Annotated in this window: 49 protein-coding genes and 1 riboswitch (2 of these 50 cut by a window edge); of the genes, 19 read left to right on the top strand and 30 right to left on the bottom strand. The window is 73.0% G+C overall.

All coding sequences use genetic code 11. The features are described 5' to 3' along the window. Positions 1-188 carry the 5' portion of a hypothetical protein gene (locus MLV88_RS02705; RefSeq protein WP_242332900.1) on the bottom strand. The gene continues 40 nt to the left of window position 1, outside the view, so 188 of the gene's 228 nt are visible here — the first part of the coding sequence; it begins with the start codon at positions 186-188; its stop codon lies beyond the left edge, outside the window. Between the two features lie 218 nt (positions 189-406). After that, positions 407-787: a thioredoxin family protein gene (locus MLV88_RS02710; protein WP_242332902.1), complete on the bottom strand. Its 381-nt coding sequence runs from the start codon at positions 785-787 to the stop codon at positions 407-409. A gap of 529 nt (positions 788-1,316) precedes the next feature. Here MLV88_RS02710 and MLV88_RS02715 point away from each other — a divergent pair. From MLV88_RS02715 to MLV88_RS02730, 4 genes are all read left to right on the top strand, one after another. Further along, the gene (locus MLV88_RS02715) at positions 1,317-2,267 is read left to right on the top strand and encodes a PAS domain-containing protein (RefSeq protein ID WP_242352229.1); all 951 of its coding nucleotides are present in this window, start codon (positions 1,317-1,319) and stop codon (positions 2,265-2,267) included. A gap of 85 nt (positions 2,268-2,352) precedes the next feature. After that, positions 2,353-2,814: an SRPBCC family protein gene (locus MLV88_RS02720; protein ID WP_242352231.1), complete on the top strand. Its 462-nt coding sequence runs from the start codon at positions 2,353-2,355 to the stop codon at positions 2,812-2,814. Then, the gene (locus tag MLV88_RS02725) at positions 2,798-3,169 is read left to right on the top strand and encodes an ArsR/SmtB family transcription factor (RefSeq protein ID WP_242352233.1); all 372 of its coding nucleotides are present in this window, start codon (positions 2,798-2,800) and stop codon (positions 3,167-3,169) included. Before MLV88_RS02720 ends, MLV88_RS02725 begins: the two co-directional genes overlap by 17 nt. Positions 3,170-3,256: 87 nt before the next feature. Then, positions 3,257-4,624, top strand: a complete 1,368-nt coding sequence (locus tag MLV88_RS02730) for a glycosyltransferase family 39 protein (protein ID WP_242352235.1) — start codon at positions 3,257-3,259, stop codon at positions 4,622-4,624. Between the two features lie 50 nt (positions 4,625-4,674). On the opposite strand, the gene MLV88_RS02735 is transcribed toward MLV88_RS02730, so the two are convergent. From MLV88_RS02735 to MLV88_RS23875, 3 genes are all read right to left on the bottom strand, one after another. Beyond that, positions 4,675-5,586 carry a M48 family metalloprotease gene (locus tag MLV88_RS02735; RefSeq protein ID WP_242352237.1) on the bottom strand — a complete coding sequence of 304 codons (912 nt, stop codon included), beginning with the start codon at positions 5,584-5,586 and terminating at the stop codon, positions 4,675-4,677. A gap of 156 nt (positions 5,587-5,742) precedes the next feature. Next, complete coding sequence (locus MLV88_RS02740; protein ID WP_242352239.1) at positions 5,743-7,827, bottom strand: M13 family metallopeptidase; 2,085 nt, start codon at positions 7,825-7,827, stop codon at positions 5,743-5,745. Positions 7,828-7,995: 168 nt separating this feature from the next. Continuing rightward, entirely contained in the window at positions 7,996-8,130 is a 135-nt protein-coding gene (locus tag MLV88_RS23875; protein ID WP_255821288.1) for a hypothetical protein, read from the bottom strand. Between the two features lie 412 nt (positions 8,131-8,542). Between MLV88_RS23875 and MLV88_RS02745 the strand changes: the two genes are divergently transcribed. Continuing rightward, on the top strand, positions 8,543-9,067 hold the full coding sequence (locus MLV88_RS02745) for an OsmC family protein (protein ID WP_242332916.1): 525 nt from the start codon (positions 8,543-8,545) through the stop codon (positions 9,065-9,067). Positions 9,068-9,099: 32 nt separating this feature from the next. Continuing rightward, a complete protein-coding gene (locus MLV88_RS02750; protein WP_242332918.1) occupies positions 9,100-9,450 on the top strand; it encodes a DsrE/DsrF/TusD sulfur relay family protein in 351 nt (116 codons plus the stop codon). A 94-nt stretch (positions 9,451-9,544) separates the two neighbouring features. Here the strand turns inward: MLV88_RS02750 and MLV88_RS02755 are convergent, their stop codons facing one another. Further along, positions 9,545-11,950, bottom strand: a complete 2,406-nt coding sequence (locus MLV88_RS02755) for a catalase (protein ID WP_242332919.1) — start codon at positions 11,948-11,950, stop codon at positions 9,545-9,547. Between the two features lie 326 nt (positions 11,951-12,276). On the opposite strand from MLV88_RS02755, the gene MLV88_RS02760 reads away from it, so the two are divergent. Next, entirely contained in the window at positions 12,277-14,712 is a 2,436-nt protein-coding gene (locus MLV88_RS02760) for a bifunctional acetate--CoA ligase family protein/GNAT family N-acetyltransferase (protein WP_242332920.1), read from the top strand. A gap of 3 nt (positions 14,713-14,715) precedes the next feature. Here the strand turns inward: MLV88_RS02760 and MLV88_RS02765 are convergent, their stop codons facing one another. Together MLV88_RS02765 and MLV88_RS02770 are read right to left on the bottom strand one after the other, a co-directional pair. After that, a complete protein-coding gene (locus MLV88_RS02765) occupies positions 14,716-15,669 on the bottom strand; it encodes an electron transfer flavoprotein subunit alpha/FixB family protein (protein WP_242332921.1) in 954 nt (317 codons plus the stop codon). Positions 15,670-15,678: 9 nt separating this feature from the next. Beyond that, positions 15,679-16,482 (bottom strand): electron transfer flavoprotein subunit beta/FixA family protein, encoded by an 804-nt coding sequence (locus MLV88_RS02770; RefSeq protein WP_277956809.1) that lies wholly within the window; start codon positions 16,480-16,482, stop codon positions 15,679-15,681. 141 nt (positions 16,483-16,623) lie between these two features. Between MLV88_RS02770 and MLV88_RS02775 the strand changes: the two genes are divergently transcribed. Next, positions 16,624-17,679, top strand: coding sequence for an AraC family transcriptional regulator (locus tag MLV88_RS02775; protein ID WP_242332922.1), 1,056 nt, complete (start codon positions 16,624-16,626; stop codon positions 17,677-17,679). Between the two features lie 120 nt (positions 17,680-17,799). On the opposite strand, the gene MLV88_RS02780 is transcribed toward MLV88_RS02775, so the two are convergent. From MLV88_RS02780 to MLV88_RS02845, 14 genes are all read right to left on the bottom strand, one after another. Next, positions 17,800-19,599: an acyl-CoA dehydrogenase gene (locus MLV88_RS02780; RefSeq protein ID WP_242332923.1), complete on the bottom strand. Its 1,800-nt coding sequence runs from the start codon at positions 19,597-19,599 to the stop codon at positions 17,800-17,802. A 13-nt stretch (positions 19,600-19,612) separates the two neighbouring features. Then, positions 19,613-22,900, bottom strand: coding sequence for a fused isobutyryl-CoA mutase/GTPase IcmF (gene icmF, locus MLV88_RS02785; RefSeq protein ID WP_242333168.1), 3,288 nt, complete (start codon positions 22,898-22,900; stop codon positions 19,613-19,615). Positions 22,901-22,902: 2 nt separating this feature from the next. Further along, a complete protein-coding gene (locus tag MLV88_RS02790) occupies positions 22,903-24,603 on the bottom strand; it encodes an AMP-binding protein (RefSeq protein WP_277957193.1) in 1,701 nt (566 codons plus the stop codon). Between the two features lie 246 nt (positions 24,604-24,849). Further along, entirely contained in the window at positions 24,850-25,185 is a 336-nt protein-coding gene (locus MLV88_RS02795; protein ID WP_242332925.1) for a hypothetical protein, read from the bottom strand. A 150-nt stretch (positions 25,186-25,335) separates the two neighbouring features. Next, a complete protein-coding gene (locus MLV88_RS02800) occupies positions 25,336-26,667 on the bottom strand; it encodes a hypothetical protein (RefSeq protein WP_242332926.1) in 1,332 nt (443 codons plus the stop codon). 112 nt (positions 26,668-26,779) lie between these two features. Further along, on the bottom strand, positions 26,780-27,379 hold the full coding sequence (locus tag MLV88_RS02805) for a PqiC family protein (protein WP_242332928.1): 600 nt from the start codon (positions 27,377-27,379) through the stop codon (positions 26,780-26,782). Next, positions 27,376-28,332, bottom strand: coding sequence for an MlaD family protein (locus MLV88_RS02810; RefSeq protein WP_242332930.1), 957 nt, complete (start codon positions 28,330-28,332; stop codon positions 27,376-27,378). The genes MLV88_RS02805 and MLV88_RS02810 overlap by 4 nt, the downstream gene beginning before the upstream one ends. Positions 28,333-28,342: 10 nt before the next feature. Continuing rightward, on the bottom strand, positions 28,343-29,095 hold the full coding sequence (locus tag MLV88_RS02815) for an ABC transporter ATP-binding protein (protein WP_242332932.1): 753 nt from the start codon (positions 29,093-29,095) through the stop codon (positions 28,343-28,345). 2 nt (positions 29,096-29,097) lie between these two features. Further along, positions 29,098-30,114, bottom strand: a complete 1,017-nt coding sequence (locus tag MLV88_RS24435) for an MlaE family ABC transporter permease (RefSeq protein WP_242332934.1) — start codon at positions 30,112-30,114, stop codon at positions 29,098-29,100. A 367-nt stretch (positions 30,115-30,481) separates the two neighbouring features. Continuing rightward, complete coding sequence (locus MLV88_RS24440) at positions 30,482-31,804, bottom strand: ABC transporter permease (protein ID WP_242371230.1); 1,323 nt, start codon at positions 31,802-31,804, stop codon at positions 30,482-30,484. 2 nt (positions 31,805-31,806) lie between these two features. Continuing rightward, positions 31,807-32,538: an outer membrane lipoprotein-sorting protein gene (locus tag MLV88_RS02830; RefSeq protein ID WP_242332937.1), complete on the bottom strand. Its 732-nt coding sequence runs from the start codon at positions 32,536-32,538 to the stop codon at positions 31,807-31,809. Next, on the bottom strand, positions 32,535-33,890 hold the full coding sequence (locus tag MLV88_RS24445) for an ABC transporter permease (RefSeq protein ID WP_242332938.1): 1,356 nt from the start codon (positions 33,888-33,890) through the stop codon (positions 32,535-32,537). The genes MLV88_RS02830 and MLV88_RS24445 overlap by 4 nt, the downstream gene beginning before the upstream one ends. Continuing rightward, a complete protein-coding gene (locus MLV88_RS02840) occupies positions 33,887-34,588 on the bottom strand; it encodes an ABC transporter ATP-binding protein (protein ID WP_242332939.1) in 702 nt (233 codons plus the stop codon). The genes MLV88_RS24445 and MLV88_RS02840 overlap by 4 nt, the downstream gene beginning before the upstream one ends. A 17-nt stretch (positions 34,589-34,605) precedes the next feature. Next, on the bottom strand, positions 34,606-35,868 hold the full coding sequence (locus MLV88_RS02845) for a hypothetical protein (RefSeq protein ID WP_242332940.1): 1,263 nt from the start codon (positions 35,866-35,868) through the stop codon (positions 34,606-34,608). Positions 35,869-36,132: 264 nt separating this feature from the next. Between MLV88_RS02845 and MLV88_RS02850 the strand changes: the two genes are divergently transcribed. Next, a complete protein-coding gene (locus MLV88_RS02850) occupies positions 36,133-36,333 on the top strand; it encodes a hypothetical protein (RefSeq protein ID WP_242332941.1) in 201 nt (66 codons plus the stop codon). Positions 36,334-36,411: 78 nt separating this feature from the next. Further along, positions 36,412-37,056 (top strand): dihydrofolate reductase family protein, encoded by a 645-nt coding sequence (locus MLV88_RS02855; protein ID WP_242332942.1) that lies wholly within the window; start codon positions 36,412-36,414, stop codon positions 37,054-37,056. Between the two features lie 46 nt (positions 37,057-37,102). Here the strand turns inward: MLV88_RS02855 and MLV88_RS02860 are convergent, their stop codons facing one another. Both MLV88_RS02860 and MLV88_RS02865 read right to left on the bottom strand, forming a co-directional pair. Beyond that, positions 37,103-37,522 (bottom strand): hypothetical protein, encoded by a 420-nt coding sequence (locus MLV88_RS02860; RefSeq protein ID WP_242332943.1) that lies wholly within the window; start codon positions 37,520-37,522, stop codon positions 37,103-37,105. 18 nt (positions 37,523-37,540) lie between these two features. Then, positions 37,541-40,252, bottom strand: coding sequence for a serine/threonine-protein kinase (locus MLV88_RS02865; RefSeq protein ID WP_243336748.1), 2,712 nt, complete (start codon positions 40,250-40,252; stop codon positions 37,541-37,543). Positions 40,253-40,453: 201 nt separating this feature from the next. Here MLV88_RS02865 and MLV88_RS02870 point away from each other — a divergent pair, with 201 nt between their 5' ends. Then, positions 40,454-41,260 (top strand): hypothetical protein, encoded by an 807-nt coding sequence (locus MLV88_RS02870; RefSeq protein WP_242332946.1) that lies wholly within the window; start codon positions 40,454-40,456, stop codon positions 41,258-41,260. Positions 41,261-41,305: 45 nt separating this feature from the next. Here MLV88_RS02870 and MLV88_RS02875 read toward each other — a convergent pair whose 3' ends face one another. The 5 genes from MLV88_RS02875 to MLV88_RS02895 form a co-directional block, all read right to left on the bottom strand. Next, entirely contained in the window at positions 41,306-42,157 is an 852-nt protein-coding gene (locus MLV88_RS02875; RefSeq protein ID WP_242332947.1) for an SDR family oxidoreductase, read from the bottom strand. A gap of 75 nt (positions 42,158-42,232) precedes the next feature. Further along, positions 42,233-42,661 (bottom strand): Rrf2 family transcriptional regulator, encoded by a 429-nt coding sequence (locus MLV88_RS02880; RefSeq protein ID WP_242332949.1) that lies wholly within the window; start codon positions 42,659-42,661, stop codon positions 42,233-42,235. 64 nt (positions 42,662-42,725) lie between these two features. Beyond that, positions 42,726-42,869, bottom strand: coding sequence for a hypothetical protein (locus tag MLV88_RS02885; protein ID WP_242332950.1), 144 nt, complete (start codon positions 42,867-42,869; stop codon positions 42,726-42,728). An 8-nt stretch (positions 42,870-42,877) separates the two neighbouring features. Further along, positions 42,878-43,561: an anaerobic ribonucleoside-triphosphate reductase activating protein gene (locus MLV88_RS02890; RefSeq protein WP_242332951.1), complete on the bottom strand. Its 684-nt coding sequence runs from the start codon at positions 43,559-43,561 to the stop codon at positions 42,878-42,880. Then, positions 43,558-45,666 (bottom strand): ribonucleoside triphosphate reductase, encoded by a 2,109-nt coding sequence (locus MLV88_RS02895; protein ID WP_242332952.1) that lies wholly within the window; start codon positions 45,664-45,666, stop codon positions 43,558-43,560. Before MLV88_RS02895 ends, MLV88_RS02890 begins: the two co-directional genes overlap by 4 nt. 127 nt (positions 45,667-45,793) lie before the next feature. Further along, positions 45,794-45,998: riboswitch (cobalamin riboswitch) on the bottom strand. A 182-nt stretch (positions 45,999-46,180) separates the two neighbouring features. Between MLV88_RS02895 and MLV88_RS02900 the strand changes: the two genes are divergently transcribed. From MLV88_RS02900 to MLV88_RS02935, 8 genes are all read left to right on the top strand, one after another. Continuing rightward, on the top strand, positions 46,181-46,969 hold the full coding sequence (locus MLV88_RS02900) for an amino acid ABC transporter substrate-binding protein (RefSeq protein WP_242332953.1): 789 nt from the start codon (positions 46,181-46,183) through the stop codon (positions 46,967-46,969). A gap of 10 nt (positions 46,970-46,979) precedes the next feature. Beyond that, a complete protein-coding gene (locus MLV88_RS02905; RefSeq protein WP_242332954.1) occupies positions 46,980-47,615 on the top strand; it encodes an amino acid ABC transporter permease in 636 nt (211 codons plus the stop codon). Between the two features lie 8 nt (positions 47,616-47,623). Continuing rightward, positions 47,624-48,382, top strand: coding sequence for an amino acid ABC transporter ATP-binding protein (locus MLV88_RS02910; RefSeq protein WP_242332955.1), 759 nt, complete (start codon positions 47,624-47,626; stop codon positions 48,380-48,382). Positions 48,383-48,646: 264 nt separating this feature from the next. After that, on the top strand, positions 48,647-49,336 hold the full coding sequence (locus MLV88_RS02915) for an NAD(P)-dependent oxidoreductase (protein ID WP_243336750.1): 690 nt from the start codon (positions 48,647-48,649) through the stop codon (positions 49,334-49,336). Between the two features lie 158 nt (positions 49,337-49,494). Next, positions 49,495-51,180: a sensor histidine kinase gene (locus MLV88_RS02920; protein WP_242332957.1), complete on the top strand. Its 1,686-nt coding sequence runs from the start codon at positions 49,495-49,497 to the stop codon at positions 51,178-51,180. Further along, on the top strand, positions 51,180-51,884 hold the full coding sequence (gene btsR, locus MLV88_RS02925; protein ID WP_242333170.1) for a two-component system response regulator BtsR: 705 nt from the start codon (positions 51,180-51,182) through the stop codon (positions 51,882-51,884). Before MLV88_RS02920 ends, btsR begins: the two co-directional genes overlap by 1 nt. Before the next feature lie 147 nt (positions 51,885-52,031). Then, on the top strand, positions 52,032-53,699 hold the full coding sequence (locus MLV88_RS02930) for an L-lactate permease (RefSeq protein WP_243336753.1): 1,668 nt from the start codon (positions 52,032-52,034) through the stop codon (positions 53,697-53,699). 186 nt (positions 53,700-53,885) lie between these two features. Beyond that, a complete protein-coding gene (locus tag MLV88_RS02935) occupies positions 53,886-55,703 on the top strand; it encodes an Ig-like domain-containing protein (protein ID WP_243336754.1) in 1,818 nt (605 codons plus the stop codon). Positions 55,704-55,935: 232 nt separating this feature from the next. Here MLV88_RS02935 and MLV88_RS02940 read toward each other — a convergent pair whose 3' ends face one another. Beyond that, positions 55,936-56,920, bottom strand: partial view of a CARDB domain-containing protein gene (locus MLV88_RS02940; protein WP_242359956.1) — the 3' portion only. It continues 626 nt past the right edge of the window; 985 of the gene's 1,611 nt are visible here — the last part of the coding sequence; the start codon falls outside the window, past its right edge; it ends in the stop codon at positions 55,936-55,938.

Here is a 56,920-nt window from a genome sequence, read left to right on the forward strand (position 1 = left end):
TCCGCCGCCTCGTCGTGGCGCAGGAGGTAGACCGCTCCGTCGTCGCCCCGGAGCTTGAAGTAGCGGTGGTCGGGGCCGAGCCAGCGGTCGATGATCTCGACCACCTCGACATGCCGACCGCCGAGGTCGAGCCTTCGCGGCGCCTCCTCGCCGCGATACCCCGCATGGCTGTCCACCTTCACGTCCATGTCGCGTCCGCGCTCGCGCAGCGGTCGAGCCCCGCGGCGTGCAGCTCCTTCGCCTTTCCGAGGGGGTGATAGAGGAGCACCGTCCCGCGCCGCCGCCTCTTAGCGGGGCCCCGTCTCCGCGCGGCGGTCGGGCCGCTGGAAAAGATCGGAGGACCCCCGCGTCTCCACTTCCGCGGTTGCACGGCTGGAGAGACCCCGGCCTGGCGCCCGGCCGCGCCTCACGGCGCGGGAAGGGCGAGCAGCTCGTGGTCGACGACCTCGCGAAGGTACCGGCTGCCGACGAACCCGACGACGCGGTCCACCTCGCGACCTCGCTTGAAGAAGATCACGGTGGGCGTGCCCATCACACCGTGACGCGCGGTCGTCCGGCCCGCCTCCGCGGCGTTCAGCTCGGCGACCTTCACGCGCCCCTCGTATGCGCTCGCCAGCTCCATGATGACGGGCTCGAGCCGCTGGCAAGGGCCGCAGCCGGGCGACCAGAAGTCGACCACCACGGGCACGTCGGACCGGAGGACCTCCGCGGCGAAGTTTCCGTCCGTGAGGTGGACCGGCTGCACCTTCGACGCGCTCGGTCCGAAGATCCGCGAGAGCAGTCCCATTCGGTCTCCCTGCCTGTGAAAGCCGCCGGCCCCGTCCCCCGCGCTCGGGCCTACCTCCCCGCTGCGGTGGGACACGACGACGTCGTCGCTTGGGTTCGAGCCCCACGGCGCACCGGCGGTTCGGCCGTCCGAACGGGCGCACGCGAGGTCCGCCGTGTCCTCGAGGGAGACGCGGGCGTCACCGCGTCGATCCGGCCCCCGTCGTTCGACATGGGAGCCGGGGAGGAACGCGCATGTTCAGGAGCACGAAGGCATTCTCGGGGTTCTCGGTGGACGACCTTCAGAAGGCCAGGGAGTTCTACGGGCGGACCCTCGGCCTGGAGGTTCCGCGCCGCAACCCTGGCGCCGCGCACCGAGATGGCGTTGCGCGCTCAACGGCTGCTGGGTGTCGCGGCGGCTGCCGAGGGGAAAATGCGGAGGAGGTCCGCGGCGCTCGACGCTGGCCGGGTCCTTGCTCTCGTACGGCGCCACGAGGGCACGCCGGCCGGCGCCGGCGACTCGCCCACCCCACCCTCTCACCGGAGCCCCCATGAGCCAGACCTGGCGCGAGCTGCTGATGACCGACCACGAGACCACCGAGCGCGTCTTCTCGGCGGCCGAGAAGGCCCTCGCGGCGCCGGAGGGCCCGACGCCGGGGCTCGTCGCCAACCTGCGCGAGTACCTCGTCGGCTACGTCGATCGCTGCCACAACCAGAAGGAGGAGCGGACCGTGTTCCCGCTCCTCGAGCGGGCCGGCATGCCGGTCGAGGGAGGCCCGCTCGCCGTGATGCTGGCCGAGCACCGGCAGGCGAAGTCGCTGGTGGAGCGGCTCGACGCCGCCGCCGCCGCGTTCGTGGCGGGCGACCGGGCGCGGCTGGGCGAGCTGCGGGAGGTCTTCGGAGCCTACGCCGCGCTGTGCAAGGACCACTTCTGGAAGGAGAACGACATCCTCTACCCGCTCGCGGCGCGCATGCTGGACGGGGAGACGCAGGCCGGCATCGTCGCGGCCATCGAGGCGGTGGAGGCCGGGCTCGGCCCCGACACGCGCCGGCGCTATCACCGCATGGCCGACGAGATCGTGCGCGCCGTCGAGCTCGAGGACCTCTCGTACGGCCTCGACCGCGACGTCCTCGCCGCGATCCTCAACACGCTGCCGGTCGAGCTGTCGTTCATCGACGAGGAGGACCGGGTCCGCTACTTCAGCCACGAGCGGGGCGAGAAGATCTTCCCGCGCAGCCGCGGCGCCATCGGGACGAACGTCCGCAACTGCCATCCGCAGAAGAGCGTGCACCTCGTGGAGAAGATCCTGGCCGACTTCAAGGCCGGCCGGCGCGAGGTGGCCGAGTTCTGGATCGACATGGGCCCGCGCAAGGTCCACATCCGCTACTGGCCGGTGCGCGACGAGGCGGGCCGCTACCTCGGCTGCCTCGAGACGGTCCAGGACGTGGCCCCGATCCAGCGGCTCACCGGGCAGCGCCGCCTGCTCGAGGAGGCGGCCTGACGCGCGCGGTCCCCGTCGGCCGGGCGCAACCGAGAGGTTGCATCCCGCGGCGCGCGTGGCTACACCTGCAACCTGGAGGTTGCACATGGCCACGACGAGCACGGATCGCATCGAGAAGCAGGTCCTCCTGCGGGCACCCCGCGCGCGGGTCTGGCGAGCGCTCGTCGACCCGCGGGAGTTCGGCAGCTGGTTCGGGGTGAAGCTGGAGACCGGCTTCGCGCCGGGGTCGGTGACGCGCGGGCGGATCACGTACCCCGGCTACGAGCACCTCGTCTTCGAGGCGACCGTGGAGCGGATGGAGCCGGAGCGGCTCCTGTCCTGGCGCTGGCACCCGGCGCCCGTCGACGCGGGGGCGGACTACTCGAAGGAGCCCTCCACGCTCGTGACCTTCACGCTGGAGGAGGCGCCCGAGGGGACCCGGCTCACCGTGGTCGAGTCGGGGTTCGACGAGCTCCCGCTCGCGCGCCGCGCCGAGGCGTTCCGGATGAACGAGGGCGGCTGGGCCGAGCAGATGAAGAACATCGCGCGCCATGTCTCCGGGGCCTAGCGGCGCGGGGCGAGGCGCCGTCCGCGCTGCCGCCGCCCACGCCGCGCCGATGTTCGCGGCGCTCGGCGACGAGACCCGCCTCGCCCTGGTGGCGCGGCTCTGCGCCGCCGGACCGCTCTCCACCGCGCGCCTCGCCGAGGGCGCCGCCATCTCGCGCCAGGCCATCGCGAAGCACCTCGAGGTCCTCGCCGGCGCGGGCCTCGTGCGGCGCGGTGAGGGGGGCCCGGGCCGCGAGCGGCGCTGGGAGATCGAGCCCCGCCGCCTCGACGAGGCGCGCCGCGCGCTCGAGCAGATCTCGCGCCGCTGGGACGAGGCGCTCGAGCGGCTGCGGGCGGCGGTGGAGGAGGAGCCCTGAGACCCTGCGGCCCCTAGCGGGCACCCTCCTTCGAACGCGAGCGGGGCCCGACTGGCTTTCGTGGACACCCGGCGAAAGCCGTGCGACATGGCGGACGTGAGAGATCGGCGCAGCGTGCTGGGCGAGGCCCCGTCGGACGTCGTCCACGTGCCGTCGCGCGGCGCGGAGGCGCGCGCCCGCTCGCGGTCCGCGGCGGCACCTGCCTCGATGCTCCGCGTCGCGGAGGACGCGTCCGACGCTCCCGCAGGCGCCCCTTCGACACGGCGGCGCGCGCATCGCTTCGCCCTGCTCGCCGTCGTCGTGGTGGCGGCGGCGCTGCGGGTGGCGTGGAACGACGTCACGACGTTCTCGCCCGCCGACGAGACGCACTACCTCGAGACCGCGAGGGCGCTCGCCCCGTCCTTGCTCGAGCGGTACCCCGTGCTCGCGTCGGAGTACCTCTCCCAGCCCGGGGCGTGGAAGTTCCCGAGCTTCCTCCGCTGGGGCTGGTACGGGATCGGGGCGACGATCTGCAAGGCCCAGCCTGACTGCTCCCACCGCAGCCTGGCCTGGCTCTCCACGCTGTCGGGGGTGCTCGTCGTCCTGCTCGCCTACGCGGTCGGTCGGGCTCGCCTCGGCGAGCGCGCGGCCCTGCTCGGCGGCGCGTTCGTCGCCGTGTCGCCGCTGCAGCTCGGGCTCGGGCGTCGCGCCCTGCAGGACGAGCTCGTGTGCGCGACGGTCCTTTTGTCCCTCTGGACCGCCCTGCGCGTGCTCGACGTTCCGCGCGAGGCGCGGGCGTGGGGGCGCTACGCGGCGGCCATCGCGGCCGCCTCCCTCGCCTTCGCCGTGAAGGAGACCTTCGTCCTCTACGCCCCCGCGTTCGTCGCGCTGTGGCTGTTCGCGCGCGAGCGGCGCGGCGGGGGCCGCCCGCTCGACGCCGCGCTCCTGCTCGTCCCACCGCTCGTCTACTACGCGGGCTACTGCCTGCTCACGCACTCCGCGACCCAGTTCTTCGAGATGGCGCGCGTCGCCGTCGCGTCGCTCGGCTCCGAGTACGCGCGGCAGTACCAGTCCGGGCCGCCCCACCGGTACCTCCTCGACCTCCTCGTGCTCTCGCCGGTGCCCGTGCTGCTCGCCGTCGGCGCCTGCGCGGTGATCGTGTCGTCGCGCGGCCCCGCGGAGCGCGACGCTCGCCACCTCGCGGCGTTCGCCGCCCTGGCGCTCGCGGCGTTCGCGCTCGTGTCGAAGAGCGTTCGCTTCGTCGCGGCCACGGACGTGCTCGCCTCGCTCCTGGCCGCGTGGTTCGTCGTCTCGCTGGCGGAGCGCACGCGGGCGCCGCTCCGGCGGGTCGCCGCGGTCGTCGCGATCGTCGCCGCCTCGAACCTGTGGATCTTCGACCGGGTCTTCGTGCAGGGGCAGGTCGGCGACCCGACGACCTACGAGATCCTCCGCGCGCTCGACGCGATCCCGCGCTGACGGGCGCGGCGAGCGCGAGGGCGCCTCGCCGGCCGCCGCGTCTCCCGGGCTCAGGCGCGGGGGTCGGGAACGGCGCCGACGAGCTCCGCGTCCGGCCGGAAGAAGCCGTACCGGTGGAGCTCGTGCACCCGGTCCGCGAGGTGCGGCTCCTTCCTCAGGATCGCCCCGAGGCGAGCGGGCGCGGGCCGCGGGGTCGGTGTGAGCGCGTCGCGGACGTAGGCGCGGACGTTCACGAGCCCGAAGATCTCACCCCCCGACGCGGACAGCGCGAGCGCGTCGAGCGAACCCGGCGCGAGGAGCGCGGCCACGCGATCGCGCGAGTAGGTCTGGACCGTGACGAGCGGCAGGCGCAGCACGGGGATGCGCTTCAGGTATCCGAGGAGGAGCTCGGCCCACCAGCTCGCGTGCCCGAGCGTGATCCGCCCCAGCTCGTGGCCGATCATGAACGCGAAGACCTCCCGGCGCGTCGCGAGGTCCTGGACCCCGTCGAAGAGCTTCTCCCCGAGGACGATGGCCCGGGTCCCGCGCCGCAGCGCGAGCGCGTCGGAGAGCCCCACGCTCGGCAGCGCCGAGACGTAGAGCGCCGGCGCGGAGATGCCCAGCATCCGGCACTGCCGCTCCAGGATCGCGTGGAGCTCGGGGAGCTGATCGCTCCCGAGCCTGACCGAGTTCAGGTGGATCATCATCCACCGCCCGAGCCGCAGGAAGCCCAGCGCCGGCACGAGCAGCAGCGCCAGGACGGCGGCCGCTTGCACCCGCCGGACGAGCCGGGCGGCCTGCGGGTGCGCGGAGAGCCACTCCGGCGCGAGGAGGATGGCGGCTACCGCGCCGGCGACGAGGGCGAGGTTCGCGGCCGCGGAGAGGAGGAGGATGCGGCGCTCATGCGGGTGGCGCACCTGCGACAGGTCGATGACCCGGCCCGGCAGGGCGTCCGCACCCACGGCATCGGCTTCGAGCGTCAAGCCACGGCCATCCTCGCCGTCGATCGTCCCGGAACCTCGCGGCCGCGGCAACGCCACTTCGCGTCACCCCCTCGCGGCGGACCCCGAGCAACCGATCTCCTCGCAGGGAGCGGAGGGTGTCCGCCGCCGTCCAGGCGCTCGGGCGAGGGGCGGCCCCTACCACACCTGCACGCGCGCCGCGCGGTCGAGGTAGAGCGCCTGCCCGGGCTCCACGTCGAACGCGGCGTACCACGGGTCGAGGTTGCGCACGGTGAGGGAGCGGTAGCGGCCGGGCGCGTGACCGTCGGTGAGGAGCTGCCGGCGCACCGCCGGCTCGCGCGCCTTCGTCTGCCAGGTCTGCGCGTAACCGACGAAGAACTGCTGCTCGCCGTCGAGCCCACCCACCCGCGGCGTCGCCACGCCGCCGAGGGAGGCGCGCCAGGCGTCGTACGCGGCGGCGAGGCCGGCCAGGTCGGCGATGTTCTCGCTGAGCGTGAGCTTCCCGTTGACGGCGGCGTCGGGGAACGGCCGGTAGGCGTCGTACTGGGTGACGAGCTTCTGCGCCGCCGCCTGGAAGCGGGCGAGGTCGGCCTGGGTCCACCAGTTCTCGAGCTTGCCGCGCGCGTCGAAGAGCGCGCCCTGGTCGTCGAAGCTGTGGCTGATCTCGTGGCCGATGGTCGCGCCGATGGAGGCGTACTTCACGGCGGCCGTCGCGCCGCGGTCGTAGAAGGGCGGCTCCATGAAGCCCGCCGGGAAGTTCAGCGCGTTCCGCACCGGGAGGTTCACCGCGTTGACGGTGTGCGGGAGCATGCACCACTCGCCGCGGTCGGGCGCCTTGCCGAGCTTCGCGAGCTGGCGGCGGTACTCGAACAGCTCCGCGCGCTCCACGTCGCCGAGGAGGTCGCCCTTCACGATCTCCAGGCCGCCGTAGTCGATCCAGCGGTCCGGGTACCCCACCCCGACCTCGAGCACCGCCAGCTTCTCCTTCGCGCGCGCCTTCGTGGCGGGCGCCATCCAGTCGAGCGCGTCGATCCGGCGGGCGAACGCCTCGCGGAGGTTCCGCACCATCCCCTGGATCTCCGCCTTCGCCTCGGGGGGGAAGTAGCGCTGCACGTAGATGCGCCCGACCGCCTCGCCGAGGGCTGCGTCCACGACCCCGAGCCCGCGCTTCCAGCGCGCGCGTTGCTGCGGCGTCCCGTTGAGCGCCGTGCCGTAGAACGCGAACGCCTCGTCCGACAGGGCCCTGGAGAGGAGCGGCGCGGCGCGATCGAGGGCGCGGACGGTGAGGTAGTCCTTCCAGGTCGAGAGCGGCTCGCTCTTCACGAGCGCGGCGAGCCCGGTGAGCGCGGTGGGCTGCCAGGCGATGAACCGCTGCTGCCCGTCGAGCGCGGCCGCGCGGAGGAACGCGCCCCAGTCCATCCCGGGGGCCCGCTGCTCGAGGTCGGCCCGCGTCCACGGGTGGTTGCCCTTCTGCACGTCGCCCGCCTCCTCGCGCGAGCCGTGCGTCTTCGCGAGCCGGGTCTCGAAGGCCAGCACGCGCTCCGCGCGGTTCCCCGGCTCGGACAGGCCGGCGAGCGCGAAGGTCTTCTCGAGGTGCGCGCGGTACTGGGCCCGGAGCGCCGCGAACCGCGGGGACGCGTCGAGGTAGTAGTCGCGGTCCGGGAGCCCCAGGCCCCCCTGTACCAGGTAGACGGCGTTCCGCGCCGGCTCGTCGAGGTCCTGCTCGACGAAGACGCCCAGCGGGCGCGAGGTCGTGAGGTTCGTGCAGTTGAAGATGTCGACGTCGGCGCGCACGGTCGCGCCGAGCTCGGCGGCGAGCGCGCGCGCGTCGGAGAGCGCCGCGATGCGGGCGAGCGTGGGGCGGAGCGGCTCGAGGCCCTTCGCCTCGAGGCCGGCCTCGTCCATGAAGCTCGCGTAGAGATCACCGATCTTGCGCGCGTCCGTGCCGGCGGGCGCGTCGCCGCGCGCCGCCTCCTCGACGATCCCGCGGTTGCGCGCCTCGACCGTCTCGAAGACGCGCAGGAACGCGCCGGTGCTCGCGCGATCGGGAGGGATCTCGGCGGTGCGCATGAACCCACCGTTCGCGTACTCGTAGAAGTCGTCGCCTGGCTTCACCGAAGGGTTCATCGCGGCCAGCTCGACGCCGTGCGGCCCCGCGGCCGGCGTCTGCGCTTGCGGCGGGGAGCCTGAGGCGGAGGGCTTCTTGCCCGCGCAGGCGGCGAGCGCGGCGACGGAAAGGACCAGGGCAGTGCGCAGGATCACGGGCGGCCTCGGGGTTGGCAGGACCGATCCGGCGAGGTTTTCAGCCGGATCGGGGGCGCATTCTGTCACCGACGGGGCGGCCGCGCGAAGGAGCGACCTCGGCGGTCCCTTCCGTGACGACGGAAGACCGGGTCGAGCTCCCGAGCGGACGCGAACGGCGGTCGCCGCTCACCCCTCTTGCTCGAGTCGGTCCCGCCGCAGCGCCTCGCGGACCGCCCTCACCGACTCGTGGGTCGCGTCGTTGCACGTCTGGCACTTGCAGAGCGGGCAACCGTCCACGTGGACCAGCAGGGCGGCGAACATCCATTCGGCCGCGCCGGCGAGCGTCGCGCGGCGAAACTGCAGATGCGCCGAGAGACCAGCTTTCGTTCGCGCCACCATGTGGAGACGATGGCGCTGCGCCGGCCCGAACTGCGAGGAGGCATCGCGCCGCACCGCATTTCGGGGAGCGAACGCTCGACGGACGGCTCGGCGGCTGCATGCGAGCGCGCATCCCCGGCGCGTCGAGGAGCGTGATCGGCTCGCCGCGGGGGTCCCCATGGCCGTTCGGGCGCGCAGCCCCCGCCTCGGGCGAGCCCGGGTCGCCGGCGATCGCGGAGGCGCCCGTTGACAGCGGAGAGCGGGTTTGCTTCATTATTCAAGTTAGTTCTTGAATAGACGCCCGGAAGCGTCGCACCGCGCCCTCCCTGCGGCGCGGCGTCATCGAGGAGAATGCATGAAGCGGAACAACGTGAACCTCGCCGCCGTGGGCGCGCTCGCGGAGCGCGCGAAGGTCGATCGGGGCGCGGCGAAGCTGACGAAGCGGGTCGAGGGGACGTGGAGCTCCCGCGACGGCTCCCCCCAGTTCTCCGCGACCGTCGCGCACGGTGATCGCGCCTCGTTCCTCCAGGCGGACATGGCGGTACCGTTCGGCGGCGCCGGCCTCGCCCCGGATCCCCTGCAGTACATGCTCTTCGGGCTCGCCGCCTGCTACACGGCCACGCTCGTGATGATCGCCTCCCTGGAGGGCGTGGAGCTCCGGGACGTCAAGACGGTCGCGGAGAACGCCGTGGACACGTCCCGGGTCCTGGGCCTCGGCGAGGCTCCGCTGGTCGAGCGCGTGTCCGTGCGCGTCTCGGTGGCCGCCGACGTCGACGACGCGCGGCTCGCCCGCTGGGCGCAGGCCGCGCGTGAGGGCTGCCCGTTCGCCTTCACCGTCGCGCACGCGGTCCCGCTGGAGACCCGCGTCGAGCGCGCGTGACCGTCGCCTCCACCCTCCCGGATCGAAGAGCCATGAGATTCCTGATCATCCTGAACGACCCGCCCTACGGCACCGAGCGCAGCTACAACGGCTTGCGGCTCGCCGGAAACCTCCTGACGAAGCATGAAGACGTCGAGGTGGACGTCTTCCTCATGGGCGACGCGGTCGCCTGCGCCAAGGCCGGGCAGACGACGCCGAACGGCTACTACAACCTGGAGCGGATGCTGAAGCCGGTGCTGCGGCGCGGACGCGTGCTGCTGTGCGGGAGCTGCATGGACGCCCGCGGCTTGAAGGAGCCCGAGGTGGTCGAGGGGGCGAAGCGCAGCTCCCTCGACGAGCTGACCCAGCTCACCGTGGCGGCGGGCAAGGTCCTCGTGTTCTGAGCGTCCCGCGCCGTCGCGCCACGCCACCGCGACCTTGCGGAGCGGCCCCCGCCTCGCGGGGCCGCTCGCCGCTCACCCGGGCGCTCGAGCGCGGCTACACGGGAGGCGGGTCCTGGGCACGATCCCAGTTGCGGTGCCTCGCGACCGCCTGCAGGAAGGCCTTCGTCCCCGCCTCGACCTTGCCGGCCGGCACGACGATCAGCGCCGGATCGCCCGCGTCGAGCGGCAGGCCCGCCTTCTCGAGGAGCTTCTGACCGGCGCCGAGCACGAGGAGGGTCTTGCAGTGGCGGTACTGATCCTTCACGAACTCGACCGCCTGCCCCAGCGCCGCCAGCGCGGCCGCGGAGGCCTCGCCGTCCGGCACCACCACCGCGTCGAACAGGCAGGAGGGCATGGTCTCGAGCGTCGCGTCGGGATCGAGCGCGTCGCCCGTGGCGCTCTCCACCGGCCCGAGCCGGGCCGCCACCACCCGCGGCACCGCGCCCGCCCGCGTGAGCGCGCGGTGCACGGAGAGCGCGCCCTCGCCGTCTACCCCGGGCGCGACCAGGATGGCGACCTTCCGGCCTGCGACGTCGCCACGGCCGGGGCGCGCGAGGAGGGAGAGCGCCGGCGACCTCGTCACCTCGGGCTTGGCGGCCCTCCCCGACGGCGGCAGCGGGTCCGGCACCTCGATCCCGAGGCCGTCCGCCACCGCCCGGGCGAGCGCGTCGCTCACGTTCGCGAGCTGCGCGACCACGCGCTCCCGCACCGCCGGCGTCTGCACCTTCGTGAGCTCGAACCGGAAGGCCCGCACGATGTGCGCCTGCTCCATCTCGGACTGGCTCTCCCAGAACAGCGTGGCCTGCGTGTAGTGGTCGGCGAACTTCTCGGGCTTGCCGCGCACCTTGTCCTCCGGGGTCGGATCGGGGAACGAGGTGAAGCCCGCCGCGGCGCCGACCTGGAACGGGCAGCCGCCGGCGAGCGAGTTGGGCTCGTACGCCACGCGCCCCCGGTGGATCGCCTGCCGGTGCATCCCATCGCGCTGACCGTTGTGCACCTGCGCCACCGGGGCGTTGATGGGGATCTCGTGGAAGTTCGGCCCGCCCAGGCGCGAGATCTGCGTGTCGACGTACGAGTGGATGCGGCCGGCGAGGAGGGGATCGTTCGAGAAGTCGATCCCGGGCACGACGTGCGCCGCGCAGAAGGCGACCTGCTCCGTCTCGGCGAAGAAGTTGTCCGGGTTCCGGTTCAGCACGAGCCGCCCCACCGGGCGCACGGGCACGAGCTCCTCCGGGACGATCTTGGTCGGGTCGAGGACGTCGAACGAGAACCGGGCGGCCTCCTCCTCTGTGAAGAGCTGGACGCCCAGCTGCCACTCGGGGAACTGCCCCGCCTCGATGGACTCCCACAGGTCCCGGCGGTGGTAGTCGGGATCGGCCCCGTTGATCTTCACGCACTCGTCCCAGTCGAGGGAGTGGGTCCCGCGCACCGGGCTCCAGTGGAACTTCACGAACCGTGACTCGCCCGCGGCGTTGACGAACCGGAACGTGTGCACGCCGAAGCCCTGCATCATGGAGTAGCTCCGCGGCAGCGCGCGGTCGCTCATGACCCAGAGGAGCATGTGCGTCGACTCGGGCATGAGCGACACGAAGTCCCAGAACGTGTCGTGCGCGCTCGCCGCCTGCGGCATGCCGTGGTGAGGCTCGGGCTTCACCGCGTGGACGAAGTCCGGGAACTTGATCGCGTCCTGGATGAAGAACACCGGCATGTTGTTGCCGACCAGATCGAAGTTCCCCTCGTCCGTGTAGAACTTCACGGCGAACCCGCGCACGTCGCGGGCGAGGTCCGCCGAGCCGCGCTCCCCCGCGACCGTCGAGAAGCGCACGAAGACCGGGGTGCGCTTGCCCTCCTCCGCCAGGAACGACGCCCGGGTGACCTCGGTGAGGGCCTCGGTGCACTCGAAGAACCCGTGCGCGGCCGAGCCTCGCGCGTGCACGATGCGCTCGGGGATCCGCTCGTGGTCGAAGTGCGTGATCTTCTCGCGGAGGATGAAGTCCTCCATGAGCGTGGGGCCGCGCAGCCCCGCCTTGAGCGAGCTCTGGTCGTCGGCGATCGGAACGCCCTGGTTGGTGGTGAGTCCCCGGTCGGTGGAGTCCACCCGGACGCGGTCGAGCGGCAGGTTGCCTGGATTGACGCCGAGTCTCTCCTGCGGCTTGCCCCGCCCCACCTTGGCGGACGAGACCGCCTCGCTGAGCGTGCTGCCGGTCGCGGCCACGTCCCCCGGCGGCACGTGCGCGCCCTCCGGCGGATTGCGCGCGAGGGCGCCGTGCTCGGCCTTCTTGTTGGCGTTGAACGGCATGGCGGCGGCGAGCGCGTCGGTCGCGGCCAGCTTCGCGGCGAGCGCGTCGTCCGCTCTGGCAGCGGAGGTTCCTCGCCGTGACCCGCTCACCGTGGAGCGGGCGGACGCCTTGGCGGTGGACTTCTTCGGCGGCGGGGACGGCTTCCTCGGCTTGGCGGCCATGCGCGGTACTCCCGGGTGCGGGTCCCGCTCGGCAGCTGGCGCCCGGGGCCGGGGCGGCGACTGCGCGTGCGGTGTCCTCAACTTCGGTCCGCCACCCCCGCGGCGGTAGCGCCGACGCCACCACGGGCGCGCAGTCGCCGCGGCGGTGTGCCGCGGAGCGGCCCCCGCCGCCACCTCGCCCGGCGAGGCACGGAGCGCAGCTTCGCTTTGCACCTCGGGGAGACAGGCTGCGTCGAGGGCGCGAGCCCGCCTTCGAAGGGGTGTTGGCCACGCCCCCGAGATCTGGCCCGCCGCGGCGGCGCCGTCGGAGGTAGCATCGCGGGAGCGTGCGCCCCCACCCGTTCGAACGTGTCTTCGCTCCCCGCGCCATCGCGGTGTTCGGGGCCGACGGCCAGGAGTCGGCCGGCCATCGCATCCTCCGGAACGTGGTCGCGGGCGGGTTCGCGGGGCCGGTCCACGTCATCGGCGAGCCGGCGGAGTGCCCGGCCGGCGTGCGGCGCTGCGCCTCGCTCGCCGAGGTGGAGGGCGAGATCGACCTCGCCATCGTGGCCTCGCCCGCCGCATCGCTTCCCGAGGTGGTGCGCGCGTGCGCGGCGCGCCGCGTCGGCGGGGCCGTGATCGCTCCCCCGGCGTCGGGCGCGACCGGCCGCGCGGCGCTCGACGCGGGCGCGGTCCGCGCGCTCCTCGCGGAGGCCGCGCGAGGCGGTCTGCGGCTCCTCGGGCCGAACAGCGTCGGCCTCATCCGGCCGGCCGCGCGGCTCAACGCGACCCTCACGAACGGGGGCGCGTCTCCCGGGTCCATCGGGCTCGTCTCGCAGTCCGGCGCGATCTGCGCCACCGCGCTCGACTGGGCGGCGGCGCACCGGGTCGGGTTCTCGGCGGTGGTGTCGCTCGGGGACGCGCTCGACGTCGACTTCGGCGAGGTGCTCGAGTACCTCGCGCTCGACCGCGCCACGAAGAGCATCCTCCTCTACCTCGAGACGATCCGCTCCGCGCGCGCGTTCCTGAGCGGCCTGCGCCTCGCCGCGCGCCTCAAGCCCGTCGTGGTGGTGAAGGCGGGTCGCCACGGCGCGGGGGCGGGCAGCGCGTCGTCGGACGACGCCTTCGACGCCGCGCTCGCGCGCGCCGGCGCCGTGCGGGTCGGCTCGATGGACCAGATGTTCGCCGCCGCGCGGCTCCTCGGGACCCCGCGCCCCGTGAGCGGCAACCGGCTCGCCGTCGTCACGAACGCCCGCGGGCCCGGCCTGCTCGCCGCCGATCGCGCCGCCGAGCTCGGCGTGGTCGTCCCGCCGCTCGCCGACGCGACCTGGCGGGAGCTCGACGCGCTCCTGCCGGCGGCGTGCTCCCGCTCGAACCCGCTCGACCTCCTCGACGACGCCGATCCCGCGCGCTACCGGATCGCGGTGGAGCGCTGCCTCGCCGATCCCGACGTCGACGCGGTGCTCGCCATGCTCGCCCCGCTCGCGCGCGCGCAGCCGGCGGGCGCGGCCGACGCGGTCGTCGCGGCGAGCCAGGGCCGCTCGAAGCCGATCGTGGCCTGCTGGATGGGCGAGGAGCTCGTGCGGAGCGCCCACGCGCGCTTCCTCGAGGCGGGCGTCCCGGACTTCTCCTCGCCGGAGGCGGCGGTGGACGGGTTCGCGCTCCTCGCGAGCCACGCGCGCAACCAGCGCCTGCTCCGGCAGGTGCCCGGCCCGCTCGCCCCCGACGCGATCCCGCACCTCGACCGCGCCCGGGAGATCGTGCAGGCGGCGCTCGCGCGCGGGCGCGACCGGCTCACCGGCGCGGAGCTGCGCCGGCTCCTCGCGGCCATCGGCATCCGCGATCGCGACTCCGCCGGGCAGCGGGTGAGCGGGACCGAGCTGTACGTCGGCGTCGCCCGCGACGCGGTCTTCGGGCCGGTGATCCGCTTCGGCCGGGGGGGACCCTCCGGGCTCGCCGGCGAGGCGGTCGTCGCGCTCCCGCCCCTCGACACGGCCATCATCCAGACCCTCGTGCGGACGAGCCGCATCGCCTCCGTGTTCACCGCCGCCGGCGGGATGACCGCGCGGGAGGTCGCCGCGTTCGAGCGCACGCTCTGGGCGGTGTCCGCGATCGTGAGCGAGCTGCCCGAGCTGCGTGAGCTCGAGATCTCGCCCCTCGTCGTGGCGGACGACGACGTCTACGCGTCCGGCGCGCGGACCTCCATCGCGCCCGCCCTCCCGGAGGCGGGGCGGTACGGGCACATGGCGATCCACCCGTACCCGACGGACGTCGGCGCGCGCTGGCAGCTCCCCGGAGGCGTCACGGTCTCGGTGCGGCCCATCCGGCCGGAGGACGCGGAGATGGAGGCGAGCTTCGTGCGCAACCTCTCCGACAACGCGCGCCACTTCCGCTTCATGATCGCGCTGAAGGAGCTCACCCGGGAGATGCTCATCCGGTTCACGCAGATCGACTACGACCGCGAGCTCGCGCTCGTCGCCCTGGTCGAGCGCGAGGGGAAGGAGACGCAGATCGCGGTGGCGCGCTTCATCAAGGCGGACCCCGAGACCGCCCACGTCGCGATCGTGGTCGCCGACGCGTGGCAGGGGAAGGGGATCGGCGCGCGGCTGCTCCGGATGCTCATCGCGGCGGCGCGCGCGCGGGGGATCCTCCGCCTCGAGGGCGAGGTGCTGCACGAGAACACCACCGCGCTCGAGCTGATGGCGCGGGTGGGGTTCTCGATCCGCCGGGACCCCGAGAGCCCCGACCTCTGCCTCATCGAGATGAGCCTGACGGGCGCGTAGCGATCACCTCAGCTTCGCCTGCAGCTCCGGCAGCGCGGGGAAGAGGTCGGCGACGAGGCCGTAGTCCGCGATCTGGAAGATGGGCGCGTCGGGGTCCTTGTTCACCGCCACGATCACCCGCGACCCCTTCATGCCCGCGAGGTGCTGGATCGCGCCGGAGATGCCGGCCGCCACGTAGAGCTCCGGCGCGACCACCTTCCCGGTCTGCCCGACCTGCCAGTCGTTGGGCACCCACCCGGCGTCGACCGCGGCGCGGGTCGCGCCGACCGCGGCGCCGAGCGCGTCCGCGAGCGCCTCGACCGGCCTGAAGTCGCCCTTCGTGCCGCGGCCGCCCGCGACGATCGTGCGCGCCTCCGTCAGCTCGGGCCGCGCGCTCTTCACCTCCACGAAGCCGAGGTGCCGGGTCCGGAGGCTCGCGGCGTCGACCGCGACCGGCGCCCGCCGGAGCTCGCCCTGCCCTTCCCTCGGCGCCGCCGCGAACTCCGTGGGGCGCACCGTGAACACCTTCACGGGCGTCGTGATCTCCACCTCGGCGAGCACGTTCCCCGCCCACATCGGCCGCCGGAACGTGAGGTCGCTCCCCTCTCCGCCGAACCCGACGACCTCCGTCGCCATGCCGGCCTCGAGCCTCGCCGCGACGCGCGGCAGCACGTCCTTCGCGACGGCGGTGGCGGCGGCGCCGACGAGGGTCGACCCGGTCGCCCGCGCGAGGTCGGCCACGACCGGCGCCCACGCCTCCGCGAGGGGGTGCTCGAGCACGGCCGCGTCCGCGACGTGCACCTCGACGCCGTGCGCGGCGAGCTCCGCCGCGGCCGCGTCGATGCCGCTCCCGAGGAGCGCGGCGGCGAGCCTGCCCCCGGTCCGCCTCGCCAGCTCGCGCCCGGCCGAGAGCGCGTGGAGGGACGCCTTCCGGAGGTGTCCCGCGTGCTGCTCCGCCACGATGAGCACGTTCGCCATGTGGTCCCCCTAGACCGCCTTCGCCTCGTCGCGGAGCTTCCGGACGAGCTCGTCCACGTCCGCGACCTTCACGCCGCCCTTGCGGGCGGGCGGCGCCGCGAGCTTCCTCACGGCCACCTTCGGCGTGAGGTCCACGCCGAGCGAGGCGGCCGGGATCTCGCGGATCTCCTTCTTCTTCGCCTTCATGATCCCCGGGAGCGACGCGAACCGCGGCTTGTTGAGCCTGAGGTCCGTCGTGACGACCGCCGGGAGCCGGACCTCCAGCGTCTCGACGCCCCCGTCGACCTCGCGCACGACGGTCACGCGCGTCCCGTCGGCGGACACGGCGAGGCCGGGCAGCCGCTTCTGCTCCGCCTCGCTCTCCAGGCTGTCGTGCTTGGAGGCGAAGGTCGCCTGCCCCAGCCCGAGCCGCTCCGCGAGGTACTGGCCGGCCTGGTTCTGGTCGTCGTCGATGGACTGCTTCCCCAGGATGGCGAGGTCGGGCTTCTCCTGCTCGAACACCTTCGCGAGGAGGGCGGACACGACGACCGGGTCGAGGGGGCCGTCGTGCCGGACGTGGATCCCGCGGTCCGCCCCCATCGCGAGCGCGGCGCGGAGCTCGGTCACCGCCCGCGCCCCGCCGATGGAGACGACGACGACCTCGCCCCCGTGCTGCTCCTCGAGCCGCAGCGCCTCCTCGACGGCGATCTCGTCGAAGGGGTTCAGCTTGTAGTTCACGCCCTCGGTCACGATCCCCGTGCCGTCCGGCTTGACCTGGATCCGTGACTCCGGATCCTCGACGCGCTTCGCGGTGACCAGCAGCTTCAGCGGCATGCCGTCCCTCCCTCGCTCCTTTCGACTCTACGCAGCCGCGGACGGCGGGCGCGATGCCCGGCGCGCCGCGCCGGCTGGCGGTTTTTGCCAGTCGGCGCAGGGGCGCTGTACCATCGGGGCCCCCGAACCGGCCCGAGAGCGATGCAAAAGCACACCGTCTCGATGCACTTCGTCGGCGCCGCCGTCGCCGGGCTCTCCGGCGACGCGCGCGCGCGGGTCCTCGCGTCCGCCGGCATCCCCGCCGACCTCCTCGCGACGCCCCATGCGCGGGTGCCGGCCGAGTCCTTCTCCGCCCTCTGGCTCGCCGTGAACCGCGAGCTCGACGACGAGTTCTTCGGCCTCGATCGCCGGCGGATGAAGTGCGGCAGCTTCGCCCTGCTGTGCCACGCGGTCCTGCACGCCGGGACGCTCGAGCGGGCGCTGCGGCGGATGCTGAGAGGGTTCGCGGTGTTCCTGGACGACGTCCGCGCCGAGCTGCGCGTCGAGGGGCGGGACGCGGTCGTCGTCGTGACGAACGGCATCGCGGACGCCTCCGCCCGCCGCTTCGCGGACGAGACGTTCCTCATCATGGTCCACGGGCTGATGTGCTGGCTCGCGGGACGGCGCATCCCGCTCACGACGGCGGAGTTCGCGCACCCGCGTCCCCCCTACGCCCAGGAGTACACGGTCATGTACTCGCAGCGGCTGCGGTTCGACGCGGAGCGCACGGCCATCCGGTTCGATGCGCAGCTCCTCGCGCTGCCGATCCGTCAGACCGCGAGCAGCCTGAAGACCTTCCTGCGCACGGCGCCGCAGTCGGTGTTCCTCAAGTACACGAACGAGGAGAGCTGGACGGCGCGCCTGCGCCGCCGGCTCCGCCGGAGCATCGGCCAGCTGGAGTGGCCCCGGCTCGAGGACGTCGCGCGCGAGTTCCACGTCGCGCCGACGACCCTCCGCCGCCGGCTCGACGCGGAGGGGACGAGCTACCAGGGCATCAAGGACGAGCTGCGGCGGGACGCGGCCGTCCATCACCTGTGCGGCACCCGCCTGAGCGTCGCCGAGATCGCCGCCACGCTCGGCTTCCAGGAGACGAGCGCGTTCCACCGCGCGTTCAAGCGCTGGAGCGGGGTGCAGCCGGGCGAGTACCGCCGGCGCCAGGCCGAGCTCGCGCCGCGCTCCGACGACGCGCCGTCCGCGCCCGCCTCTGCCCGCGGCTGAGTCCGGGCCCGCCCGCGCTCAGGCGCGCCGCCGCCCCCCCCGGTGCAACATCCGCTCGGGCCGAGCCCTGCCGCGGCGCACGCTGCCTGCGGCGGGCTCGGCCCGAGCGAGCGACGGCCGTCAGAACTGGTCGTCCGGGAGGGCGAGCACCGCGTCGGCGTCGGCGACGACGGTCCGCGCGAGCCCACCGCCGCGCACGAGCACGTGGTCGGCGTAGAAGCGGGCCGTCGAGATCTTGGCACGGAGGAAGCCGGCCTCGCCGGTGCCCGCCTCGAGGTGCCGGTGCGCCGCGAGGGCGGCGCGGGCCATCTGCCAGCCGCCCGCGACGGTGCCGAAGAGCTCGAGGAACGGCACGGCGCCGGCGGCGGCGCGGCGCACGTCGGGTCCGAACGTGGCGACCACGAACTGCACCGCCTGCTCCAGGGCGGTGACGCCGTCGCGCAGCCGCGCCGCGATCGCGGAGAGCGTCTCGCTCTTCTCCTGCTCGAGCCGCGTCACGACCTCGCGCATCTCGGCCATCACCCGGCGGATCGTCTCTCCGCCGTCGCGCGCGACCTTCCGGCCGACGAGGTCGATGGCCTGGATGCCGTTCGTGCCCTCGTAGATCGAGGTGATCCGGGAGTCGCGGAAGAGCTGCGCCGCCCCGGTCTCCTCGATGAAGCCCATGCCGCCGTGGACCTGGATCCCGAGCGACGCGATGTCGATCGCGTTGTCGGTGCTCCAGGCCTTCACGATCGGGATCATGAGCTCGACGAACGCCTGGCTGCGCGCGCGCTGCTCCGCCTCGGGGTGGCAGCGCGCCGTGTCCATCGCCGCCGCCGTGACGCAAGCGACGGCGCGCATGGCCTCGGTCCGCGACTTCATGAGCAGGAGCATCCGGCGGACGTCCGGGTGGCGGAGGATCGCCACCTTCTCCTTGCTCCGCGTGCCGAGCTCCGTCCCCTGGAGGCGCTCCCGCGCGCAGGCGAGCGCGAGCTGGTAGGCGCGCTCCGCGATGCCGACGCCCTCCAGGCCCACCGAGAACCGGGCCGCGTTCATGGTGATGAACATGTACTCGAGGCCGCGGTTCTCCTCGCCGACGAGCCACCCGACCGCGCCGTCCTTGTCGCCGAAGGCGAGGACGGCGGTGGGGCTCGCGTGGATGCCGAGCTTGTGCTCGAGCGACACGCAGCGGACGTCGTTCCTCGCGCCGAGGCTGCCGTCGGCGTTCACGAGGAACTTCGGCACCACGAACAGCGAGATGCCCTTGACGCCCTCGGGGGCGTCGGGCGTCCGGGCGAGGACCAGGTGGACGATGTTCTCGGCGAGATCGTGCTCGCCGTAGGTGATGAAGATCTTCTGCCCCTCGAGGCGGTAGCTGCCGTCCGGCTGCCGCACGGCGCGGGTGCGCACCGCCGAGAGATCGGAGCCCGCCTGCGGCTCGGTGAGCACCATCGTGCCGGCCCACTCGCCCGAGGTGAGCTTCGGCAGGTACCGACCCTTCAGCTCCTCGGAGCCCTTCAGCTCGAGCGCCTCGATCGCGCCGCGCGTGAGCATCGGGCAGAGCGCGAACGAGAGGTTCGCCGCGTTCCACATCTCCTCGACGAGCGCGGAGACGAGGCGCGGGACCCCCTGGCCTCCGTACTCGGGGCTGCAGGAGAGGGCGTTCCAGCCCCCCTCCACGAAGCTGCGGTACGCGCCTCGCCAGCCGGTGGCCGTGACGACCTCGCCGTCGGCGACGACCCGCGCCCCCTCGCGGTCGCCCACGACGTTGAGGGGCGAGAGGACCCCGGCGGCGAACTTCCCGGCCTCGGCGAGGATCGCCTCCGCGAGCTCGAGGTTCACCTCGCCGCAGCCCGGCAGGCGGGCGACCTCGTCGATCGGGGCGAGCTCACGCAGGACGAACTGCATGTCGCGGAGGGGTGCGGTGTATTCCTTCATGGCTGACCTCCAATCACATGTTGCGCCGGTACTGCCCGCCGACCTCGAAGAGCGCGGCCGTGATCTGACCGAGCGAGCACACGCGGACCGCGTCCATCAGGACCTCGAAGACGTTGCGGCCCTCGAGGACCGCCTGCCTGAGGCGGCGCAGCGCGAGCGGCGCCTCGTCCGCGTGGCGCGCGTGGAAGTCCCGGAGCCGGTCGAGCTGGGAGCGCTTCTCCTCCTCCGTCGAGCGCGCCAGCTCGATGTGGTCGGAGACCGGGTCGCCGTGCGGGTTGCGGAAGGTGTTCACGCCGACGATGGGGTACTCGCCGGTGTGCTTGAGCATCTCGTAGTGCATGCTCTCCTCCTGGATCCGGCTGCGCTGGTAGCCGGTCTCCATCGCGCCGAGCACGCCCCCGCGGTCCGCGAGGCGCTCGAACTCGGCGAGCACGGCCTCCTCCACGAGCTCCGTCAGCTCGTCGATCACGAACGCACCCTGGTTCGGGTTCTCGTTCTTCGCGAGCCCCCACTCCCGGTTGATGATGAGCTGGATCGCCATCGCCCGGCGGACGCTCTCCTCCGTCGGCGTGGTGATCGCCTCGTCGTAGGCGTTCGTGTGGAGCGAGTTGCAGTTGTCGTAGATCGCCACGAGCGCCTGGAGCGTCGTGCGGATGTCGTTGAAGGCGATCTCCTGCGCGTGCAACGACCGGCCCGAGGTCTGGATGTGGTACTTCAGCTTCTGGCTGCGCTCGTTCGCGCCGTACCGGTCGCGCATCGCCACCGCCCAGATGCGGCGCGCCACGCGGCCGAGCACCGTGTACTCCGGGTCCATGCCGTTGCTGAAGAAGAAGCTCAGGTTCGGCGCGAACTCGTCGATGTGCATGCCGCGCGCGAGGTAGGCCTCGACGAACGTGAAGCCGTTCGCGAGCGTGAACGCGAGCTGGCTTATCGGGTTCGCCCCCGCCTCCGCGATGTGGTAGCCGCTGATGCTCACCGAGTAGAAGTTGCGCACCTTGTGGCGCACGAAGTACTCGGCGATGTCGCCCATCACCTTCAGGCTGAACTCGGTGGAGAAGATGCAGGTGTTCTGGCCCTGATCCTCCTTGAGGATGTCGGCCTGGACCGTGCCGCGCACGCTCGAGAGCGCGCGGGCGCGGAGCGCCGCCGCCTCGGCCACCGTCGGCTCCCGCCCGTGCTCGGCGGCGAACCGCTCGACCTGCTGGTCGATGGCGGCGTTCATGAACATCGCCAGGATCGCCGGCGCCGGGCCGTTGATCGTCATGCTGACGGACGTCGCGGGGTCGCAGAGGTCGAACCCGGAGTACAGCACCTTCAGGTCGTCGAGCGTCGCGATCGAGACGCCGGAGTTCCCGATCTTCCCGTAGATGTCGGGGCGCGGGTCCGGGTCGCAGCCGTACAGCGTCACCGAGTCGAAGGCGGTGGACAGCCGCTTCGCGGGCATGTCCTGGGAGACGAGCTTGAAGCGCCGGTTGGTCCGGAACGCGTCCCCCTCCCCCGCGAACATGCGGGTCGGATCCTCGTTCTCGCGCTTGAACGGGAACGTGCCCGCCGTGTAGGGGAAGGCGCCCGGCACGTTCTCCAGCATCAGCCAGGCGAGCCGGTCGCCGTCGTCCTCGAACCGGGGCAGGACGACCTTGCGGATCTTCGTCCCGGACAGGGAGGTGTGGACGATCCGGGTCCGCACCTCGCGGTCGCGGACCTTCACGACGTACTCGTCGCCCGCGTACGCCTTCACGAGCTCGGGCCAGCACGCGAGCAGCTTCTTCGCCCCGGGATCGAGGCGGGCCTCGCGCGCCTGCGCGAGCGGCTCGAGCGCCTCGGCGGGCGCCGGGTGGTCCGGATCGGCCGCGCGCACCATGCGCTGCGCCGCGCGGAGTTGCTGCGCCTCCCGCGCGAGCGCCGCCTGCTCGCGCGCGCGGCGCTTGTAGCCGCGGACGCCGTCCGCGATCTCGGCGAGGTAGCGCACCCGCCCGCTGGGCACGAGCGGGATCTGGTGCGTGCTGTGGCGCGTCTGGACCTCGGGCAGCCGGCCCTCGCGGAGCGGAAGGCCCAGCTCGCGCAGGCGCGGGCGGAGCGCCTGGTACAGCGCCGTGACGCCGTCGTCGTTGAAGCGGCTCGCGATGGTGCCGAAGACCGGCATCTCGTCGAGCGGGCGATCGAACGCGCCGCGGTTCCGCTGCACCTGCTTCGAGACGTCGCGCAGGGCGTCCGCCGCGCCCCGGCGGTCGAACTTGTTGATGGCGACGAGCTCGGCGAAGTCGAGCATGTCGATCTTCTCGAGCTGGCTCGCCGCGCCGAACTCCGGGGTCATGACGTAGAGCGGCACGTCGACGAGCGGCGCGATCGCGGCGTCGCCCTGGCCGATGCCGGGGGTCTCGACGATCACGAGGTCGAACCCGGCGACCTTCGCGGCGGCGACCACGTCCGGCAGCCCCCGGCTCACCTCGCTGCCCGTGTCCCGGGTGGCGAGGCTCCGGAAGTAGACGCGCGGGCCGTGCGTCCACGGGCCGATGGCGTTCATGCGGATGCGGTCGCCGAGCAGCGCGCCGCCGCTCTTCCGCCGCGACGGGTCGATGCTGACGACGGCGATGCGCAGCGCGTCGTCCTGGTCGAGGCGCAGCCGCCGGATGAGCTCGTCCGTGAGGCTCGACTTCCCCGCGCCGCCCGTCCCGGTGACACCGACCACCGGCACGCGGCGGGTGCGCGACTGGGCGTGGAGCGCCATGACGAGCTTCGGGTCCGCGTCGCCGTTCTCGAGGGCGGTGACGAGCCGCGCGAGGGCCCGCCAGGCGGCGTCGGAGTGGCCGGTGACGGCGTCGAGCGTCCTCGGGGCGAGCGGCGACGGGCCCGTGTCGCAGCGCTTCACGATCTCGCCGATCATCCCGGGCAGCCCCATGCGCTGGCCGTCCTCGGGGCTGTAGATGCGCCCGACGCCGTACGCGTGCAGCTCCCGGATCTCGGCGGGCACGATGACGCCGCCGCCGCCGCCGAACACCTGGATGTCCTCCCCGCCGCGCTGCCGCAGCGAGTCCACCACGTACTTGAAGAACTCGAGGTGGCCGCCCTGGTACGAGCTGATGGCGATCCCCTGGGCGTCCTCCTGCAGCGCCGCCGTGACGATCTCGTCGACCGAGCGGTTGTGGCCGAGGTGGATGACCTCGGCCCCCCGGTCCATGAGGATCCGCCGCACGATGTTGATGGCGGCGTCGTGGCCGTCGAACAGCGCCGCGGCGGTGACGATGCGGACCTTGTGCTTCGGCCGATCCTCGGTGACGGGCGTGAGCTCGCCGGTCGCGATGGTCACGGGTTCGCCTTCAGCTCGGGGAAGTCTTCCTCGAAGAACTCGCGCTCGCCGCGAGCGTCGGGCGACTCGTGCCGCTGCTTCTCGAGGCGGGAGAGCTCGGTGCGGCGGATCTTGCCGGAGATGGTCTTCGGGAGGTCCGCGATCTCGAGCCGGCGGACGCGCTTGTAGGGGGCGAGCACCTTGCGGATGTGCTGGAAGATCGAGAGCGCCAGCTCCCGGCTCGGCTCGTAGCCGTCCCTCAGCACGACGAACGCCTTCGGGACGGAGAGGCGGCGCGGGTCGGGGCTCGGCACGACCGCCGCCTCGGCCACGGCCTCGTGCTCGATGAGCGCGCTCTCGAGCTCGAAGGGGCTGATGCGGTAGTCGGACGACTTGAACACGTCGTCCATCCGGCCGACGTAGGTGTAGTAGCCCTCGTCGTCCACCGAGGCGACGTCGCCGCAGTGGTAGTGGCCGTTGCGCAGCAGGTGCGCGGTCTTCGCGGGGTCGTCCTTGTAGCCCGTCATGAGCCCGACCGGGCGCTCCTCCAGCGAGAGGCAGATCTCGCCCTCGCGCGCGGGCTGCTCCCCGTCGCCGAGCAGCGCGACCCGGTAGCCCGGCAGCGGCCGGCCCATCGACCCGGGCTTCACCTTCTGTCCGGGTGAGTTGCCGATCTGGCAGGTGGTCTCGGTCTGGCCGTAGCCGTCGCGGATGACGATCCCCCAGGCCTTCTTGACCTGCTCGATCACCTCGGGGTTGAGCGGCTCGCCCGCGCCGACGAGCTCGCGGAGCTTCACCGGGTGGCTCGCGAGGTCCTCCTGGATCAGCATCCGCCACACGGTCGGCGGGGCGCACAGGGAGGTGACCCCGCAGCGCGTGACGACGTCGAGCATCGCCTTCGCGTTGAACCGCGCGTAGTTGTAGATGAACACCGTGGCGCCCGCGTTCCACGGCGCGAAGAGGTTGCTCCAGGCGTGCTTCGCCCAGCCCGGCGAGCTGACGTTGTAGTGCACGTCGCCCGGCATCAGGCCGATCCAGTACATGGTCGAGAGGTGACCGACCGGATAGCTCGTGTGCGTGTGGAGCACGAGCTTCGGCTTCGCGGTCGTGCCGGAGGTGAAGTAGAGGAGCAGCGGCTCGTCCGCCGCCGTGGGGCCGTCCGGCGTGAACTGCGCCAGGGCGCCGCCCGCCCTCTCGTAGCTCGTCCAGCCGGAGCGCTCGCGCCCCACGACGATGCGCGAGTAGTCGCCGGGCAGCGCGTCGAACTTCGACGTGTCCGCCTCGCCGACGATCACGTGGCGCACCTTGCCGCGCTCGAAGCGGTCCTTCAGGTCGTCGGTGGTGAGGAGCGTCGTGGCGGGGATGATCACCGCGCCGAGCTTCATGCAGGCGAGCATGACCTCCCAGAGCGGCACGACGTTCCCGAGCATCATGAGGACCGCGTCGCCCCGGCGGACGCCCATCGCGCGGAGGAAGTTCGCGACCTGACCCGAGCGCCGGGAGAGCTCGGCGAAGGAGAGCTTCACCTCCTTGCCGCCCTCGTCGACGATCCACAGCGCCGGGCGGTCGTTCCCCTTCGCCAGCTCGTCGAAATAGTCGAGCGCCCAGTTGAACTGAACGAGCTTCGGCCACCGGAACTCCCGGTAGGCCTGCTCGTAGTCGGTCCGGTGGGCGAGGAGGAAGTCTCGCGCTTCGAGGAAGGGCCGTGACGGGCTCATCATGGACGCACCTCGGTAGATCGGGTGTGGACGCGCCCGTGACTGTACGCGCGGGCCACGCCGGGCGACGATGCCCGAGCCGGCCGTGTCACCTGGCAGTTTTTGCCACACCCCGCCTGCGGCGCCGGTCCATCGCGGGGCGGAGCCGCCGCCCCCCCAGGCCCGACCGAGAGCGAGCGAGCGCGTCAGGGGGACGGCCCCGTCCGCCCGAGCGCTCAGGCGGCTCGGGCCGGGAACGTCCGGGGTTCAGCGTCGCGCGAACGCGCGCGCGGCGTGCGGGTCGCGCCACTTGCGAAACCCGCAATGGAGGCACGCGTCCGAGAACGGGTTCGCCACCCAGATCGTCCAGTGGAAGTGGCATCCGCAGAAAGGGCAGCGGAACGAGGCGAACCTTATCGCCGCGCCGGCGGAGGCCGTGATCCAGGCGGCGAGGAGGACGTGCCCCGGCGTGGCGCTGCCGGAGAGCTCCGGCAACAGCCTCGTCGCCCATCCCAGCACCGGCGCGAAACCCACGATCGCGGCGGCGAGCACCCGGCGGCGCGCCCGGTAGTCCCGCCACACGGGCGACAAGCTCGAGCTCATTCGCCGGCGAGGATACCCCAGGACCCTCCGGGCCCCGAAAGGGACCGGTCGGCGCCTCGCTTGCGCGTGCCGGGCCGCGCGGCCTGGAGGACAGGGCGCCTCGCCGGCGCGGGGCGCCCTTTGCCCGAGCTCACCCCGCCGGCGACGGCCTCACAGCACGCGATCGATCGTGACGACGTCCACGAGGCCGAGCACCTGGTAGAGCGCGGGGATGATCCGCTCCGGAGGGTGGCGGCGCCGGAGCTCGGCCACCTTCTCCGTGCCGGCCCGGTACGCCGGCAGGTACATGCGCCCGTTGAGCGGGTGGCGACCCCAGGCGCCGGAGAGCTTTCCGGCGCGCTCCTCGGAGCACAGGTACTCGCCCCGGAGCACCCGGGCGACCTCGTCCTGCGGACGGCCCTCCTCCCAGGTGAGCCAGGACGACTGGTTCTTGGCGTCGTCCTGGAGGAGCGCGAGGAGCGTGCCGATCCGCAGATCGCGGTCGGGCAGCTCCGCGACCTCCTTGACGCCGAACGCCATCAGGACGGCGTTGTTGGCGAGCCCCTCGGACAGCGCGGCGCCCCGCGTGTTCATCGTCAGCACGGTGCCCTCGAAGCCGAGCTTCCCCTGGACGTAGAGGGCCTGGGCGAGCGCGAAGTTCGTCACGTGGCCGGGGACCACCTCGTGCGAGACGAGGTCCAGGAACTCCGGGACCGAGATCTCGAGCGCGGCGTTGATCTCGTAGGTCGCCTCGTAGAGCGGCGCGCCTCGCGCGTCGCGCGCCCTTCCGACGTAGTTCATCGAGCCCGAGAACCAGGCGTTCTCGATGGGCAGGAACTCGATGTTCGCGCGCGGCACGGCGTGGAGCGAGGGCGGGAGGTACGGCACCACGTGCCGGCGGGTGCCCTCCTCGAGCTCTGCGATGAAGCCGTCGGCGAGGAGCTTGATTGCCTTGCGGGGGACGAGCCGCTCGGCACGCCAGGCGTCGACGGCCGCGAGGAGCGGCTCCGGCCGGCCGTCCACGCCGAGCAGCTCCGCGAGGAGCTGCCGCTTCGTCTCCGGCCGAGACGGCTCGGGAGGCTTCCCGGTGGAGGCGACCACGCACCGCTCGTAGGGCACCTTCGGCCCGCGCCCGCGCAGCTCCTCCACGAGCTCCCACATCACGCGGAGCGACTCGGCCTGCCCCGCGAGGAAGGCGCCGCGCAGGCCGCCCAGGGCGCGGGCGTCGGCGGCCAGCGCGTCGATCGCGCCCGGCACGTCCACCGCCGCGAGGTAGGCGTCGAGGGCGGCCGCGTCCGGCGCCGGCGCGGCGACGCCACCCGTCTCCCGCAGCCGCGCCGCGGCCGCGTGCGTGTACGCCTGCGGGAGCGGCTCGTCGGAGAACCAGGAGTCCGCGATGTAGCGGCCAGTGCCGGAGGGGCTCATCACGTCGCCTCCCCACAGCGTGTCGATCCCCAGGATGGCGGTGGCGACGGTCCTCGCCAGCGTGGCCTCGTCCGGCATGAGCGGTCTCCTCGTGAGCGGCGGACCATAGCACCGGCGCTCGCCGGGGAGACGTCCCTCGAGGAGGACCTCGTCGCCGCCATGGAGGCCGCACGAGCGCCTCCCGTTGGGATCACCTCGACGTCGTCCCCGACCTCGCCTCGAGCGCCGCGGCGACGTCCCGGGAGAGCGTTCCGATCGTCCGGCTCAGCGCCGCGACCGTCGCCGCGACCTCCGCTCCGGCGCCGCGCTCGCGCGCGGTCGTCACCCCTTGGCTCGCGACCGCGCCACCCCGGCGCACGACCCACCGCGCCTCGAGGACGGCGGTGCCGTCAGGCTCGCCGTCGAACCGCAGCACGTCCACGGAGACCGACCACTCCGGCGCGGCGCTCACGGCCCACGGCCACCCGAGCACCTCGCTGGCCGGGACGGCCACCCGCAGGTCCTCGGCGAGCACGCGCGTGAAGAGGACGTCGAGCGGCGCGGCCCAGCGATCGACGCTCGCCACCTCCACGCGCGCGGGACCGGCGCGCGTCACGAGCTCCGGCCGGTCGAGGTAGGCGGGGAGGCGCACCGGCCCGACGCCGAGCACGGGCAGCGCGGGGCGGGTCGCGGAAGGTGAGGTCGCCTCGGCCTCGAGGAGGTAGTAGCGGGTCCGCTCGGGTCGCGGGCCGAGCGAGAGGCACGCCGCGAGCAGCGCGAGCGGCGCCACGAGCGCGTTCGCGCGGCTCATCGCCCGTCCTCCGCCCTGCCGCGGAGGAGCGCGCTCGGATCGCGATCGAGCCGCTCCGCGAGGTTGCGCAGCGACCGGCTCGTGCTCTGGAGCTCGGCGAGCGTGCGCGTGAGCTGCCACGCGAGCGGCGAGGCGGGGTCGAGGAGCTCGTCCACGTGCCGGACCGCGGACTCCGCGTGCTCGAGCGTCGCGCGGAGCTGGACGACCGCGGCGCGCGTGTCCGCGGCGAGCGGCGTCACGGACGCGTCGACGGCGCGGGCCGCGCTCCCCACCGAGGCGATCGCGGCGTCCGCCGCACGCAGCGTGCCCGGCAGCCGCGCGACGGCGGCGTCCACGCCGCCGGCGGTCCGCTCGAACGAGCGCGCGGCGGCGCGAAGATCGGCCACGAGGCCGTCGAGATCGAGGGACTGGAGCTTGGTGAGGAGCTTCGAGGCGTCCGCCTGGAGCGCGGCCAGGCCAGGCTCCGAGTAGACCGGGATCTCCGGGTACGGGAGCCGGAGCGGTGACGGCTTCGCGGGCGGCGCGTCGGGCAGGATGTCGAGGGTGACGTAGCGACGGTTCGAGAGGTAGCTCTCGAGCGCGAGCCGCGCGCGGAGGCCGTGGTCGACGAGGGTGCGCACCGCCCGCGGGTCCGAGAGGTCGATCTCCCCGCCCATCTCGCGGATCCGCGTCTGGTTGAGCTCGATCACGACCGGCATGCGCAGCTCCCGCAGCGGCTCGGTGGCGGAGCCCATCGAGAGGTGGATGCTCGTGACGCGCCCCACCGGGACGCCCCGGAACTTCACCGGCGCGTCCACCTCCAGCCCGGCGAGGTCCTCGGAGAAGACCACCACGAACCGGACCCGGGCCTGCAGGATGCGGCCGGCGCCGAGGTAGACCGCGGCGACGACCCCGAGCGCGACGGCGGCGATGACGAACGCGCCGACCAACTTCGGATCCAACCTCCGCGGCATGAGACCTCCTTCACGGACTGGCCACGCTCCCGGCGAAGAACGCGCGAACCGGCGCCGGCCCCTGCGCGCGCAGCTCGGACGGAGGTCCTTCCGCGATCGCGCGCCGGGCCTCGCCGTCGAGGAACAGCGCCCGCGTCCCGACCCCCAGGATCGTCGCGACGTCATGGGTGACGATGACCGCGGTCGTGCCGAGCGCGTCGCGAAGCTGCAGGATGAGCGCGTCGAGCCGGCGCGCGGTGGGCGGGTCGAGGCTCGCCGAGGGCTCGTCGATGAGCAGGATCTCGGGGTCGAGCGAGATGGCGCGGGCCAGCCCGGCGCGCTTCTGCATCCCTCCCGACAGCTCCCACGGGTAGTAGTCCTCGAAGCCGCGCAGGCCGACGAGCGAGAGCTTGAGCCGCACGACGGCGCGGATGGCCGCGGCGCGGAGCGAGGTGAACTGCTCGAGCGGCAGCGCGACGTTCTCGGCGAGCGTCATGGACGTCCAGAGCGCGCTCCCCTGGAACAGGACGCCGACGCGCCGGAGCATGCGCTCCCGCACCTCCGGGGGCGCGCTCGTGAAGCTCTCGCCGCCGTAGCGGACCTCACCGCCGGTGGGCTCCTGGAGGCCGAGGAGGTGGCGGAGCAGCGTGGTCTTCCCGCAGCCGCTCGCGCCCATCACCACGAAGATCTCGCCGCGCCGCACCGTGAAGCCGAGATCGCGGATGACCACGCGGTCCCCGAACCTCATCGTGAGCTCGCGTACGCTGATGACCTCGTCGCCCACGGTCACCACCCGAGCAGGAAGAACACGTACTGGTAGACGCCGCAGGCGGCGATGATCGAGACGATGCCCGTCACGACCGCCTCCGTCGCCGCGTCGCCGACGCGGGCCGCGCTGCGCTCCGCTTGCATGCCCCGCAGCGTGGCCGTGAGCGCGATGAGGAGCCCGTACGTCGCGCCCTTCACGAGCCCGCCCAGGAGATCCCCCGCCGTGACGGCGAGCGCCGTCTGCCGCACGTAGCCGGCGAAGGGCTGGTGCAGCATCGTCGTGGCCACCACGGCGCCTCCGAGGATGCCGGTCGCGTCCGCGAAGAGCGTCAGGAGCGGCGTCATCGCCGTGAGGGCGAGGACGCGGGGGACGACCAGGAACTCGGTCGGCGAGATGCCGAACGTCCGCAGCGCGTCCACCTCCTGCGTCACCTTCATCGTGGCGATCTGCGCGGCGAACGCGCCGCCGCTCCGCCCCGACAGCGTCACGCCGGTGATGAGGGCGGCCATGTCGCGGACGACGGCGATCCCGACGATGTCGGCGACGTAGGTCTCCGCGCCGAAGAACCGGAGCTGCGTGATCCCGACGAAGGCGAGGATGATCCCCACGAGGAAGTTCACGAGCGCGACGATGGGGAGCGCCTCGGCGCCGGATTGCTGGACGACGAGCCACAGGTCCTGGGAGCGGTAGCGGGCGCGCCCGCCCGCGAACCTCCCGAGCGCGAGCGCGGTGTCGCCGACGAAGGCGACCGCGTCGAGCAGCTTCACGTGCCGCTTCAGGGCCCGCACCCCCACGCCCTCGATCCCGCCGGGCCTCGGCGCCGCCCGCTCGGCGGGGGCGGCGGACTCCTGCGCGATCCCGAGGAGCCGGCCGACCTCGGGCGGGAGCCCGCTGGTGTCCACCGGCGTGCCGCGGGCGCGGCAGCCCTCGAGCACGGCGCCGACGAACACCACGAGGGCGCTGTCCCACGCGGCGAGCCCCTGCCCGTCGATCGTGACGCTCGGTGCGGGCGCGCGGTCCAGCTCGCGCCCCACCTCCTCCGCGCGCGGCAGGCCCTCCGCGATATGCCAGGGCCCGGCGAGGCGAACGCGCAGCGATCCGTCGACGGCCCGGCGCAGCTCGACCGTCGCACGCGCCTTCGCCGCCGGGCCGCGCCCCGCGATCCGGCGGAGGAGCGCAAGGCCGGCTGGCCGGGCTGGGTCGTGTTCGCGAATCGCGAACCTCCGCCCGCATCGTAGCGCCGCTCCTCACGCACCGTCCGGACCCGGGCGGGCGGCTCCGAACGGCCGCGACCGCGTGACGCCCCGAGCATCGATGCGCGACGGCGCGCACCGTGCGGCGACGTGCCGGGGCCACGAGCGCGCCGGTTCTCGGTCGACGCCCCCGAGCGAGCGCCGCTCCTCACGTGTGCGAGAGCACGTCCGGGATCCGGGCCCGCGCGGCCCGGCGCGCGGGCAGGACCGCGGCGGCAGCGGCCACGGTCGAGAGGAAGACGGCCGCGGCGGACCAGGTGCGCGGGAGGTACCGGACCCCCAGCGCGATGGGCTGGGCGAGCAGGCCAGCGTCGTAGGTGATCCCCGCGGCGTTCGTCGCGGCGGCGAGCGCCAGCGTCGCGACGAGCCCGATGGCCGAGGCCACGACGGCGAGGAGGGCCGCCTCCAGGGCGAAGAGGGCCACGATCTGCCGCCGCAGGAACCCGAGGCTGCGGAGCGTCCCGATCTCGCGCGTCCGCTCGCTCACCGCCTTCGCCATCGTGGTGAGGACCGTCATGCCCGCGATGAGCACGACGACGAACGCCATCAGGGAGCGGAAGACGCCGAGCACCTTCATCCCGCGCATGTGCTCCACGCCCGCCGTGTGCTCGCGCCAGGGCACCGCGTGGAGCGCCAGCCCCTTCGCCGCCGCCGCCCGCTCGAGCTCGCGCCCGAACGCGGAGGCGCGGCTCGGATCGCGCAGGAGGAGCAGGTACATCGAGAGGCCCTTCGTATCGAGGAGCCTCTGCGCGAGCGAGAGCGGCATGTTCGCGAGCTTCGCGTCGAGGTCCGTGGTGCCGCCGTCGATGAGGCCGACGACCTCCGGCTCGACGACGTTGAGCTGACCCGACGCGGTGCTCGCGACGAGCTGGACGCGCGGCCGCCGGCAGGCGAGGGGGCGCTCCTCGGGGATGAGCGTGCCGTCGCGCCGCCGCGCCGGCGCGTGGCCCGCCGGCTCGCAGTCGAGGAGGCTCCCGAGCCCCATCCCCAGGTGGACGGAGCTCTCGGGCGCGAGCTGGAGAGGCCTCCCGGCGACGGCGTTCCAGGCGAAGCGCCGCCGGAGCCTCGCGCCTTCCACGGGATCGAAGGCGAAGGCGACGAACGGCGCGCTCGCCTTCCCGGCGCTCGCGACCCCCCAGGCATAGAGCAAGCGCATCCGCGCCTCGACCTCGCCCGACCGGTCCGCGAGGAACCCGTCGAGGAACGCCCGCTCGCGCTCGCCGAGCAGGACCATCCCCGCCGTGCCCTGGTCGACGTCGCTCGCGCCGGCGGGCTCGATCATGAGGTCGCCCAGCATGAACATCTCGGCGAACATGTTCGCGCTGTTCTCGCCGAGGAAGGTCATGTACCCGTCGAACAGCGAGATCGCGACGAACCCCACCGCGATGGCGAGCATCGAGCCGAGGCTGTGCCGCGCGTTGCGCCGGACGTTGCGCCAGGCGATCCGGAGGAGCGGGGGCGAGGAGCGCACGATCACCTCACGACGTTGTTCACGTTGAACACGCTCGCGGCGTGCGTCTCGGCGCGCGGCGCCTGGAACTCGAGCACCGTCACGTTCCCCGCGCCCATGGCGTCGCGGATGATCATGCGCGAGACGAAGTCGATCTCCTCGCCGCCGGCGAGCCGCACCCGGTTCCCGTACTCGAACGTCGCCGCCTTGAACACGTCGCCCCCCACCGTGAGGAACTCCGCCTTCACCCCGAGGCGGCGCTTCTTCGAGATCCAGTAGCGGATCCGGTCGTAGGTGACGTCCTTGGAGCGGGCCTTCAGGTCGAGCCGCCAGGAGGGCTCGCCGTTCACGTCCTCCTCGCCGGCGATCGTCCCCTCGTAGTCGCGCGCGTAGTTCGTGCTCGAGATGTCGCCGTTCGCGGCCTCGCCCTGGAGCCGCTGCCGGGCGGAGATCGAGATGGGGCGGCGGAGCCCCGGCTTCACCCACCAGATCGACCGGTTGTTGAAGAGGATCACCTCGCCCTTGCGGCGGGGGGGCCCGAGCGCCTCGGCGAGGCCGTCGTTCCCTCGCGCGCGGATGAGCCAGCTGCTCTTCGAGACCGAGCCCTCGTCGGTGGCCACCACCGCGACCGTCCACGTGACGCCGCGCTCGAGGCCCCCGCGGGCGCGGTCGGAGTCCCTGAGCAGCGTCCCGGCGTCCGGCGCCGCCGCGGCGCCCGCGAGGAGGAGCGAACCGACGAGGAGCACCGCGTTCATGCCGCCACCTCCACGATGAGCTTCGCCACCCGCTCGCGGACGCGACGACGCACCGCGACCCACGTCGCCCCGAGCGCGAGGACGAGGAGGAGCGCCGCCGCCCCCACCCACATGCCGGCGCTCGGCGCGATCACGAGCGGGATCGTTCCGCCCACTCCGGGCGGCTGGAACCGCACCTTCGCGGCGCGCACCCCCGCGGAGACCGCGAGCGCGAGCACGAGCCCGGCGGCGATGGACAGCCCCGCGAGCGTCGCCGCCTCGCGGAGGAACACGCCCAGGAGCTGACGCCGCGTGAACCCGAGCGAGCGGAGCGTCCCGATCTCGCGCGTCCGCTCGAGCACGGCGAGCGTCATCGCATTGAGGACGGAGAGCGCCACGACGTTCGCGAGGAGGAGCCCGATGAAGGTGACGACGGCGCCGATCGTCTCCATCGTGCCCACGTAGTACGGGTTCGCCTTCGGGTCGTCGTACGGGTAGATGGAGACCTCGAGCCCCGCGGCCGCGAGCTTCTGCGACAGGTCCCTCGCCACCGCAGCCGTGTCCCGGTGATCATGGAGATAGGCGGCCACGTAGGTCACGCGGTCGGTGTCGTACAGGCGCTGGAAGAGATCGAGCCCGGCGACGAGCCCTGCCTGGTCGCCGTCCACCGTCCCCGCCTGGAAGAGGGACACGAGCCGCGCGTCCATCGCCCCGAAGCTCCCCTCGTGCGTCTGGACCGCGAGCTGGACCCACGGATCCGCCGCGATCCTCGCCTTCACGTCGGGCGCCTCGCACTCCAGGGCGCCAGGCGCGACCGCCGCCTCCCTTCCGGTCACGGCCGCTTTCCCGAGTCGCGCGCCCCCGAGGCCGACCGAGAGCGCGACGGGGCTCTCCTCGCCGGCGGCGTCGGGCAGCGGGCGGCCGGCGCGCGGGCGCGCGACGTCCCGGAGCGGCTCGAGCTGCGGGTGCGAGAGGATCCGGCGCTCCACGTCGAGCTCGATCCCGAGGCCGCGAAACGGGAACGTCTTGCACCCGTTGCCGGCGATGCCGGTGCCCAGGAGGTAGCGCCCACAGAACTCGACGCGCGGATCGGCGCGCAGCGCCGCGAGGATCTCCTCCTGCGCCGCGGCGTCGAGGGTGTAGGCCGCCGGCTTCGTCTGCGCCTTGCCGAGCCCGCCGCGCGCATAGACGGCCAGGTGGCCGGAGTGCTGGAGGTACACGGAGGAGAGGCGGATGAGCCCCTCGTTCCCGTTCGCGTACCCGCCGAGGAGGACGAGGCCCGCGTACCCGAGGGCGATGGCCGCGCCGGTGACGAGGTTCCGCCGGCGGTTCCGGGAGAGGTTCCGGAGCGCCAGCTTCCACCCGCCGGTCACGCCGCCGCTCCCGAGGCGGCGCCGTCGAGGCGCCCGTCGCGGATGCGCACGTGCCGGCCGACGCGTGCCATGAGCTTCTCGTCGTGCGTGGAGAAGAGAAACGTGACGTTCCGCTTCTGGTTCAGCTCCACCATGAGGTCCACGATTCGCCGGGCGGTCTCCGAGTCCAGGTTCGCGGTGGGCTCGTCCGCGAGGACGAGGATCGGCTGCGTCACGAGCGCGCGCGCGATGGCGACGCGCTGGCGCTGCCCGCCGGAGAGCTTGTCGGGCGGATGCCGCGCGTAGTCGTGGAGCCCGACGTCGTCGATGGCGCGGTGGACGCGCTCGCGTCGCTCGACCTTCGAGAGGTGCGAGTGGACGAGGAGCGGCAGCTCCACGTTCTCGTACACGTCGAGCACCGGGACGAGGTTGAACGACTGGAAGATGAACCCGATCTTCCGGTTGCGGAGCCTGCTCCGCGCGTCGTCGGCGAGCGTCGCGGCGTCCACGCCCTCGACGAGCACGCGGCCCCTGTCCGGCTCGTCGATGCAGCCGGCGAGGTTCAGCAGCGTGGACTTGCCGGAGCCGGACGGCCCCACGAGCGCGGTGAACTCGCCCGCGTGCAGCTCGAGCGTGATGCCGCGCAGCGCGGGCACCTCCGTCTCGCCGAGGCGGTAGATGCGATGCACGTCCTCGAGCCGGATGAGCGCCTGCGACATTGCCATTCCTCCCTCCGTCACCAGCTCACGACCGCGCCGACGACCGCGGTCGCACGCAGGAGCCTCGACAGCGCGCCGCGGTACGTGCCGTGCGTCCCCATGGCCGAGGCGAAGAGGACGAGCGAGTCCGTCGCGTCGAAGCTCGCGGTCGCGAACGCCGCGCCGGAGCCGTCCTCGAGCGCGGCGAGATAGCGAAGCTGGAGCGACGTCCTCTTCGCGGGCGGCAGGTCCGGCAGGCGGAGCGAGGCGTACGCGTGCTGCCGGCCGACGATCTCGAAGCCGGGCTCGAGCCAGGCCGCGAGGCTCTCGGGCGCGGGCGCGTCGCTCGCGAAGGACACCGCGCGTGCCCCGAGGGCCAGCTGCGCCTCGGTCCAGCCCGCCTCGTCGAACACGTACTCGAGCCGGAGGTCGGCCCCACCCGCGAACGTGTAGCGGACGCCCCCGAGCGCGAGCGTGCGGAGGCCGCGGCCCGTCCCGGTCTGCCGGAACGAGACGGTCCCGGCGCCGTCCACGGGATACCAGGCGCGCGAGCCGGACTGGTGGACCGCGTCGGCGTAGATCGAGAGCCCGTCGGTCAGCGAGACGGCTCCGTACTCGCCGAACCAGCCGCGCGAGCTCTCGCCGGCGCCTCCGGTGACCCCGAGGTAGCCGCCGCCATCGGGCGCCGACCACTCGGCCTTGGCCTGCGCCTTCGGCTCGAACGGCTCCCGCGCGACGAACGGCTCGGCGCCGTTCGGCTCGATCTCGGCGAGGACGACGGCGCTCCACGCGGACCCGAGCGAGACGTTCACGCGCGCGAGGTGCTTCCCACGCACCGTGTAGAGCGGATCGCGCAGGAACCCCGTCTCGTGGAAGATCCGGTTCGACGGGCTAACGAGCTCCGCGGGGCCCCACTGGAAGTTCTGGAGCCCGTAGGCGAGCGCGAGCCGATCGGAGACGCGCCAGGCACCGTACAGCTCGAGCCACTCCGCGGAGGCCTCGCGCTCTTCGGCCTGCCACTCGCTCGCGGCGCGGGACTTCGTCACCTGCACGCGCAGGCGCGGCCGGGCGAAGAGCTGGAGGATCGACCCGTGCTCGACCCGCAGGTCCGGACGCAGCTCCGACCCGCCCGCCGCCTGCGGCGCGCCGAGGACGTTCCGCGGATTCTGATCCGTGTCGCGGGGAGACGATCCGCCGACCGCGGTCACCCACTCGAGCCTTCCACGGAACGTGAACGCTGGCAGCTCCGCGACGGCGCCCTCGTCTGCCGCGGCGGTCGCGCACAGGAGGAGCGTCGCCACGGCGACGATCCTGCACGCATGCGTGCGATAGAGCGCCCCCATCGGTGCGTTTCGGACTACACGGTGCGTACGAGCATGTCAAACGGTCCGGGCCGGACGATCTCGCGCTCCCGACGGTCTCGTGGAGCACACGCGTCCACGTCAGAGGCGAGACCGGCGCTGCGGCGCTGCGCCGGCAAGCACCCCGCGGGAGGCGTTCCGCCGCTCGGAGGCACGGCCCAGCCGAGCGTTGCGGCGGCGTGCCGCAGCGGACATCCATGTCTCATGAACTCCGCGACGGAACCCCATGCCGACACCGCTTCGAGGTACCTCTCCCGCCCCGGCTCGAGCGCGGACGACTTTCCCGAGTGCGACCGGTGTGGCAAGGCCTTGAGCCGCGAGGCGGCGCTCGAGCGCGTCCAGCCTGGCGCCGACGACACCGAGCCTGTCTTTCTCTGCACCGGCTGCGAGCTCGGGGGCGACTAGCCCGCGGCGCACGCAGGAACCCGGTTCCGATCCGCCGCCGGGCGCCGTCGCGCGTCACGCGCGGCGCTGGAGTCCTCGATGTCCAAGCTGCGCTTCAGGATCTCGATGTCCCTGGACGGCTTCGTGGCCGGTCCGCGTCAGAGCGTGGAGAACCCGCTCGGCGAGGGTGGCATGCGCCTGCACCAGTGGGCGCTCCCGCTCGCCGTCTGGCGCGCGCCGCATGGCCTCCAGGGTGGAGAGGTGAACGAGAGCACCCCCGTCGTCGAGGAGTCTCTCGTGAACATCGGCGCCACGGTGATGGGGCGGAACATGTTCGGGGGCCACCCCGGACCGTGGAATCCCGAGAGCCCCTGGAACGGCTGGTGGGGGGCCAATCCACCCTTCCACCACCCCGTCTTCGTGCTCACCCATCACGCGAGAGAGCCGCTCGTCCTCGAGGGCGGGACGACCTTCACGTTCGTCACCGACGGCCCCGACTCCGCGCTCGAGCAGGCCCGGCGCGCCGCGGGGGGAAGGGACGTGTCGCTCGCGGGGGGCGCGAGCGTGGCCCGGCAGTATCTCGCCGCGGGCCTCGTCGACGAGATGGAGCTCCACCTCGTGCCCGCGCTGCTGGGCTCGGGCGAGCGGCTGTTCGACGGCGTCGGCGACGACCTGCGCGGCCTCGAGCTCGTGCGCACGGTGGCCGCGCCGGGCGTGGTCCACCTGAAGTTCGCGCGGAGGTGATCTCAGGCAGCAGTCGGCGCCGGGCGAGGCGAGCGAGCGCGACGCCCTACTGGATGATGACCTCCGGGCAGCCCACGTCCAGGTAGAGCTTGTCGCCCTTGCGGATCGCGAGCTGGTACGTGTGGACGCCCTTCAGGTCGCGGAGGGTGGCGCGCGCGATGGGGCCGGACGCTCCCCAGCGGGCGACCGCGAACAGCGCCTTCGCCTTGTCGTCGACGACGAAGTCCCCGGGGAGGGAGCTCACCTCCACGCCGCTGCCGTATTCCTCGTCACGCTCGTTCCGCCCGGCGAGCGCTGCGCCGTCCCTGAAGACGAGCACGAACGAGTCCGCTCCCGGCGCCTGCCACTGGACGACCTCGCCCGCCGCGGCCCTGACGATCGTGGGGCTGACGGTGAGGGTGTCGTCGTGCACGATGATGTTCACGAAGGCGCTCGGTTCCACCTGCTTCTTCTTGGCGTCGGGCATCTGCTCTCTCCTTGACGGTCACTTCGGGTTCGATACCGCCGGCTCCTTGCGATCGACGAGCGCCCGGAAGCGCGGATCCCGTCCGAGCAGCGCGAGCGGCGGCGCGTTCCGGATGAACTCCCGCGGGTAGCCGGCCTCGAGCGCGGCGCGCACGGCGTCGAGCGCGCGCTCGGTGTCGCCCGCGTCGGCCTTCACGAGGGCGGACCGGAAGAGCACGAGCCCATCGCCGGGAGCGAGCCGCAGCGCCTTCCCGATGCTCGCCGCCGCCTTGTCCCGCTCGCCGAGCGCGGCCTCGTGGATGGCGAGCCTCGACCAGGGCTCGGCGCTGCGCGGATCGACGGCGAGCTCCTTCTCCAGGAGCGCGATCGCCTGCCGGTAGTCGCGCGCGGCGTCCTCGGCCAGCCCCGACCAGCGCTCCGAGTCGGCCAGGGCGCCCCACACGCGCGCGTCGCTCCGGCCGAGCCGGACCGCCTCGCGGTACGCTGGCACGGCGTCCCGGAACCGTCCTTCGTAGAAGTAGACCGCGCCGAGGTTCGCGTGCGCCTGCGCGGTGGGGCGGAGCGAGAGGGACCTCTCGAGCGCGGCCGCGGCCTCGTCGTGCAGCCCGAGGCGCAGGTAGAGGCCGCCGAGGTTCGCGTAGCCCGCGTAGTTGTCGGGCGTGAGCTGGACGACGCGCTGGAACAGCGGCAGCGCCTCGGTGAGCCGCTCGTGCCGGTTGTAGAAGACGCCGAGGTCCTTGTACGCCGCCCAGGAGCTGGGCCGGAGCTGGATGGCGCGCCGGTAGGTCGCCTCCGCCTCCTGTGTCCGCCCCGCGGCGTCGTAGGCCCGCGCCAGCTCGCGGTACGCGTCGGCGCTCGCGGGCTCGAGCTCGAGCGCGCGCTCGAAGCTCCGGATCGCGCTCGCGTGGTCGCCGGAGGCCGCGTGGACGAGCCCCATCGTCAGCTGCACGGGGGCGAGCCGCTCGTCGAGCTCGATCGCGCGCCGGCCGCTGGCCCGCGCCTGCTCGAGGAAGCGTGCGTCCTTCGTGAGATCGTACCGGCGGAGGAAGGCCTCCGCCTTGCCGGCGTGGGCGAGGGCGTACGCGGGATCGCGCACCAGGGCCTGGTCGAACACGGCCACCGCGCTGTCGAGGTTCTCGGCGCGGTCGTACCGCTGCAAATAGCCCCTCCCCTCCAGGTAGAACTCGTAGGCGCCCGGCGCGGGCGGCGGATCCGCGAACGCGCTCCGCCCCGCCTCGGGCCCGAGCTCGATCTCGAGCATCTCGGCCACGCGCTCGACGAGCGCCCGCTGCAGCGCGGCAGCGTCCGCCCTCGGCGCCTCCACGTCGCGCGCGGCGACCACGAGCAGCGTCCTCGCGTCCACGAGGTCCGCGGCCACGACGACCCGATCGCGATCCCAGTGGACGCTCCCCGTGACGGCGAGGGTCGCGCCGAAGGCGGACCGCGCCTCCTTCGCGCTCGCCACCTTCTCCTTCAGCACGTCGCTCGGGGAGACGACGCGCAGCGAGCTGCGGAGCTGCTCGAGCTGGCGCAGCTTGTTCGTGACGAGCTCGACGAGGCCGGCCGAGAACGCCTCGTCCGAGCGGCTCCCCCCCACCTGACGGAACGGCAGCACCGCGACCAGCTTCTCGTCGGGGAGCGCCGGGCGGCGCGCGAAGCCCAGGAGGTGCTCGCGGACGGCGGGCGACGCCGCGACGGCCGCGACGACGGCGACCGCGGCGATCGCCGAGGCGAGGACGAGCGCGCCGGCGCGCCCGGCGAGCCGCCGGCGAACCCGGGCGAGCCGGCGACGAGGCCGGGCGCGGGCCGCGGGGGCGTCGGCTCGCTCCGGTCGCTCGAGGTCGCGCTGGAGAACGGTGAGCGCCCCGAGCACCTCGCCCAGGTCGCGCGGGCGCTTCACGGGATCCACCTCGAGCATCCGCCCCACGAGCTCGCCGAGCGCGGGCGCGTCCGGCACCTCGAGCGCCGCGACGCGCGCCCTCCCCTCCCCGCGGGCCGGCGAGCCGGCCAGCAGGCGGTGGAGGATCGCACCCAGCGCGAACACGTCGGTCCGCTCGTCCTCCGGGGCGCCCCGGCGCTGCTCGGGCGCCATGTACTCGACCGTCCCTCCGTCCACCTTGCGCTGGCCGAACGCGTGCGCGAGGCCGAGGTCGAGGACCTTCACCTGCCCGTCCTCGCAGAGGAACACGTTCGCCGGCTTGAGGTCGCGGTGGATGACCCCCTGGCCGTGCGCGTGCGCGACCCCCTTCGCGACCTCCGCCGCGATCCGGACCGCTTCACGCAGCGGCAGCTCCCCGGCCTGCAGCCGCTCGGCGAGCGTCTCCCCGCGCAGGAGCTCGAGGATGAGGTACGGCCCGTGCTCGCTCCGGCCGGCGTCGTGGAGCGTCACGATGTTCGGGTGCGACAGCCGCGCGGCGAGCTCCGCCTCGCGAAGGAGCCGCTCCTCGCGGGCGGCCACTCGCGTCTCGAGCCGCACCGCCTTGAACGCGACCGATCGCCCGAGCTCGGTGTCGCGGGCCTCCCACACGATCCCGAACCCGCCCCGGCCGATCTCGCGCACGAGCTCGAAGCGGCCGATCGCCGCGCCGGGCCGCAGCGCGCCCTCCCACGAACCCGGACGCACCGCGGGCGCGCGCGCCAGCTCCTTCAGGAGCGCGGAGAGCGAGCGGGCCACGGGCGGCGCCGCGGCCGCCGCGCCGCGAATCTCGTCGCGCTGCTCCTGCCTTGCCACCTCGGACCCCGCGAGCGGAAGTGATGCTCTCGTGTCGAATTCGCCGCGTGCGGTCGAGGCGCACGTCACGGAGGGGCTCGGGCCGACCCTCTACGGCGAGCCGGCCGACCGCCCGGCCTGCGGGCGCGGCCGCGGAGCCGGCGGCGCGGCACGGTCGGTGCGCGGGGTCCGTCCCTGTCGCCGGTCTGTTACGGTGACCGGATGAAGCTCGTGGCCCTCGTCCGCCCCGCGATGCGCCCCGACGAGGCGGCGCACGCGGTGGCCGACGCCGCGGGGCTGACGCTGGCCGAGGCTCGCATGCGCCTCGCCCCCGAGCCACCCGCGCTCCTCGCCAGACTCGCGCCGGACGAGGCCGACCGGCTCGTCCTCGCGCTGCGCGAGGCCGGGCTCGCGGCCGTGGCGGTCGAGGCCCGTTGCCCGTCCGACCGGGAACGCATCGTGGCTCACTCCTTTGCACTCGACGACCTGGGGCTCACGCTCACGCCGCGGTTCGGGGAGCCGACGACGTTCGCGTGGGCCGACGTGACGGCCCTGTTCCGCGGCCTCCGCGCCTCGCGGTCCGAGGTCGAGCGCCTCGAGAAGTCGAAGCGCTTCTCGGTCGGCAGGGCCGTGCTGACGGGCGGCCTCGGCATGACTCGCACCTCCACGCAGGCGGTGCGCTCGTCGAAGGAGGAGCTCGAGCAGGTGATCCTCGTCTACGCCCGCAGTGGACGCGCGGCGACGCTCTCGGAGACCCAGCTCGACTTCTCCTGCCTCGGGGCCGGGATGCAGCCCTCGAGCACCGGCAACATGCTCGAGCTCTCGCGGAGGCTGCGCGAGAAGGCGAGGAGCGCGTTCTACGACGAGCGGCTCATGCGCCTCGGTCGCCGGCCGCTGCCCTTCGTCGCGGCGGGGGAGTCGGGCTCGGTGACGCCCACGAGGACCACCACCCGCACGGACACGAGCGGCTCGCTCGACACGCTCGCCGAGGTGATGCGGCAGGCCCTCGGCGAGGGCCTGCTGCCGTGACGACGAGGCCGCCGCGGGCCGGTAGCGCGGCCGCGCGACGCGCCCTCAGCGCCCCAGCGCGGCACGCACGGCCGCCGCGAGCGGCGTCGTGGGCCGGCCGATGAGACGCCTCAGCTCGCCGCTCGAATCGTCGAGCTCGCCCTTCGCGACGTGGACGTCCGCGTCCACGTACAGGTCCGCCGCAGCGCCCGGCATCCCGGCGCCGATCAGCACCGCCCGGTACTGGTCGGGCGGCAGGTCCCGGTACGCGATCTGCTTGCCGGTCTGCCGCGACAGCTCGTCGGCGAGCTCGGCCATCGTGAACGGATGATCGCCGGCGAGCTCGTACACGGGCTTCTCGACGTCGCGGGTGAGCACCGCGACCGCGGCGTCGGCGTAGTCGGCACGCGCCGCCGCGGCGATCCGGCCATCCCCCGCGCTGCCCACGAGGGCGCCGTGCTGGAGCGCCGGCGCCAGGTGCTCCGTGTAGTTCTCGAGGTACCAGCCGTTCCGCAGGAACACGTACGGCACGCCGGACCCGCGGATCACCGCCTCGGTGGCCTGGTGCTCGGCGGCGAGCGCGAGGTTCGAGGTCCCTGCGTGCAGCACGCTCGTGTAGGCGAGGAGTCGCACGCGGGCGGCCTTCGCGGCCTCCACGACGGCGGAATGCTGCGGCACGCGCTGCCCGACCTCGCTCGACGAGATGAGCAGGACCTTCTCCGCGCCGGCCAGGGCGGGGCCCAGCGTGTCGGGCTTCGCGTAGTCGGCGCGCCGCACCTCGACGCCGAGCGCGGCGAGGTCCTTCGCCCGATCGGGGTTCCGCGCCGCGACCGCGATGTCGCGGGCCGGTACCTTCGTGAGGAGCCTCTCGACGACGAGGCGGCCGAGGTGGCCCGTGGCTCCGGTGACGACGATCATGTCTCTTCTCTCTCTCGTATTCGTAACTGGTTGAGCTACAGATGCGGCCAAAAAAAGGGGTTCGACCTTCCGGCGTCAGCGCGCGAGCCTCGTCACCTCCTGCAGCAGATCGGCGATCGTCGTCCGCTCGAGATCCCGCTCGAGGGCGAGCCGGGCCTCGCCGTAGCGGCCGGCCAGCGCCGCCTGGATGGTCCTGCCCACGGGGCACCGGGGGTTCGGCGTGCTCGCGTGCAGCGGGAAGAGCGCCTCGCTCTCGACGGCACGGTAGACGTCGCGGAGGGTGATCCCTCTGGCGGGAACGACGAGTTGCCACCCGCCGCCGGGCCCGCCCTGGGAGCGGACGAGCTTCGACTTCCTCAGCATCGCGAGCAGCCGTCGAATGACGACCGGGTTCGTGCCCACGCTGCCGGCGATGTACTCGGACGTGACGGGCTCACCGCTCGCCTCGTGGGCGAGCAGCGTGAGGATGTGGATCGCTACCGTGAGGCGGCTGCTCGGGCTCATCGCAACTCGTAACAGAATAAGTTGCGGTTAGCCTCGATGTCAAGGCGTTCGCGCGCGGGGTCTCCTACCGCTGCGCTGCCGGATCCCCGGCGGGCCGTGGCAGCAAGTCTGCGAACGTGAAGCCGTCGCGCTCGACCACCTCTCCAGCGGCGACCGGGATGGGCTCCTCGCCGAGCTCCCGGCGACGGTGGCTCCTCTCGGCCTCCACGGCGCCCCTCATCTCACGGAGAGCGTCAGCCCGTGCGCCGCGGCCGCGTGCCCCGCCGCCGCGAGCAGTCGCTCGTCCGGGGGCGCGAGCCCGCATCCGTCGTCGAGGTGGCCGCCCGGGCGGAAGCGCTGGACCGCCCAGCGCTGCGCGCCGGCCGCGAACGCCGCCAGGGCGTCGAGCTCGCCGGCGTCGTGGACGGGGGAGGCGAGCGTCGTCCGCACCTCGTGCTCGATCCCCGCCGCCAGCGCGAGCTCGAGGCAGCGGCGAGCCCCGAAGGGCTGCTCGGCCGAGCCGGTCAGCCACTCCGCGGCCTGGGGCAGCGCCTTCAGATCGACGGCCAGGAAGTCGACGAGCCCCGCCGCGAGCAGCGCCGCGACCACCTCCGGCCGCGTGCCGTTCGTGTCGAGCTTCACCGCGAACCCGCGCGCCTTCACCCGCGCCAGGAACGGCGCCAGGCCCGCGTGCAGCGTGGGCTCGCCACCGGTCACGACGAGCCCGTCGAGCCGCCCGCGCCGCGCCTCGAGGAGCGCGAGCACCTCGCCCTCCGGCACGGGTCGCGCCGCCGTGGCCGCGAGCAGCGACGGGTTGTGGCAGTAGCGGCAGGCGAGGTTGCAGCCCTGCGTGAAGACGACGGCGGCGAGCCTCCCGGGCCAATCGACGAAGGAGCAGGGCCGCAGGGCCGCGATGATCAAGCGGGCACCTCGGCGGCGTCGCCCGGGCGGAGCGACAGGCGCCGCTCGAACTCGGCCTGCTTGCCCGCGTTCCACTGCTGCAGGGGGCGGAGGTACCCGACGATCCGCGAGTAGACCTCGGCGGCGGCGCCGCACCGCGGGCAGGTCGGGTGCTCACCGGCGAGGTACCCGTGCTCGCCGCACACGGAGAACGTCGGCGTGACGGTGAAGTACGGGAGCCGGTAGCGCTCGCACACGGTTCGCACGAACCTCTTCACGGTCGAGGGGTCGTCGATGGCCTCGCCGACGAAGACGTGCTGGACGGTCCCGCCGGTGTACCGCGCCTGGAACTCGTCCTGGTGATCGAGCACCGCGAAGACGTCGTCGCTCGCGTCCACCGGGAGCTGGGAGGAGTTCGTGTAGTACGGTGCGGCGCCCCGGACGGCCGCGTCCTCGTTCGCGCAGCGGATGCCCGGGTGGCGCGCCTTGTCGAGCCTGGCGAGCCGGTAGCTCGTCGCCTCGGCCGGCGTCGCCTCCAGGTTGAACCGGCTGCCCGTCTCCGCCTGGTACTGCTCGAGCCGAGCGCGCATGTGGTCGAGCACCCGGAGCCCGAAGGCGCGACCGGGCCCGCTCGCGAGCGTCGTGTCGAGCAGGTTGTCGGCGGCCTCCGCGAGCCCGACGAGGCCGATGGTGGAGAAGTGGTTGCGCCAGTACGAGCCGCTCCGGGCGCGGATGTGGCGCAGGTAGTGGCGGACGTACGGATAGAGGCCCTGCTCGGTGTAGCGCTCCAGGATCTTCCGCTTGAGGACCAGGCTGTCGCGGGCGAGGTCCATGACCCGGTCCAGGCGAGCCATGAAGTCGGCCTCGTCGCGCGCGAGGTGGCCGAGGCGCGGCAGGTTCACGGTGACGACGCCGATGGACCCCGTGAGCGGGCTCGCGCCGAAGAGGCCGCCGCCGCGCCGCTCGAGCTCGCGCGTGTCGAGGCGGAGGCGGCAGCACATGCTGCGGGCGTCCTCCGGCGAGAGCTCCGAGTTCACGAAGTTCGCGAAGTACGGGAGGCCGTACCGGGCGGTGACCTCCCAGAGGCGATCGAGCCGGGGGTCCTCGTAGTCGAAGCCGGGCGTGACGTTGTAGGTGGGGATCGGGAACGTGAAGACGCGCCCCTTCGCGTCGCCGCCGGCCATGACGTCGAGGAAGGCGCGGTTGAACAGGTCCATCTCCGCCTGGAACTCGCCGTACGTGGCCGCCTGCCGCTCGCCCCCGAGGACGATCGCCTCGTCGCGGAGCAGCGCGGGGCACTCGAGGTCGAGGGTGACGTTCGTGAACGGCGTCTGGAACCCGACGCGCGTCGGCACGTTGAGGTTGAAGACGAACTCCTGGAGCGCCTGGCGCACCTCCTCGTAGCCGAGCCCGTCGTGCCGGATGAACGGCGCGAGGTACGTGTCGAGGCTCGAGAACGCCTGCGCGCCCGCCGCCTCGCCCTGGAGCGTGTAGAAGAAGTTCGCGATCTGGCCGAGGGCGGTGCGGAAGTGGCGCGCCGGCGCGCTCTCGGCCTTCCCGGGCGCCCCTCGGAACCCCTCGGTGAGGAGGTCGGCGAGATCCCAGCCGACGCAGTAGACGGCGAGGAGGTTCAGGTCGTGGAGGTGGAGGTCGCCCGAGCGATGGGCGTCCCGCACCTCGGGCGGATAGAGCCGCTCGAGCCAGTAGGTGGAGCTCACGTGGCTCGCGACGTAGTTGTTGAGGCCTTGCAGGCTGAACGCCATGTTGGCGTTCTCGGCCACCTGCCAGTCGGAGCGCTCCAGGTAGGCGTCGACGAGCGCCACGCTGGCCGTGTCGGAGATCTCGCGCAGCGCGCGGTGCTGCTCGCGGTAGACGGCGTACGCCCGCGCCGTGCGCCGGTACGGGCTCGCGAGAAGCACCTCCTCGACGACGTCCTGGATCCGCTCCACCGACGGCCGGCCCTCGATCGTAGCGATCGCGATGGCGAGGACGCGCTGGCAGAGCCGCCTCGCCTCGGGCGCGTCGACCTCGCCGGTGACGGCCCCCGCCTTGGCGATGGCTCGCTGGATGCGCTCGGCGTCGAACGGGACCACCCGTCCGTCGCGCTTCTCGATGGTCTCGAACACGGGCCCTCCTCGTGGCGGCCTCGGGGCACGGAGGAGGACCCGAGCACACGACGGCCCGTACGAGGGCAGTGCGCCGAGGACCCTCCGCCCTCCCACGAGGCGTGTCGGTCGTGCCGCCGCCCGAGCATCCGGGCGACGGTCGCTGGCAGGTCTTCGGGCTCGCGAGCGCTCCGGGGCTTCCCGGACCCTACTGTCCGCCGCTTCCCAGCCGAACCGGCCAGTGCGTGTGGCGGAGGTCGTTCTCGCTTACCGCTGCGGGGCAGCCCCGGAATCTCACCGGGTTCCCTATTCGCTCGGAGCGAACCCCGAGCACCAGCGCGAGACCCAACCTATGGTGGTTCACGGTCACGGTCAACGGGATATGTTGTGCACGGCCGTTCATGCGCCGGGCCCCTCGCGAGGCGTCGATCCAGGAGATCGAGGCCCCTTGCCGACGCCCGCCTCGCGTGCGAAGTTCCGCTGCCCCCGAACAGGGCGCCCGCCGACGCCCCAGGCCCACGCGAAGGAACCGCCGATGAAGAAGACCCTGCTCGCCGCGCTCGCCCTCGTGGCGCTCCACGCCACCGCCCTCGCCGCCGACACCTCGCTCGAGACGGTGAAGAAGAAGGGCACGCTCGTCCTCGGCCTCGACGACTCGTTCCCGCCGATGGGCTTCCGGAACGACGACAACCAGATCGTCGGCTACGACATCGACCTGGCGAAGGAGGTCGCGCGGCGGCTCGGCGTGAAGCTCGTCCCGCAGGCCATCGACTGGAACGCCAAGGAGCAGGAGCTCAACACCGGCAAGATCGACTGCATCTGGAACGGCTTCACGATCACCGACGAGCGCAAGAAGGCGATGAGCTTCACGAAGCCGTACCTGCGCAACGCCCAGGTGGTGGTGGTGAAGAAGGCCTCCGGCTACTCCACCCTCGCGAGCCTCAAGGGGAAGAAGGTCGGCCTCCAGGCCGGCTCCTCGGCCGCCGACGCCCTCGAGGGCGCCAAGGCCTTCCGCGCGTCGCTCGAGGAGGTGGTGGAGTTCAAGGACAACCTCACCGCCCTGATGGACCTCGAGGCCCGCGGCGTGGACGCGGTGGTGATGGACCTCATCGTCGCCGACGACAACATCAAGCGCTCGGGCAAGGCCTACGCCGTCCTGAAGGAGACGCTCGCCCCCGAGGTGTTCGGGGTGGGCTTCCGCAAGAACGATCTCGCCCTCCGGGACGCGGTGCAGGGCGCGCTGGAGAGCATGGCCAAGGACGGCACGCTCGCCAAGGTGACCACGAAGTGGTTCGGCTCGGACATCTCGGTCGTCGGGAAGTGAGCACCCGCGCATGGTGAAGCTGCTGGGGGCGATGCTCCAGGGATCGCTCGTCTCCCTGGAGATCTTCTTCCTGACGCTGGTCTTCGCGCTCCCCCTCGCCCTGCCGGTCGCGCTCGGCCGCATGTCGGCGAGCCGGCTCCTGCGCGTCCCGGTCAACCTCTACATCCTCGTGATGCGCGGCACGCCGCTCATCCTGCAGATCCTCTTCGTCTACTTCGCCCCCTACTATCTGTTCGAGGCCTCGTACGATCGGTTCACCGCCGTGATCGTGGCCTTCACCATCAACTACGCCGCCTACTTCGCCGAGATCTACCGCGGTGGCATCCAGTCGATCGCGAAGGGCCAGTACGAGGCCGCCAAGGTGCTCGGCTTCACGCGCGCCGACACCTTCTTCCGGATCGTCCTGCCCCAGGTGGTGAAGCGAATCCTGCCGGCCTCCGCCAACGAGGTCATCACGCTCGTGAAGGACACCGCCCTCGCCCAGACCATCGGCGTGGCCGAGCTCTTCCGGGTGGCGCAGAACGCCTCCGCGCGTCAGTTCTCCACCACGCCCATCTTCGTGGCGGGGGTGTTCTACTTCGTCATGAACTGGGCGGTCTCCGAGCTCTTCCTCCGCGCCGAGCGGAAGCTCGAGTACTACAGCTGAGCCGGGCCATGGACGTCGTCACCGTCGACCACCTCTCCAAGTCCTTCGGCGACCTCCGGGTCCTCACCGACATCTCCTTCTCGGTGCACCAGGGCGAGGTGCTCGCCATCATCGGGCCGTCGGGCTCGGGCAAGTCCACGCTGCTCCGCGCCGTCACCCACCTCGAGACCGCCAGCAGCGGCAGCATCTCCATCTGCGGCACCCGGATCCTCGACCGCGGCGTCTACGCCGACAAGGCCACGCTGCGCAGCGCGCTCCTCAAGCTCGGCCTCGTGTTCCAGGACTTCAACCTGTTCCCCCACTTCTCCGTGCTTCGCAACATCACCGAGGCGCAGGTGCGCGTGCTGGGGCGCGGGAAGGCCGAGGCGCGGGAGGTGGCGCTCGCGCTGCTCGAGAAGATGGGCCTCACCGGCAAGGCCGGTGCCTATCCCTGCGAGCTCTCGGGCGGTCAGAAGCAGCGCGTCTCCATCGCGCGCGCCCTCGCCCTCGATCCGCAGGTGCTCTTTTTCGACGAGCCGACGAGCGCCCTCGACCCCGAGCTGACGGGCGAGATCCTCAAGGTCATGCGTGCCCTGGCCGCCGAGAAGATGACGATGGTGGTCGTCACTCACGAGATGGGCTTCGCCCGCGAGGTGGCCGATCGCGCCATGCTGATGGACGGCGGGGTCATCGTGGAGGAAGGCCCGGCCCGGGAGCTCATCGACAACCCCAGGAACGAGCGGACCCGGGCCTTCCTGAGGCGCTTCTCCCAGAACGGCCCCACGTAGGTCGGCGGCTCGTCACGGCTCCACGCCGAGCCGCGAGGTCGGCGCTCACGTCCTGAGCGATCTGCTCAGGCCGCGGCCGCGCCGCGCCTCCGCGAGGATTCGCCGCGAGGGCAATCGCGAGCGTTCGGGGGGGCTTTTCGGAGCCCCGAGAGCGCCGCGACGTGGCCTGCGCCGTGCAGTTCCGCCCCGGTCTCGGGAGCGCCGCCCGACCCACGGGACGACCGCATCGCCGAGCGGAAGGACGCGAGCTTGAGCGCTTCAGCCTTGGAGCGAGAGGACCTCGGGGGGAAGAAGAAGAGGCTGTTCGTCCTCGGCGCGACGGGTGGCACCGGTCGCGCGATCGTCGAGCAGGCTCGCTGGCGCGGCCACCTCGTGACCGCCTTCGTGCGTTCGCCGGAGAAGCTCGAGCCCCTCCTCCGCGACGGCCTGAGCGTGGTCCAGGGCGACCCGCGCGACCGCGACGCGCTGCGCGCGGTGATGTCCGGTCACGACGCCGTGCTGTCGGCGCTCGGGCCCGCGGGGCTGGGGCCGACCACCCTCGTGGGCGACTGCGCGCGGAGCACGGTCGCCGCGATGGAGGCGACCGGCGTGCGAAGGCTCCTCATCGTCGGCGTGGCCGTGCTCTTCGAGGCGGACGGGCTCCTGAGCGCGATCGCGCGCCGGACGTTCCTGCGCAACGTGGCGAGGGACTCCGCCGAGATGGAGCACATCGTGAGCGAGAGCGGCCTGGACTGGACCATCGCTCGACCGCCGCGGCTGACGAACGGCGGGCTCACGCGGGCCTACGGCGTGGGGGACGGCCGGATGCCTCCCGGCGCCCGCCTCACGTTGAGCCGCGCCGACCTGGCGAACTTCCTGCTCGACGAGCTCGAGCACCCCGCCCACGTACGCCGGATGGTGGGGCTGGCGTCGGTGAAGGCAGCCGAGAGGGAGGGCGCCGGCGAGCTGTTCTAGCCCCCGCGCTCGCCGCGCCCGATCGCAGGCGCCGCGTCACCCGCCGACTCGGAGCTCGGCCGGCGGGCTTTCGCGCAGGACGGCGCGGGGGCCATAATGCCCGCTCGCCGCGCCCCTCCCGACCTCGAGGAGGGACGCGCGGCCGACGGGAGACCGGCATGAAGCTCGCGCTGCAGCTCATCGAGGCGCTCTCGGTCTTCCTCGTCATCTTCTACCTGTACTGCCGGTCCCCCGCGTTCCGGCCGCTCAAGCCCGATTGGCCCCGCCCCCGCGGCAAGATCCGCCTGTACCTCGTCTTCAGCGGCATCGCGATCCTCGGGAACTACCTCGGCGTGCCGGTCGTCGGCGGGCAGGCCATCGTGAACGCGCGGGCGGTCGGCTCGACGCTCGCCGGCCTGCTGGGCGGCCCCGCGCTCGGGATGCTCGTGGGGGCCACCGCCGGCCTCCACCGCGTGACCGCGATGAGCGGCGCGGCCGCCTTCCCGGGCGCCGTCTCCACCACGCTGGAGGGCCTCCTCGGCGGCCTCGTGCACGTCGCCCTGAAGCGCCGGCCCGAGCGCCTGATGACGCCGCGGGTCGCCTTCGCGACGACCCTCGTCGGCGAGATCCTCCACATGGTGATCGTGCGGTACCTGACGCAGGCGCCGCCCGAGCAGGCCATCGCGATCGTGAAGGCGATCGCCGGGCCCATGGTGATCGCGAACCCCATCGGCGCCGCGCTCTTCATGGCGGTGCTCCTCGAGCGCCAGCGCGAGCAGGACCGCGTCGCGGCGACGTCCTCGGCCCGCGCCCTCAAGGTCGCGGACCGCACGCTGCGCCTCCTCGTGCGCGGGATCGGCCGCGACACCGCCGGCGAGCTCGCCGCGATCATCAAGGAGGAGACGGGCGTCGGCGCGGTGGGGGTCACCGACACCGAGCGCGTCCTCGGCTGGGCCGGCATGGGCTCCGACCACCACCTGCCGGGGAACCCGATCGCCTCGCCCTACACGCGCCAGTCGATCGCGGAGAACGCGGTCGTGTTCGCCGACGGCGTCCGCCAGGCCTACGACTGCACGGTGTCGCCGAGCTGCCAGCTCAGCTCGATGGTGATCGCGCCGCTGCAGGTGGACGGCAGCGTGGTCGGGACGGTCCAGCTCTTCGAGCCGCGCGGGCGCCGCTTCCTCAACATGAACAAGTCGCTCGGCGAGGGGCTCGGCGCCGTGCTCTCGAGCCAGCTCCTCATCGCGCGCTACCAGGAGCAGAAGAGCCTGCTCGTCATGTCGGAGCTGAAGCTCGCCCAGGCGCAGGTGAACCCGCACTTCCTGTTCAACGCGCTCAACACCATCATCGCCATCCTGCGCCGCGACGGCGACCGCGCGCGGGACCTGCTCATCCACCTCTCGAACTTCTTCCGCAAGAACCTGAAGCGCTCGAGCGACGTGTCGACGCTCCGCGAGGAGCTCGAGCACGTCGGCGCGTACCTCGAGATCGAGAAGGCGCGGTTCGAGGGGCGCATCGCCGTCGAGACCGACGTGGACCCGGAGCTCCTCTCGCTCGAGATGCCCGCGTTCACCCTCCAGCCGCTCGTCGAGAACGCCTTCAAGCACGGGCTCTCGGACATGCTCGGCGAGGGGCGCGCCACCATCCGCGCCTTCCGGAAGGACGGCGCGGCGCTCATCGAGGTCGAGGACAACGGCGGCGCGTGGAAGGAGCAGCCGCGCGAGAAGGCCGGCCTCGGCATGCAGATCGTCGACAAGCGCGTGAAGAACCTCTTCGGAGAGGCGTTCGGCCTGACCGTCACCTGCGTGCCGCAGGAGCTCACGCGCGTGACGGTGTGCCTGCCCGGGAAGGGAGCCGCCGCGTGATGCGGGCCCTCATCGTGGACGACGAGCTGCACGCGCGCGAGGAGCTCGAGTCGCTCCTCCTCGAGACCGGCGCGTTCTCGATCGCGGGCCGCTGCGGCAACGCCGTCGAGGCCATCCAGGCCATCCGCAAGCAGCGGCCGGACGTGGTGTTCCTCGACATCCAGATGCCGGCCATCTCCGGGTTCGAGCTCCTCTCGATGCTGGACGACGACGAGCTGCCGGCGATCGTCTTCGTCACCGCCCACGACGCGTTCGCGCTGCGCGCCTTCGAGGAGCGCGCCCTCGACTACCTCCTGAAGCCCGTCTCGCGCGAGCGGCTCGCGAAGACCGTGGAGCGGCTGCGGAAGCTCCCCGGCGCCGAGGCCCGGCCCGGGTACCCGCGCGCCGAGATCCGGCGCATCCCCTGCCTCGCCGCCCGCGCGATCAAGCTGGTGGACGTCCCGGAGGTCGAGTTCGTGCGGTCGAGCGAGGCCGGCGTGTACGTCGTCACCGCGAAGGCGGAGCTCTTCACCGAGCTCACGCTGAAGGTGCTCGAGGAGCGCGCCGGGCTCGTCCGCTGCCACAAGCAGTTCCTCGTCAACGCCGACCAGGTCGACGAGATCAGCATCGACGAGGGCCTCGCGGTCATCCGGACCCGGTCCGGGAAGGACGTGCCGGTGAGCCGCCGGCACCTGCCCGCCGTGAAGGCCCGCCTCGATCTCTGAGGCCCGCCGGTCACCCCGCGAAAGACCCCGCTCCCCTCCGCTCCGCGACCGGTCGCCCGGAACGGGCGGGGTGCGCCCGCGCCGCGTGCGAGACCAGCGTGACGGAAGCTCCGCGAACGCCGGCGTCTCGAACCGCAGGAGAGCGACATGACGTGGACGCAGACCTACGTGCCCCTCGGCAACCTCCACCTCTCCGCGCTCGTGGCGGCGATCCCCGTGGTCGTCCTCCTCGCGGCGCTCGCGTTCTTCCACGTGAAGGCGCACGTCGCGGCGCTGCTCGGGCTCGTGCTCGCCCAGGGCATCGCGGTCGGCGTCTACGGCATGCCCCTCGGCATGGCGGGGGCGACCGCCGCGTACGGCGCGGCCTTCGGCCTCCTGCCCATCGGCTGGATCATCCTGAACGCCATCTTCATCTACGACATCACGGTGAAGACCGGGAAGTTCGAGGTGGTGAAGGACACCATCGGAGGCCTCGCGGGCGACCGGCGCATCCAGGTGCTCCTCATCGCGTTCGCGTTCGGCGCGTTCATCGAGGGGGCCGCGGGGTTCGGCACGCCGGTCGCGATCAGCGCCGCGATGCTCATCGGCCTCGGCTTCAAGCCCCTCGCCGCCGCCGGCCTGGCGCTCATCGGCAACACCGCGCCCGTGGCCTACGGCGCGCTCGGCACCCCGATCATCACGCTCGCCAAGGTCACCGGCCTGAACGAGCTGGCCCTCTCCTCGATGGCGGGGCGCCAGCTCCCGCTGTTCTCGCTGATGGTCCCGTTCTGGCTCGTGTGGGCCATGGCCGGGTTCCGCGGGATGCTCGGGGTGTGGCCGGCGTGCCTCGTCGCTGGGCTCTCCTTCGCGATCCCCCAGTTCCTCGTCTCGAACTTCATCGGGCCGAACCTCGTCGACATCGTCGCCGCGGCGTCCTGCATCGTCGTGACCTACGCCTTCCTCAAGGTGTGGCAGCCGAAGGAGGAGTGGCGGTTCCCCGAGGAGCGCGCGACGGAGGCCGCCGCAGCGCCGCAGCGCCGGTCCGTGGGCGCCGCCGCCGCGTTCCGCCGCCACACCTTCGGCGAGGCGTTCATGGGCTGGATGCCCTGGATCGTCCTCTCCGTCTCGGTGTTCGTGTGGGGCCAGCCCGCCGTGAAGAGCTGGCTGAACGGGCTGTTCAACCCGACCTTCGACGTGCCGTTCCTCCACAACCTGGTCCTCAAGGCCCCGCCCGTCGCCGCCAAGGTCCACCCCGAGGCGGCGCGGTTCAGCCTGAACCTCCTCTCCGCCACGGGCACGGCCCTCCTCCTCGCCGGCGTGGTCGCGGGCCTGTGGCTGAGGCTGTCGCCCCTCACGCTCGCGAGGACCTACCTCGGCACGCTGAAGCGGGTGCGCTACTCGCTCCTCACGATCGCCGCCATGCTCGCGCTCGGGTTCACGACGCGCTACTCGGGCTCCGACTCGACGATGGGCCTCGCGTTCGCCTCGACGGGCTTCCTGTTCCCGTTCTTCTCGCCGCTGCTCGGCTGGCTCGGCGTGGCGCTGACCGGCTCCGACACCTCGTCGAACGTGCTGTTCGGCAACCTCCAGGTGGTCTCGGCCCAGCAGATCGGGATGAACCCGATCCTCGCGGCCGCGTCCAACAGCTCGGGCGGCGTCATGGGCAAGATGATCGACGCCCAGAGCATCGTCGTGGCGTCGGTGGCGACGAAGCAGGACGGCCACGAGGGCGCCATCCTGCGCTACGTGTTCTGGCACTCGCTCGCGCTGGCGTGCCTCGTCGGCGTGGTCGTGCTCGTCCAGGCGTACTGGCTGCAGTGGATGGTCCCCCACTAGAGGGGCCGGCGTCACGGGGCTGAGCGCGGATCGGCAGAGAGGGCGCGCGTCACGGCGCCCCTCGTCAGCCTTAAGCCATGACGTGAGCCCGGGAAGGACGGTTGCACCCCCGCTCGCCAACCCGGTTGCATGGCCCCTGGCCGCCAGGTCGCCTTCCTGGCGGCGACATGCCTACGGGGGGCACACATGCAATCGAGAGGGACGATCCTGGCGCTGGCGCTCGCGTCGCTGGTCTTCACCGCGTGCGGTACGCAGCGCTCCGGAGGAGAAGGTGACGGTACGGCGCTGAGCGTCACCGCCGTCGTCGTGGGGACGCCCATCGACGTCATCGTCATCGACGTGACGGCGCCGGATCTCGCGACGCCGCTGGTGTTCAACCTCACCGCCGTCGACGGGGTCGCCGCGGGGACGATCAGGGTCTCGCCTGGCAGCGCCCGCACGATCCGCGCGCGGGGCTACGACACCACCGGCGAGATCACGCACGAGGGATCCGTCACGGTGGACGTGGCGCGCGGGACGAACGCCGCCGTCTCGATCCCCATGGTGCCGAGGTCCGGGCAGCTCCCGGTCAGCGTGGTGATCGGGCCGGTGTCGATCGTGGTGCAGCCCCTCGTGATGGAGCTGGTGCCCGGGGGAACGGCCCAGGCGACGGCGATCATCCGGGCCCCCAGCGGCGAGCTGGTGATCGCGGCGCCCCAGTGGGCGAGCACGGATCCCAGCGTCGCGACCGTCGACGAGCTCGGGCTCGTGACGGCGCGGCGCGACGGTGACGCGCAGATCGTGGCGACCTACGGGGGCACGGCGGGCGTCGCCTCGCTCCACGTCGCGACCACGGCGCTGCCGTCGTACCCGGGGACCGTGCGGCAGCTCGGCACCGCCGGCGGCGACCGCGCCACGGCGGTGTTCCTCGGCTCGGCCGGAGACCTCCTCCTCGCCGGCGTCGTGGGCGACGCGTTCCCGGGCTTCACGAGCGCGGGGCTGAGCGACGCCTTCGTCGCGAACCTCGACCCGCTCGCCGCGCCCGTGTGGACGAGCCAGTTCGGGAGCGCGGACGCGGAGCGGGTGTCCTCCGCCGCGATCGACGCGGCGGGCGACGTGTACCTCGTGGCGCAGCGGTGGACGACCTCGTTCGTGACCGACGGGGGTTCGTACCTGGGCTCGTCTCTCGAGAAGGTGAGCGCCGCGGGGCTCCACGAGTGGTCGCAGCCCAGCATCGTCGCGAGCGGCTGGACGCTCACCCAGATCGCGTCGGTGGCGGCGGCGCCCGGGGGCGACGGGGTGCTGGTCGCGGCGATGGGCAGCGGAGGGAGCCTCGTCGCCACCGTGGACGGCGCCGGGCTCCAGCAGGCGGTGACGTCCGTGGTGCCCGGCTTTGCGTTCGACGTGGCGTCGAGCGCGGCCGGGCCGGTCGTGTCGGGCTGCTTCGCGAACACGACGGGGACGAGCTTCTGCGGCCCGACCTCGCCGGCCGGGGGCGCGTTCGTCACCGCCTTCGACGCGGCCGGGAGCGTCCGGTGGGATACGCGGCTCAGCGACCTCACCGTCTCGCAGGTCCTGACCACGATCGCCCTCGACGCCGCGGGCGACGTCTACGCCGCCGGCCACCGCACCGTCGTCGGCTCCGGCAACACCGACGTCGTCCTCGTCAAGCTGGACGGGGCGACCGGAGCCGTGCTGTGGACCCGGGTGCTCGACTGGTCCGCCTTCGAGATGCCCAGCCAGGTCGCCCTCGACGCGGCGGGAGACGTCTACGTCGTCGGTTTCACCGACGGCGGTGGCTTCGGCGGCAGGGACGCGTTCGTGATGAAGCTCGATCCCGCGGGTACCGAGCTGTGGATGCGCAGCATCGGGACCGCCGCGTCGGATCACGGCTCGGCGATCGCCATCGGCGCCAACGGCGTCGTGGTGGTGGGCTCGACGGCGGGCGCCTTCCCGGGCGCCACGAACGCGGGCAACACGGACGTGTTCATCACGACGGTGGGGTTCGGCGGCGAGCCGCTCTGATCGCCGCGCCCGACGGATGGCGCCGCGCCCCGCAGCCTCGCAGCCTCGCGAGGCGGCCGGGCGCGGCGAGCACGACGGGCCGTCTCCCGCCGCGCCACGGCCGCTGGGCGACGAGCGGAACCCCGGCCTCCCTCGCCGCGCGGAGAGGGACGCCGGGGGGTGCGAGCCACGAGGCCGGGGCCGCTGGCCCCGGCGCCGCCGGAGGGCCCGCGCGTGCGGGCCCCGCGGCCGGTCAGGGTGCGATCAGCGCCGGGACGAGGACGTTGTTCGACTCGTCCCGCTCGTACACGAACGTCCCCTTCTGCGGGTTCTCCGCCGTGTCCGCGAGCAGGCCGACGTACCCGGGGACGGTGGAGCTGAATGTCAGCGCGACGTCCCGCTCCTCACCCGGAGCCATCACTTCCACCCACGCGAGCGCGACCTGCAGATCGCAGTCGAACCCGGCGTCGTCACACTCCGTGATCTGCGCGTCTCCGGTGACGTACGCCGCGAGGTAGAACCCGCTCGCGCCGATGGGGCCGCTCGTGCGCCCGTCCCCGAGGTTCTTGAGGTGAGCGGTGACCGTGACGGTCTCGCCTGCCTGGATGGTCGTCGGCCCGGCCATCCCCGTGACCGCCACGTCGGACTGCGTGACCGTGACCCGACTCCCCAGGAGCGTGTTGTTGCGCTCGTTCGTCTCAGGGATGCGCTCGCCGCCGTAGCCGTCGGGACCATCCACGATCGCGCCGGCCCAGAACGTCCCCGGCCCGGAGCCGCCACCCGCCGGCACGTTCATCGTGACCGTCTTCTCCTGCCCGGGCGCGAAGTCCGAGAACCAGCCCGAAGCCCACGCCGGGTCGTCTGCCGTGATCGTCGCGTCGGACGAGAAGTAGACGACCACGTAAACGCCGCCGGGAGAGTTCGTCGCGACGTTGCCGATGTTCTTCACCGTCGCCACGTACGTGGCCGGCTCCGCCTTGTTCACGACCGCGGGGACTTCCAGCCGCGTCACCACGAGATCCGGCCCGACCGCCGTGAACGCCGGAACGAGGGCGTTGTTCGACTCGTCGCGCTCGTAGACGAACGTCCCCTTCGCCGGGTTCTCGCCCGTGTCCGCGAGCAGGCCGATGTACCCGGGGATGGTCGAGCTGAACGTGAGCACGACGTCCCGCTCCTCACCAGGAGCCATCGTGTCCACCCAGACGAGCGCGCGCTGGAGGTCGCAGTCGAAGCCGGCG

The sequence above is a fragment of the Anaeromyxobacter soli genome, from assembly GCF_022808855.1.
Taxonomy (GTDB): Bacteria; Myxococcota; Myxococcia; order Myxococcales; family Anaeromyxobacteraceae; genus Anaeromyxobacter; species Anaeromyxobacter soli.

Coding starts and splice junctions, on each gene's coding strand:
- MLV88_RS02710 (WP_242332902.1), bottom strand. CDS start 787: ATGGGACTGCTCTCGCGGATCTTCGGACCGAGCGCGTCGAAGGTGCAG.
- MLV88_RS02715 (WP_242352229.1), top strand. CDS start 1,317: ATGAGCCAGACCTGGCGCGAGCTGCTGATGACCGACCACGAGACCACC.
- MLV88_RS02720 (WP_242352231.1), top strand. CDS start 2,353: ATGGCCACGACGAGCACGGATCGCATCGAGAAGCAGGTCCTCCTGCGG.
- MLV88_RS02725 (WP_242352233.1), top strand. CDS start 2,798: ATGTCTCCGGGGCCTAGCGGCGCGGGGCGAGGCGCCGTCCGCGCTGCC.
- MLV88_RS02730 (WP_242352235.1), top strand. CDS start 3,257: ATGGCGGACGTGAGAGATCGGCGCAGCGTGCTGGGCGAGGCCCCGTCG.
- MLV88_RS23875 (WP_255821288.1), bottom strand. CDS start 8,130: ATGTTCGCCGCCCTGCTGGTCCACGTGGACGGTTGCCCGCTCTGCAAG.
- MLV88_RS02745 (WP_242332916.1), top strand. CDS start 8,543: ATGAAGCGGAACAACGTGAACCTCGCCGCCGTGGGCGCGCTCGCGGAG.
- MLV88_RS02750 (WP_242332918.1), top strand. CDS start 9,100: ATGAGATTCCTGATCATCCTGAACGACCCGCCCTACGGCACCGAGCGC.
- MLV88_RS02755 (WP_242332919.1), bottom strand. CDS start 11,950: ATGGCCGCCAAGCCGAGGAAGCCGTCCCCGCCGCCGAAGAAGTCCACC.
- MLV88_RS02765 (WP_242332921.1), bottom strand. CDS start 15,669: ATGGCGAACGTGCTCATCGTGGCGGAGCAGCACGCGGGACACCTCCGG.
- MLV88_RS02770 (WP_277956809.1), bottom strand. CDS start 16,482: ATGCCGCTGAAGCTGCTGGTCACCGCGAAGCGCGTCGAGGATCCGGAG.
- MLV88_RS02775 (WP_242332922.1), top strand. CDS start 16,624: ATGCAAAAGCACACCGTCTCGATGCACTTCGTCGGCGCCGCCGTCGCC.
- MLV88_RS02780 (WP_242332923.1), bottom strand. CDS start 19,599: ATGAAGGAATACACCGCACCCCTCCGCGACATGCAGTTCGTCCTGCGT.
- MLV88_RS02790 (WP_277957193.1), bottom strand. CDS start 24,603: ATGAGCCCGTCACGGCCCTTCCTCGAAGCGCGAGACTTCCTCCTCGCC.
- MLV88_RS02795 (WP_242332925.1), bottom strand. CDS start 25,185: ATGAGCTCGAGCTTGTCGCCCGTGTGGCGGGACTACCGGGCGCGCCGC.
- MLV88_RS02800 (WP_242332926.1), bottom strand. CDS start 26,667: ATGCCGGACGAGGCCACGCTGGCGAGGACCGTCGCCACCGCCATCCTG.
- MLV88_RS02805 (WP_242332928.1), bottom strand. CDS start 27,379: ATGAGCCGCGCGAACGCGCTCGTGGCGCCGCTCGCGCTGCTCGCGGCG.
- MLV88_RS02810 (WP_242332930.1), bottom strand. CDS start 28,332: ATGCCGCGGAGGTTGGATCCGAAGTTGGTCGGCGCGTTCGTCATCGCC.
- MLV88_RS02830 (WP_242332937.1), bottom strand. CDS start 32,538: ATGAACGCGGTGCTCCTCGTCGGTTCGCTCCTCCTCGCGGGCGCCGCG.
- MLV88_RS02840 (WP_242332939.1), bottom strand. CDS start 34,588: ATGTCGCAGGCGCTCATCCGGCTCGAGGACGTGCATCGCATCTACCGC.
- MLV88_RS02850 (WP_242332941.1), top strand. CDS start 36,133: ATGAACTCCGCGACGGAACCCCATGCCGACACCGCTTCGAGGTACCTC.
- MLV88_RS02855 (WP_242332942.1), top strand. CDS start 36,412: ATGTCCAAGCTGCGCTTCAGGATCTCGATGTCCCTGGACGGCTTCGTG.
- MLV88_RS02860 (WP_242332943.1), bottom strand. CDS start 37,522: ATGCCCGACGCCAAGAAGAAGCAGGTGGAACCGAGCGCCTTCGTGAAC.
- MLV88_RS02870 (WP_242332946.1), top strand. CDS start 40,454: ATGAAGCTCGTGGCCCTCGTCCGCCCCGCGATGCGCCCCGACGAGGCG.
- MLV88_RS02875 (WP_242332947.1), bottom strand. CDS start 42,157: ATGATCGTCGTCACCGGAGCCACGGGCCACCTCGGCCGCCTCGTCGTC.
- MLV88_RS02880 (WP_242332949.1), bottom strand. CDS start 42,661: ATGAGCCCGAGCAGCCGCCTCACGGTAGCGATCCACATCCTCACGCTG.
- MLV88_RS02900 (WP_242332953.1), top strand. CDS start 46,181: ATGAAGAAGACCCTGCTCGCCGCGCTCGCCCTCGTGGCGCTCCACGCC.
- MLV88_RS02905 (WP_242332954.1), top strand. CDS start 46,980: ATGGTGAAGCTGCTGGGGGCGATGCTCCAGGGATCGCTCGTCTCCCTG.
- MLV88_RS02910 (WP_242332955.1), top strand. CDS start 47,624: ATGGACGTCGTCACCGTCGACCACCTCTCCAAGTCCTTCGGCGACCTC.
- MLV88_RS02920 (WP_242332957.1), top strand. CDS start 49,495: ATGAAGCTCGCGCTGCAGCTCATCGAGGCGCTCTCGGTCTTCCTCGTC.
- btsR (WP_242333170.1), top strand. CDS start 51,180: ATGCGGGCCCTCATCGTGGACGACGAGCTGCACGCGCGCGAGGAGCTC.
- MLV88_RS02930 (WP_243336753.1), top strand. CDS start 52,032: ATGACGTGGACGCAGACCTACGTGCCCCTCGGCAACCTCCACCTCTCC.
- MLV88_RS02935 (WP_243336754.1), top strand. CDS start 53,886: ATGCAATCGAGAGGGACGATCCTGGCGCTGGCGCTCGCGTCGCTGGTC.